Source organism: Thalassotalea algicola, from assembly GCF_012932965.1.
Taxonomy (GTDB): Bacteria; Pseudomonadota; Gammaproteobacteria; order Enterobacterales; family Alteromonadaceae; genus Thalassotalea_F; species Thalassotalea_F algicola.
This window is the reverse complement of sequence record NZ_JABBXH010000001.1, coordinates 519,044-576,469: the sequence shown is the minus strand read 5'-3', so window position 1 is coordinate 576,469 and position 57,426 is coordinate 519,044. Positions and strand designations below refer to the sequence as shown.

Sequence of the window (57,426 nt, the reverse complement as noted above, 5' to 3'; positions counted from 1 at the left end):
TTAATTCTGGCTCATGTTGTTCTGTACTTTTGTTGCGTAAAGACATTAACAAGTTAGTTGTATTAAAAGAGTTTAACATTAAAACAACTAACATTTTAAAACGCATTGTTAGGGTAAATTTAAACTTCTCTGGCCAGCTTAAATAATTAAGATAGTTTTCTTTGACTAAAGAAAGCTGATTTTTATAGGCATTAATTGCTTTTCGAGATGATACCGAGCTTTCTTCACGATAAAAATATAATGGTGTAACGATATAGCCAACATTGAGATCATCCTTGATTGCAGCGTCAATCCAGAGTTGATAATCCTCCATCAACTTTGCTGTTTCATTGTATTGATTACGCTGATACCAACTCTTTCTCGCCATTATCGTCGCATGTGCGATGTTGACTCTACCGTATATGGCATCAGAAATACTTGCATTGGAAAGGGGGCTCTCTTGCGGCTTTCGATAGCCAAGTACTTTTGCATCATCTGTTATTGAGCATATTCCTGTTGAAACTAGGTCAATCGTTTGCCGTGTATTTAAGAAATTAACTTGTAGCTGAAGCCTGTCAGGACTAATTAAGTCATCAGCGTCCATTCTTGCAATATAATCACCACTAGATAATTCAATCAGTTCATTTAACCGCGCTGGAAGACCTTTATTTTTGCCATCACTGATAACTTTGATCCTAGGGTCTGCAAACGACTGAGCAATACTAAGCGCATTATCGCTTGAGCCATCATCAAGGAGAATTAATTCGAAATCTTCAAACGTTTGATTTAATACGGAAGCAATTGCCTCTCTAAACACTGGACCAGGATTAAAAAATGGAATACCAATACTTACTTTCATCTAAAGGCCTAAAATTGGATTAAAGCGATAAGGAGTCAAATTACTAAACGTGCTTGTTGTCATGTAGAAATAAGCCATCATCAATAAGATAGCCGCAAAAACAATGACATGTCGAGTTTGATTATCTTTAAAACTCATAACCGACAGTGGCAACAAAAACATATTAAGCTGAATAAAGTACACGCTTAAACGTAAGAAACCAGAAGGATCAACACTTAGCACCATAGAAATAATACTGACAAGTGCGCCAAGCAAGTACAATGACAACAAAACATCATATGTTCTATTAGCAAGATATTGTCTATTGATGATCCTTACGATAAAAAACCAAGCTAACAAGATGATATTGAACAGTGACACTACAACACCACCGCTCTCTGAACGTGCATCTCCGTAACTTGAATATCGACTATCAACCCCTGATGCGACATTTATGAAGGACTGGAAGAAAACGATAAAGATAAAGAAACCTAAGAGAATCAGCGCAATTTTTCTTGGTTTAATTTGTCCCCTGAAAATGAAATAAATGGGCAAACATATGATCATCGATTTGTGAAATAAAAAGCCGACCAAAATAGAAATAATATATTTTATCGGTTGCTCTTTTATAATAAAAATTGTTGAAATTGCGAATATTGCGATTGATATTGCTTGTCGATTTCCATTGAGCTGAAAGTAGTATGGGCCTATAAAAAGTAAAGTAAAAAGAGATAAGGTTTTTAAATTAAATTGCTTCAATGCATACATATAGCAAGCCGTAATAATAATGGCGGTAAGCGTGAACAGGGCAAAGTAATTATCCGATATTTGATGACCAAGAGAGTTTAATAACCAATAACCTATTTCACCGTGTTCACTTGCCATATCAAAGGCATCAGTAAATGATATTATATGATTGTAGAAGAAAACATAAGAACCAGTGTCGGTGCCCACTTTTCTAAATTTTAGCCCTGCAATTACTATAAGAGGAATGCTGCTGAAAAAAATTAGTAGATAACATGCTGCTGTGCTTAACTTTTGGCGAAAAGCAATATGAAAAAATGCGAGGGCGGTAAAGTTGGCAATAAAGTAAGGAAGCATATCTACTGTGATAACGCACTATAAGCAGTATAATATTTAACTGCCATTTGATTGTCTGAAAAATGTTGTTCAAACTGTTTTCGCATTTTAGCCTTGTCTACTATAACTTCCCCTTTACTTGAAATTAGCTTCTTAATAGCAGTTAAAAGTGATGAATATTCGTTAGTAAAATTACTGACGCCTTCTTTTATATGCTCTTTTATTTCTTGGTGAGGCTCTATATCTGATAAAACCACAGGTAGGTTTGCGGCTAAAGCTTCAATGACTGCCATCGGCATACCTTCAAATAGTGAAGGGTTAATAAATATTGAATTTTCAGGAACCAAGCTTTGATAATCATTAACAAAGCCATAGGTAATAATATCAGTATTATTATTTTGGCTAACAGAATCATAAAGATCTCCGTCACCAAACAAATGTAACTTGAAATTAAATGGAGAGTTACTATTTAACCATCTTACGCTATCAACAAGCCAAGCAATGTTTTTACTAGAGATTAGTCGACCAGCATAAATTAAATTGATTGTATTCGCTGCTGATGACTTAAACGAAATATTACGTGCTTGAACGCCATTATATATAATATTTGCGTTAGATTTGTTACTTATGCTTGTCGACACATAAGTGACGGAATTGAATAGAGCTAAAGAAAATTGATGTAAACAATAGTAAATAGGCCCCTTTGGAAAACTATATTCGTTTTTGTAGTTGTCTTTTAAACTGCAATGCACTGTGGAAATTGTTTTGGTACGATAAAATAGTGTCAACCAAGGCGCAACAATATCTGCGAGCAAGCAATGGCTATGTAATACATCTATATTATGTTTTCTAATGTAATGGTGTAATTTGATAAGCGACTTAGGCTTAAAGCCATTTAGCTCCTCCACGCATACATTTGGGGCGCTAATTTTTTCTTTATAACTGTTTTCTGCAGAGAATAGACAGACAACATGTAATTTAACATTTTTGGCTTTTAGCTGATTTACTAAAGATACGACCACATTTGCAGGGCCAGTATTTTTTAAAAATGGTAACAAAATTAATATGTTCATCATTGGTTAAAAATTCTCAATAAACTTAATAAATTCACCTTGTTTATCACTCGGCACTTTACGCGCAAATGCACAGCCAAGTGTTTTTGCTTTTTCTATAATCTTAGGGGAAAATTCTTGAAGTTGATACGACTTATCTGCAAAGCCCCAGTCTATATAATGTAACCCTTGCTTGAGCGAGTCTTGCCCTTTGTCAAATTCTATCTTGTCTAGAAAAGGACTATTAAATGCTATTGTTTGTATGGCTTTTTCATCGGGAGCATGCATCGATTTAAATTGATTTGAAATGGTTTCATTAGTGAACTCTTTGGAAATATATGACGCAAGTTCATTGGTCATTACCCACCATTGTGAACCTTTTATATAGTGTTCAAAACTAAATGGAGTCGTTTGTGGTAACGTAGCAATGAATTTATTTAGCAATAACATGATATAAATTTTTAGTTTGCTTTTCGTTAAATAAGCTTCACCTGGGTTGGTTAAAGATGATAAATAGTAGTGTCTACGGAAGAACTCTCGGTTATCTTGGCTATCGCTTGTAGAAGCTGTTTTCCAATGAGAAAAGTAACTAATATCAGCTTTTAATTTTGCTTTAAGTGTTTGCTTGGGTAATAAAGGCGTATCGGCACCACTGATTAGGATAAAACGGTCATATTGATTAGTCGCTAAGGCAGCCTTAAGTAACTCCAGAGTTGCTTTTACTATGTTGTAACTACCCCATCGGGTTCGGTGGCGACTTTCTTTAGGTAAAACGTAGATATCTTGATTGGTAAGCTTAATATCAGCGTCGTTTACTTGTGAATCAACATGCAAAAACAGCCGATCGTCATCACTGCAATAGTAATGAGACAATTTATCGATAAAATCAAAGTTATTATGCGCTAAGCAAAGAAAGGCTATTTTCAACTGCATTTTGAGAGTATGAAGCTTATATCATTGTCCTCTACCTAATCGCAGACTAGCATTATTTACTTTTAATTGTCATATATTTTATTAGCCTTATAAATAGGTTAGTGTAACGGTTGGTTCACTAGATAACTGTCAATAATCTTAAACACATAATTAACAGTTAATAAATTTCGGGTGTATGAAACAAGCAGTTGTAAATATTTTTTGGCTACTTTTCGATAAGCTGCTGCGATTAAGCGTAGGGTTGTTTATTACTATGTGGCTTGCACGACACCTAGGTCCTAGTCAGTTTGGCGAATTGAATTTTGTCACTGCTTTTGTCGCCATTTTTGGTGTATTTGCAACGCTAGGATTAAAAGGCATAGTAGTGAGAGACTTAGTTAACAGGCCAAGTGACCGCGACTACATTATGGGAAGCGCATTTAGTTTGAAGATTATAGGAGCGATTCTTACCTACCTTTGTTTAATCATTTTTATATTTTTATTCTTACCCAATGAAAATGAGACCAAGCTATTTGTCGCAATCGTTGGCATTAGCATATTGTTTAAAACCAGCGAAATAGTAAACTTTTACTTCGAAGCGAAAGTTTTATCTAAGCATGTTGTATGGGTTGAAAACGGCGCATTTGCCATTTCAAGTAGCGTCAAGTTAATACTACTTTGGCTACAAGCGCCTCTTATCGCATTTTTAATCGCTATCTCAATAGAAGCCTTGTTAATTGGTATTGCGCTTTTATTGCTTTATCAACGTAAAGTGTCCACGATTTTTAGTTGGAAGATTTCGAAGAAGCACATGTCTTCTTTACTTGCCCAAAGTTGGCCTTTGATAATATCTTCTGCAGCCTGGATAATTTACACTAGAATTGATCAGATTATGCTTGGAAAAATGCTTGATCAACAAGCCGTTGGTTTTTATTCTGCAGCGGTAAAACTTACAGAACTCGCTAATATATTGCCGATGATTATCACTTTTTCGTTAGTGCCGTTAATTACGCCATTAAGAGAGAAAAATAGAGCGCTTTACCATAGGAAATTCCAACTTACTTATGATTGTGCAGTTGGGTTAATGATTGCTGGTGCCATTTTAACGATGTTTATTGGCTCGTTTGTCGTCAATACTCTTTATGGTTCAGCTTATGCAGCAACTACTCCAGTATTAGTTATTCATGTATGGACTTGTGTCTTTATTGCCATGGCAACTGTCAGCGGTAAATACCTAATTAATGAAGGGCTGCAAAAAATTACCATGCAACGGCATGTATTTGGCGTGTGTCTTAATATTCCATTAAATTATCTTGTTATCCCTCTATATGGAATTGAAGGTGCGGCCTGTGCCAGCTTAATTTCATTAGCAGTATCGAATTACTTTTTTGATGCATTATCTAAAAATACTCGAATTTGTTTTATACAAAAATCAAAGGCTCTTGTTCTAATGGGATTTATTGAAACGGTTTGGAAGCGCAAAATATGATAAATAAAGCGTTGACTGAATATACCCGAGGTGATTTGGTTTATTCTAAAGAAAGTGGCTTGTATCGCCATAACTATCAGCAAGACGTGCAATTAGTTCTTTGTGAATCCGAGAATTTATCATCAATTACAAACGCTATTGAAAAAAACTATGCCGTGCTGGCTGTTGTTAATGTTAACTGGCAATCACAGTTTGTTGAGCAAAATCTACAGCGCTTAAAAATTAGTGCTAACGAAACTCAAAAGAAAGCGTTGAAGGTGGTTGTTTATCAAATTGAATCGCCTATTTATCTGCGGACAATAGACAACCGCTATAACGTATCCTTACCCGAAAATTTAACGTCATTACTGTCTAAACAATGTGTTTTATATACAACATCATTGGAGCAGTTTTTTTATAGTGCTGGTTTAATTGCAGGGCCGAAAGTGTTGCAAGAAATAATAAGCTTAAAAATCACTTCACCCGTTGAGTATGATGTTGGTGATATGGCTGGAAGTAAAGGTTGGGTTGATTTTAACGAAATGTTTCAGGTCGCTAATTGGTGTTCAGATTGGGCTGTTATGCGAAATGCAGAGTATTTGCCTGATGATTTTTGGGGGAATGATAAAGATGTTGATATCTTATGCGCTAATTTGTCTGATTTCATCAATGCAACAAACGCTGAGGCGAAAAATTTAAGTGACGCAAATTTCCGAGTGAAAATTGATAATCAAATGGTGGATGTTGATGCCAGGGTTGTTGGTGATGATTACTATGATCAGGCTTGGCAACGCCAGATGTTGAAGGCAAAACGAATAGAAAATACTGTGCCCTGGCTGAGCAAAGAAGACTATTTTTACAGTTTATTTTATCATGCTCGAGTGCATAAACAGTCCGTTAAAGCGGTTTATATTGAGCGTTTACAAGCGTTGGCGAACGAGCTTTCAATTAATTTTTCTCATGATGTTCTGTATAGCAACACACTAAGTGCAAAGCTATTAGATGAGTTTTTTAAGCAAAATAATTATTTCATCACTTATCCTAATGATTATGCGTGTTATGAAAATATTAACCGCTCTGTCGTCAACCGTAGTGATTGTGTAACCAACCAAGGAGTACCTTGGCAGTTTGTTGTCAGGCGTTTACGGCATGATATTTTTATCTTTGCCTGTAAACTCGCGCCTAGAGATTTAAAAGATACCATTAAGCGACTATTAAAATGACTGATTTATCGCAATTGATTGAGCCAGAAATCCTAAGTCAAATAAGTGATGAACGTTCAAATATTAGAGTTGAAGAAAAGCAATTGGAATTAACTCATAATCGGTTTGACTTAGCGTTCAAACTTTATTTTTTGGAAGGACTTGAGCAAGGAAAGTTTTCTGAATTTCGCCGAGAATGTTATCGACAACATATTAAAGCTTTTTCAGATGGCACATTTTCAGAGCCTAATAACCCTGAGAAAAATAGTTACGAGCACTTTGAGCGAACCTTAATTGAACTACTCAATGAAATACGCGAACATGGATTTGATAGCAATAAAAGTATCATTCCTTTAGCTGAAAATGCCAGTATTTTAAATGGTGCACACCGAACAGCAGTATCGATATTGTTTAAAAAAAAGGTCGGTGCAGCGCGTACCAAACTACCAGCTCGAGACTTTGACTATCAGTATTTTCAACATCGTGGTGTTACAACTGAAATGCTTGATATGGCAGCTCAAACATTCATTGCCTATGACAAGCGTAGCTTTCTCGCCTTCATTTGGCCTGCAGCACAAGGCGGGGAAAGCGAAATTGAAAAAATATTGTCTCCCCTGGTCTATAAAAAATCTATATCCCTTAACTACAATGGCGCGCATAATTTGCTTGCACAAGCCTATAGTGAAGAGCCTTGGTTAGGCGCTGAGTCTGATAACTTTCCAGGCATTAAAAATAAACTAGTCGAATGCTTTCCTACATTTGACGATGTTCGTGTCTATTTATTTCAAGCAAATAGTTTGGAAGATGTCTTAGAATTAAAAGATAAAGTTAGGGATGTTTTCAAAATAGGGAAACACGCCATTCATATCACCGACACTCAAGAAGAGACTCTAAGGCTCGGGCGGTTAGTTTTTAATACTAATGGACTGCATTTCTTAAACTTTGCGAAACCAAGATTGTTGCCTTGCATAACGGAAAACCAGTGCAAGGAGTATGCAAAAAATAATGAATTATTAACTGAAGCATTGACTATGCATCTATATGGATTAAAAGCACTACAAGAAACTAGTATTAAAGAGTCTCGTGCAACTGTTGATCGTATATCAACGTTAACCAGTTCCCCAGAGAATGAACTTGAAGATAATCCAGAACATTTTTTTTATTACAACAATATGAAAATCATGAGTTTGTCGCTTGTACAGAGAATACAAAAAGCTAGAAGAACATCTAGTGATAAACAGACATTAAAATTGATTACGCCATTAATGAAACATAAACGATTGAGTAAACAATTTGATCAATTAAAAAGTCGCTCGTATTTTTTCAAATTACGGCTAGCAACTAATATTAAAGTTGTTGTCGCTTCACTGCTAAAAAAGCTCGGTTTGTTCGAACTTATTAAGCGCATACTAAATCGAAACTAAAAATAGCTTGATCTCAAACAATAAAACCTAATTCTAGATGATATTTATTCGCATTTGCATTTAGTTTTGTGCTAACATCTGCCGCATAAAAATATTTAGTATTAATTTTGTATAGGTCAGTTCATGCAGTTCAACAAAAAAGCGTTAGCTTTAGCCATTATCGCGTTTTCTCAGCCAGCATTTGCCGAAAAAGCAGATGACATGGAACATTTAACTATTTTTGGTACTGAACAGGTTATCAATGATATCCCGGGTAGTGCGCATCGCATTAGTCAGGAAGAAATTGAAAAATTCGATTTTAGTGACATCATGCGAACTTTAACTTCAGTGCCTGGTGTATACATATTAGAGGAAGATGGTTATGGTTTGCGTCCTAATATTGGCATGCGAGGCACTGGCCAAAATCGCAGTGAAAAAGTCACTATTATGGAAGATAACGTTTTAGCTGCTCCTGCACCGTATGCTGCCCCTTCAGCTTATTACTTCCCTACTTCTGGTCGTATGCAACAAATAGAGGTGTTAAAAGGCACTTCAAGCGCTATGTATGGCCCGCGTACAACTGGTGGTGTTGTAAATCTATTGTCTCGACAAATTCCAGAGCAGGCCTTTGCTGGTGAGTTAAAACTTGCTGCGGGACAAGATGGTTTTGCTAAATTACATGGTTATGTAGGTGGCGAAGGTAAAAATGTAGCAAGTGTCTTTGAAGTATATAGATACCAAGCTGATGGTTTTAAAGATGTTAACCATAGCGATACAGACACAGGATTTGTTAAAAACGATGTAATGGCTAAGGTTCGTATTAACAGTGATTCGTCTGCAAAATACTACCAAGAGTTAGAGATGAAATTGAAATACTCTGATGAAGATTCTGATGAAACTTATATGGGTATTACAGCGGCAGATTTCGATAGTGATCCATATAGCCGTTACTCAGCTTCACAGCTAGATAATATGAATACCGAGCACAAGCAATTACAGCTAAATCACTTCATTCAATTATCTCCTCGCTTAACACTAGGCTCATCTGCTTATTACAATGATTTTGCGCGTAATTGGTATAAAGTGAGTAAAATCGGTGGGAAAAGCTTAGGTAGTGGCGGTATTGAATTGGCTGCTCAGTTTGATGAAAACCCAACTGTTGAGCCACTATCTGTAGATATTAAAGCGAACAACCGTGAATACTTATCGAAAGGTATTCAAACTGTTTTAGAAGCAGATTTGAACGAACACCAAGTGAAATTTGGCGCACGTTACCATGAAGATGAAATGGATCGCTTCCAATGGGTCGATAAGTACCAACTAGATAGTGCTTATAATATGACGTTATCGTCAGCTGGCGCTCCAGGCACTGACTCTAATCGTATAGATAGTGCAGAAGCTTTTGCTTTATTTGTTCATGACGAATATACCGTGGGTGACTTTATTGTTAATGCGGGTCTTCGTTACGAAGATATGACAATTGAACGTCATGATTGGGGTAAAAATGATGTTGGTCGAGATGGCATACCAAGCCATAAGAAAAACGATGTTGATGTTTTACTTCCTTCGCTAGCTGTTACCTATAAGTTATCAGAAGAGCTTGTTTTACTTGGTGGTGTTCAAAAAGGTTTTGCTCCACCAGCACCAGGTAATGAGGATTCTGATAATGAAGAAAGCATTAATTATGAATTAGGTGCTCGCTATACCTTAGGTGCTTTTAATGGCGAAGCAATTGCATTTTATTCTGACTATGAAAATATGCACGGAAACTGTACAGCTAGCCAAGGTTGTGAAGATGATAATATTGGCAACCAATATAATGCTGGTGAAGTTGAAGTTTCTGGTCTTGAAATTAAAGCAGGTTATCAATTTACCCTTGAACAATTTACATTGCCCGTAGATTTAACTTATACCTTTACTGAAACTGAATTCTTAAATGACTTTTCGTCTAAGCTTGATACATGGGGTGATGTAGTTAAGGGAGACGAGTTGCCATATGTACCAGAAAATCAAATTCAATTAACAGTTGGTATTGAAGGTGAAAAATGGCGCAGCGATATACTTGTTCGTTATATGGGTGAAATGCGTACTGAAGCTGGTCAAGGCAATATAGCTACAGATGACTTGATTGACAGTCGTACGGTTGTCGATCTGGCTGCTCGATATAGTATTGATCAGCAGCAGGAAGTTTCATTAACTGTAGATAACTTGCTAGATGAAGAATATGTTTCGAGTAAGACCCACGGTTCAATAATGGTCGGCAAACCTCAGTCGATTACTTTAGGCTATAGTTTTTCATTTTAACGCTAATTAAATTGGAAAAGGTGAGCGATTAGCTCGCCTTTTTTCTTTCTATTTTTTAATATCCATCTACAATTAACCTTAAATTAACAAGTGTGTTTAACTGATAATTCAGTAAGTTAAATCAATTTATTTTATTTTATTTAAGGTGAATAATATGGCAGCGGAAGAGTCTAGTGTTGAAGCAGCAATAGATACGACAGCAGAGGTAATGAATACAAGCGTCGATAAACTTGAACATTATATGCAAATCATTGGTGAAATGGGGCTAGCCTTTGGTACTAAACTGATCTTAGCTATCATTGTTTGGATCATAGGTGCTTGGGTTATACGTCGTATTGTGAAATTGATAGACGTAGCAATGACTAAAAAGAAAGTTGAAGTGACGTTACATCAATTTTTAGTCAGCATTTTTAACATAACCTTTAAGGCGGTGTTAATTATTATCTTTGCCTCGATGATAGGGGTAGAAACTGCTTCTCTTATTGCAATGTTAGGTGCTGCAGGCTTAGCCGTTGGTCTTGCATTACAAGGGAGCTTAGCAAACTTTGCCGGTGGCATACTCATTCTATTCTTCCGTCCATTTAAAGCTGGCGATGTTATCGAAGCACAAGGCTATGTTGGTACGGTTGTTGAAATTCAAATCTTTAATACCATTATGCGAACGTTAGATAATCAGCGGGTAATAATTCCTAATGGCTTGCTTTCTAATGGCTGTGTTAAAAACCTATTTATCGAAGATACACGCCGTGTCGATATGACATTTGGTATTAGTTATGGCGATGATATAAAGCAAGCTAAAGCCGTATTGCAACAAGTCATGGACAATGACAGTCGCGTGTTGAAGGACCCTACGGTAGATATTTTCGTATCTGCGCATGCTGATAGCTCAATTAACTTCGTAGTTCGCCCCTGGGTTAATTCTGAAGACTACTGGCCAGTATTTTTTGCTACACATGAAGCTGTAAAAATTGCGTTTGATGAAGCAGGAATTTCTATTCCTTTCCCTCAACGCGATGTTCATTTAATTCAAAGCAGTGATTAGTGAATATATTTGTAGAAAAGCGAAGCTAAAAGCTTCGCTTTTTTTTATGATAAAACATTGTTAAAAACTTGGTGAAGCTAACAATTTTGAAATCTATGAAAGAGCAATGGCATAACTTTGCACCGAGTTGTGAGCGGAATAAAGAAGCAATATTTGAACATGTAAAACTTCATTGTGCTGAGGTAACCGAGGTGCTTGAATTGGGTAATTATTCTGGTCAGCATGCAAGTTTTTTTGCCAATAAACTGCCACATTTGATATGGCAATGTAGTGATCAACAGGAATATTTAGCTTCGCTTTCTCAAAACTTAGATGAGCATGGAACAAGTAACCTTTTAACGCCCATTTCATTAGATGTTGCTAACCATAATCAATGGCCGCGTAAGCAGTATCAATTAATTTATAGCGCAAATACATTACATATAATGAGTTGGCAGCACGTAGTATGCCTTTTTAAGCATGTCGCCGGGGTCTGTAAGCCAAATACAAAACTGATTATTTATGGACCGTTTAAATTTGATGGTGAATATACAAGTGCAAGTAATGCCGATTTTGATTTATGGCTTAAAGCGCGAGATAGCCAAAGTGCAATTCGCGACTTTGAAGAAGTAAACTTTTTAGCTGAACAGGCCGGTTTCGAATTAGAAGCAAATATTGATATGCCGGCAAATAATCAATTAGTCATTTGGCGTTTTAATAGATGTAACAAATTGAAATCTTTAACTGAAAAGGCCAACACACCTTAATACAATAAGTTATAATCTTAACAGGGAATGTTAATTAGCCATTATTTTTTGGAGTAGTGTCAATGGCAGACAAAAAACTTTCGAGTGTTGCATTGTTGCTAGGGGTTAGTCTATTAACTGCGAGTTTTACTTTGATAGCTAAAGCAGAGCAAAGTGCCGCAATGTCAGAACAACACAAGCAATGGCTGAGAAATGAGTTTGTACCTAAACATCAGGCAATTATTCCAAAAGTAGCGGTTGCCGATATGTTCTACGGCTGCAATCTTGATCGAAAAGTAGATCCAATTCCTTATCAGCTAGCTCAAATCATAGAAAAAATGGATAAAGGGCAACTTGCTGAAAAGCTTGATTTATGTCTTAAAGGTGATACTCCGCAATCAGATAGTGCGCTAAATTACGGTCTTGTTGGCTGCTTTACTGATCAACTTTCTGCTCTACCTAAAGAGGAGCGAGATGAGAAGATGGAGTTAGTGACGGGTGCCATAGAACGCCTTTCTCGCGAACAGCGCCAAAAAAGCTTTACCAAATGTGTCTCCGAGCAGGCAATTAAATATATTAAGTAACTTTGCAATCGTATTCATTGGTTTCGCTTTTTAACTTTACTGATCTTTTGTCATAGTTATCTAACTATTCTTTAGCGGTAAAGACATTATGCGATTATTACTCTTTGTACTTTTCTTTGTATTGGCAAATGACGGGCATGCTATTTCGGTTCAATCGGGAACACTAGCGACGATTGAGCAATTTCCTTCAAAGTTTGTCAGCAAGCGCAACATTCACATCTGGCTCCCAGAAGACTATAACGAATCGAACAATTATGCAGTGCTTTATATGCATGATGGTCAAATGCTTTTTGACGCAAGCACCACCTGGAATAAGCAAGAATGGGGTGTAGACGAAACGGCAGCTCGATTAAATAACACAAGCAATATAAGGCCGTTTATTGTTGTCGGAATAGACAATGGCGGACCTGATCGTCATAGAGATTACTACCCTCAAAAACCATTTAACTTGTTATCAATAGCCGACCAAAAGCGCTTTTATCAGATACCACGTGACGAGTCGCAGTTATTATTCAACGGCGCCGTGAATTCAGATAACTACCTAAAGTTTCTCGTACAAGAATTAAAACCTTATATCGATGAAAACTATGCGGTTGATACCAGTAAAAATTCGACTTTTATTATGGGCTCAAGCATGGGCGGTTTAATTTCGCTTTATGCGATAAATGAATATCCGGATGTCTTTGGAGGTGCTGCCTGTATATCGACTCACTGGCTAGGCGTTATGCCTCATGAAGGTAACCCTGCCCCTAATACTTTTTATCAATATCTAACGAATAGCTTAACTAAATTAAGTGACCACAAAATCTATTTTGATTACGGTAATAAAACACTTGATGAACACTATCCGCCATTGCAAAAGCATGTGGATTTGATCATGAAGAGTAAAGGCTTTACCAAAGAAAACTGGCAAACACTCTTTTTCGATGGTCATGCGCATACTGAAGAAGCATGGCAATCACGATTAGAAAAACCTATTTCCTTTCTAATGAAAAAGAAATAGGAAAAACAGCTTAAATGTTTCCTATTGATAACTAAAAGTTATATATGATCCGGTTGAATATATCCAAATCTTAACACTTTGTAACATTCTTGATTTTTCATGGTGAATATTATCGCTTATAGTGAAATCATTGAATAAGACCAAGAGGATGGGATTATGGGACAGGAAACGCAAAAAATATTAGTTGTTGACGATGATATGCGCTTAAGAGCTTTACTCGAGCGCTATTTAGTGGAACAGGGCTTTGTTGTACGTTCAGCCGCAAATTCTGAGCAAATGGATCGATTATTAGAGCGAGAAAATTTTCATCTATTAGTCTTAGATCTTATGCTGCCTGGTGAAGATGGCTTATCTATCTGTCGCCGATTACGTCAAAACGGCAATAACATTCCAATTGTCATGCTAACAGCTAAAGGTGACGAAGTTGATCGCATCATTGGTCTTGAGCTGGGCGCAGATGATTATATGCCAAAACCGTTTAATCCTCGTGAGTTATTGGCGCGCGTTAAAGCGGTATTACGTCGTAAAACCCAAGAAGCTCCAGGTGCACCTTCAATGGAAGAAAATGTCATTGAATTTGGTGAATATGCCTTAAACCTAGCGACTCGTGAAATGGTGAGAGGTGATGTGAATATGCCACTAACCAGTGGTGAATTTGCGGTATTAAAAGCCTTAGTTACTCACCCAAGAGAGCCTCTTTCTCGTGATAAGTTAATGAACTTAGCGCGTGGCAGGGATTATTCTGCGTTAGAGCGTAGTATTGATGTACAAGTAAGTCGATTACGTCGTATGCTAGAAGAAGATCCTGCTAAACCTCGCTATATTCAAACCGTGTGGGGCTTAGGTTATGTATTTGTGCCAGACGGCCAAGAAGCAGCTTAATTACATACTTTTATGAAGATATTGCCACGTAGTGCTTTTGGGCAAACGGTATTATTAATTGGTTTTTTGTTGTTGATAAATCAGGTGGTTTCGTATGTTTCCATCGCGTTATATATCTTACAGCCTAATTTCCAACAAATTAATGAACTACTTGCAAAGCAAGTACGCGTGGTATTTATTGATGTAAAAGATGCAGAGCTTAGCCCAGCAATGGCAGAAGCGTTTCAGCGAGAAACCGGTATCGGTGTCTATCGTGAAAAAGATGCGATGCGTTTGGGGTTGGCTAATGCGGTTTACGTAGAGTTTCGCTCAGCACAAATGTCTGAGCTATTAGATGGCCCGGCGGAAGTTAGAATTTCTCGAGGCGATGAATATCTGTTTTGGATAAGGCCACCACAAGCGCCTAGTCTTTGGGTCAAAATTCCATTAAGTGGTATTGAAGAATCAAACTTTTCGCCACTGATTTTCTTTTTAGTCATTCTTGGCGTGTTATCTGTTGCTGGTGGCTGGCTATTTGTTCGTAATTTGAACCGGCCTTTAAAAGCCTTGCAGCATGCGGCAGAAGATGTCGGTAAAGGTGAGTTTCCAGAGCCACTTGAAGAGCAAGGAACAACAGAAATAATGGCGGTAACCCAAGCGTTTAATCATATGTCAAAAGGCATTAAACAGCTTGAAGATGACCGTAATTTATTAATGGCGGGGATCTCACATGATCTACGTACACCACTAACACGAATACGCTTAAGTGCAGAGATGATGTCCGAACAAGATGAATTTCTTAAAGATGGCATTGAAGGCGATATCGATGATATGAATGCCATTATCGATCAGTTTATCGATTATATTCGTCATGACAGTAAAGATAAGCCTGAAATAAGTGATTTAAATGTGTTGGTTGATGATGTCGTCCATGCTGAAACGCCAACGGATCGCGAAGTAAACTATAGTGCTGGAGAAGTAAAACCTTTACCACTTCGTTATGTGGCGATGAAACGGGTTATCGCTAATTTAATACAAAACGCTATTCGTTATACGGAAGGTAAAATTCATGTTGCGACGGGTATAGAGAATAAGCGTTATGCATATATCACAGTGAGTGATGAAGGTGCAGGTATTCCGGAGTCAGAAATAGACCGACTATTCCAACCATTTACCCAAGGCGATAAAGCTCGAGGCACTGAAGGCAGTGGCCTAGGTTTAGCCATTATTAAGCGTATCGTTGATACTCATGGTGGCAAAGTGATCCTAGCCAACCGCAAACAAGGTGGTTTAGAAGCTAAAGTGTTATTGCCGCTTCAATAAGCTAATGGCTGACAATTTCTTCAATTTCTTTTTCAAGTAATGACTTAGCAAACAAATTACCTTCGTATGAGGCTCGTTTGCTTTTATCTTCCAAACTTTTAATTAATGCCTGTCTGTGCTCGTAATTTAACGTTGCTGTTTTTACGCGGTCATAACTAAAACGTGCAGCAGTTTCGCTTTTTATTAGATTGATACGAGCTTCAATGTCGACAAAGCGGCTAACATCGAATCGTTGACTGGATTGATTTTTCATATGCTGATAACGAGGTAGGCTTTTTATCAGTTGCTCATCGCTCCATAATTTCACTGCCAGATTATTTCGTCTTGTTAACCATACACATAACATAAGAAACAGGGTGAACTTAAATAGCAATAGATAAAGCATATTTACTCCCTTAAATGATGCGAACTCAGTTTAAGTTTAGTTCAAAATTTAACCAGTACAAATAAAGTGAACAATTCGAAAGGATGAAAGATAGTTTTTTATATGTTATTCAATGGGTTGTTTCGGAAAATGGATTTGTAACAAACCATTTTTCGAGAATTAAGTTTCTATGATTTAGATAAAAAAAAGCCGCATTCAATGCGGCTTTTAAACGATGTATATCTATTTTAAAGCTGAGGACCTGCAGCTACTAATGATTCACCGTGTGAGTTGTCTGTAAATTTATCAAAGTTATCGACAAATAAACCGGCTAAGTCACGTGCTTTAGTTTCCCAATCCGCTGCATTTTCATAAGTATTGCGAGGATCAAGAATGTTGGTATCACAATCGTGCAATGCTTTAGGTACGCTTAAGTTGAACATTGGCAGAGTAATAGTTTCAGCTTCTTCAATTGAGCCATCTAAAATAGCATCAATGATTGCTCGAGTATCTTTAATTGAGATGCGCTTGCCACTGCCATTCCAGCCAGTGTTAACTAAGTACGCTTCTGCACCAGCTGCTTTCATACGCTTCGTTAAAACATCGGAATATTGCGTTGGGTGTAAGCTTAGGAAAGCGGCACCAAAACAACTTGAGAATGTTGGTGTTGGCTCAGTAATACCACGCTCAGTTCCTGCTAATTTCGCTGTAAAACCAGATAAGAAGTAGTACTCTGTTTGCTCTGGCGTTAATTTAGCTACTGGTGGCAGAACACCAAACGCATCTGCTGTTAAGAAGATAACTTTAGTTGCATGCCCTGCACGAGAAATAGGCTTAACGATGTTATCAATGTGATGAATTGGGTAAGAAACACGTGTGTTTTCAGTTTTTGAATTATCATCAAAGTCTATCTTGCCATTTTCATCTACTGTTACGTTTTCTAACAGTGCATCGCGACGGATGGCATTGTAAATATCTGGTTCGTTTTCTTTTGAAAGGTTAATGGTTTTTGCGTAACAACCACCTTCAAAATTGAAAATACCGTTGTCGTCCCAACCGTGCTCGTCGTCACCGATTAATTCACGTTTAGGGTCTGTAGAAAGTGTTGTTTTCCCCGTTCCTGAAAGACCGAAGAATACCGCAACGTCACCTTTTTCACATACGTTCGCACTACAGTGCATTGACGCTATGCCTTTTAACGGAAGTAAGTAGTTCATCATTGAGAACATACCTTTTTTCATCTCACCGCCGTACCACGTACCGCCGATAAGTTGCATTTTTTCCGTCAAGTTAAAGGCTACAAAGTTTTCAGAATTTAAACCTTGTTCTTGCCAGTTTGGATTAGTTGTCTTCGCACCATTCATTACGACGAAATCTGGTTCGTAATCTTTTAATTGCTCTTCAGTTGGGCGAATAAACATGTTTTTAACGAAATGAGCTTGCCATGCTACTTCAGTGATGAATCGCACTTTTAAACGAGTGTCTTCGTTAGCACCACAATAAGTATCTACGACAAATAAACGCTTACCAGAAAGTTGTGTGGTTACTAAGCTTTTTAGTTCACCCCAGGTTTCTGTGCTCATAGGCTTGTTGTCGTTTTTACCTTGATCAGCCCACCAAACCGTGTCACGCGTAGTGTCGTCACGAACAATGTATTTGTCTTTAGGTGAACGACCCGTAAAAATTCCTGTATCAACTGAAACTGCACCGAGCTCAGTTACATAACCTCTGTCATACCCTTCAAGACCGGCTTTTGTTTCTTCCTCGAATAATAATTCGTAAGAAGGGTTATAAACAATCTCTTCAACGTTATTGATGCCGTAAAGAGATAAGTCGATAGTGTTTGCCATTGCAGACATAGTTTGCACTCTCCAAAAAAGGGTATAACAAAAAAATTAAAGTTTTTACTCAGTTCGCGCTGAGGCCACTAATTCTAGGGCAATGTTGCTCAAAACAAAAGCAATAATTTTTTCTGACTGAAAGTTTTCATCTTTTATTACACTAAAGCGGTTATTTGACAGTTTTTTTATGTAATAAAACGACATTTTTTGTTTTTGACTGAAAAACTGACCAACTGGAAAGTGAGAAAGAATAGGGCTTAATAATAAAAAAGGGCGCTTAATAGCGCCCTTATCTTAAATATCTTCTTAACTAGTGTTTTGTTTCAGTTAAATATGCTGAAAGCTGCTGTTCGTTGAATGCATAAGTAGTTAAGCAGTAATCGCAAGTCATACTAACGTTGCCTTGTTCTTCAAATATGCTTTTTAGCTCGCTTGCGCCAATTTGAGCGATAGCGCCTAAACACTTTTCTTCTGAGCAAGAACATTGATAAGTAACTGCTTGGGGTTCGAACAACCTTACTTGTTCTTCATGATACAAACGGTGCAATAATTCTTCTGCGGGTAATTCAAAGATTTCTTTCGCTGAAATGGTCTTTGTAAGTGCACAAAGGTGATCGTAATCAGCCATTTGTTGTTCTTTATCTTCGCTGTCAGGTAACAACTGAATTAAACTACCGGCAACTTTATTCGCCGCGATATCCGTGAATAACCAGATAGTTGTTGGAATTTGGTCTGATGTTTCAAAGTAGTTTGCCAAGCATTCAGCTAAAGTTGGCTTTTCCAGCGGAACAACACCTTGATATGGTTCACCTTTAAAAGGACGGATGGTTATTACCATGATGCCTTTACCGATAAGATCATGTAGTGTTGTTGCGTCAGACTCTTGCTGCAGTTTTGCCACACCACGCATGTTTTGTTGATGATCGCCGTTTATTGCCATGTAATTAATTGGCGCATCGCTGGCACCTTGTAGTTGAACTGCGATTTCACCTTCAAATTTTAACGTCGCGGTTAGTAGACATGTAGCCGCGAGCAATTCACCAAGTAACGCTTTTACGCCATCAGGATAATTATGGTTTTTAACAATATCTTGGTAAGCCTGATGAATTTGAACTAATTCTCCACGGGCGTGTTTATCATCAAATAGATAGCGATTTAACATATCTTGCGTAGACATGAGTTTTTATATCCTTTCTTTCAATTGACGAATTTGTCGTCGTTGTTTCTTATCTGGCTTAGTGTCAGTGGCTGGGCTAAAGAAAGCGCCTTGCTTGCGAGCCAAGGTATTACGATCTCTAGTTTCAACACTAACTTCAGTTTCTTGATAAAGCGTTTGCGCAAAAGTGGCGTCGCGGCGTTTATCCGCTAATGCGATAACGATGACTTCTTTTTCATCAAAGCCTTGTCTTACACGTATTTTATCGCCTATTGATACGGCTTTACCTGATTTGGTTCGTTGGCCGTTATAAAACACTTTTCCACCATCGATCATTGTTTTGGCAATGGCTCTTGTTTTATAAAACCTTGCGGCCCACAACCACTTATCTAATCTTGTGGTGCTAGACTCAGATGTTTGCTGTTTGTTACCCATGAACGAACACTAAATGCCACCTTAAAAAATGTGCGCGAAAGGTACCATAATTCGGCTAATTTCGCTAGCTATGGCCCCCTTTATGTAAATATTAGTTAAATTTCTTGTCGACTGCTTGTTGCATTGCTTATCGTCAAGTATCATCGGCTGATATTAACGCACATATAATTATAAATATTAAAATGCAGTTGCCTGATAATCTGGCGTCTTTTGGCGAATATCTTAATAAGCTTCCACAAGTCCAGATAGCAAAAGTAATTATTGTATTGATACTTGGCTATCTCGTTTACTTGCTGGCACAAATGACTTGGCAATTCGTGCCTAGCCAACATATACCTGATACATCGGTAGAGCAAAGTGTGTCGAAGTCCTCTAAAACGGTGAGCAACAAATTTGATGTAGAAGGCTTCATTGCGTTGAATTTGTTTGGTAATTATCAACAAGTCACAAGCACTGAAACTTTGCCCGAAGTTCAAGATGCCCCAGAAACTAAATTGAACTTAATATTGGCAGGCGTGGTCGCATCTAGCGACCCGGAGAATGCTGCAGCGATTATTGAAAATAATGGTAGTCAAGAAACCTATGGTATAGGTGACAAAATAAAAGGCACTCGTGCTCAGTTGAGTCAGGTTCATTCAGACCGTGTGTTGATTAAGCAGTCTGGTCGGATGGAAACCCTGATGTTAGATGGCTTTGATTACAGTAAAAAAGGTAGTGTCACGAAGTCGTTATCTAGTCGTGATAATATCAGGGAAAAGCGTAATCAGTTAAAGAAAAATTTGCCAAGTCCAAGTCGCAGAGACACGGTTGATTTACGGAATAATAAAGCGCTGACCAAAGCAGTTCGCGATTTAAAAAATGATTTGACGGATAACCCCGGAAAAATTAGTGATTATTTGAAAATATCTCCCAAGAGGGCACAAGGCAAGGTCGTCGGTTACCGTCTTATGCCAGGGAAAAATTCTGAGTTTTTTAGAAATTCGGGTTTAAAGTCAGGTGATGTAGCGGTTCAGATGAATGGTTTAGATTTATCGATACCGAGTGAGTCTGCACAAGCATTAAAATTATTAAGAGAAGCTAGTGACATGGCTTTACTAGTTGATCGAAACGGAGAGTTAACAGAAATTCTGTTTAGCATTGCACAATGAGAATGAATAAAAAATTTAATCGTAAAACTCTAGCGCGCATTATTACACCAATGGCTTTAGCTATTGCATTAAGTCATGCGCCTATGATTGAAAGTGCCTATGCTGCACAGTTTTCACCTAACTTTAAAAATACTGACATTAATGAGTTTGTTAATATTGTCGGTCGTAACTTGCAAAAAACCATGATTGTTGACCCGAATGTTAGGGGCAAGATTAATGTGCGTAGTTATGACTTGTTAAGTGAAGAGCAATACTATCAATTCTTCCTAAACGTGTTAGAGGTTTATGGCTTTTCGGCCGTAAAAATGGATAACAACATAGTTAAAGTTATTCGAAATAAAGACGCAAAAACTTCGTCAATCCCAGTGGTTGGTGGTGAAAACTCGTTGAAAGGTGACGAAATGGTCACCCGAGTTGTTGAAGTTAAGAACGTTACGGTTCGTGAGTTAGTACCTTTGTTACGCCAACTATCAGATCAAGCAGGTTCGGGGAATGTAGTAAATTACGACCCAGCTAATGTCATTATGATTACTGGTACTGCCGCAGTTGTAAATCGTCTCGTTAATATTATTGAACGTGTCGATAAAGCAGGTGACCAAGATGTACAAATCATTAAATTAAAATATGCGTCTGCTGGTGAAATGGTGCGTATTATTGATGCAATGAATAAGCCTAAGGCTGGCACTAAGGCTGGCACTCCTTCTTTCCTTATTCCTAAAATTGTCGCCGACGATCGTACCAATAGTGTTATCGTTAGTGGTGAGTCACAAGCTCGAGAACGTATCGCGAAATTAGTAGAACGATTAGACAGCGAATTAGAAAGCAGCGGGAATACTCGCGTTTATTATTTAAAGTACTCAAAAGCAGAAGATTTAGTCAAAGTTCTTGAAGGTGTCAGTAAGTCGATTGAAGCCGAAGATAGCGCTGGTAAATCAACTAAAGCAAGTAGCAAAAAGCGCAATGTAAGTATTGACGCTCACGAAGATACCAATACATTAGTGATTACCGCACAACCAGATATGTTGCGCTCACTTGAGGCGGTCATTCGTCAATTAGATGTGCGTCGCGCGCAAGTACTCATTGAAGCGATTATTGTTGAAGTATTTGAAAGTGACGGTGTTAATTTAGGCGTTCAGTGGTATCACGAAGATGCCGGTTTTACGCAATTTAATAATGGTCCAGCACCGATAAGCGCCGTTGCAGCTGCTGCAGAATCAGCACAAGGCGAGAAAGGTACAACTGTTACCACGATTGATGGTAATGGTAATCCTGTGACCACGACTAACCCTGATACCGACGGTGATTATACATTGCTGGCGCAAGTATTAGGCTCAGTAAACGGCATGATGTTTGGATTAATTGATAACGATTGGGGCGCAATTGTTCAAGCGGTGAGTTCTGATACCAATTCAAACCTGTTAGCTACGCCGAGTATAACTACCCTAGACAATGAGGAAGCTTACTTTATTGTCGGTCAAGAAATTCCAATTATCACCGGCTCTACAACAGGCAATAATAACTCAAATCCATTCCAGACCGTTGATCGCCAAGAAGTGGGTATTAAGTTAAAAGTTACACCACAGGTTAATGAAGGTTCAGGTGTTCAACTAACAATTGAACAAGAGGTTTCTTCTGTTAGTGGTGCTACAGGCGTCGATGTTTCTATTAATAAACGAGAAATTAAAACTACTGTTATGGCTGACAATGGTAAAACAGTCATTTTAGGTGGTTTAATTGATGAAGATGTCCAAGAAAGTGAACAAAAAGTACCGTTATTAGGTGATATTCCAATTTTAGGGCATCTGTTTAAGTCTACCGGCAATAGCGTTCGTAAACGTAACTTAATGGTGTTCCTGCGCCCAACCATTATTCGTGATGGCGAAGTAATGAATGAAGTGACTAAAAACAAATATAACTATATGCGTGCTGAAGAAATCTTAAAGCAAGAGCAAGGCTTAAGCTTAATGGATGATGCTAAGTTACCTATCTTGCCTGAATGGAATGATGAATTATCGTTACCGCCTTCCTACGAAGAATATATGGAAGGCCGTGAAAAGGCGAAAAAAGACCAACAGGAAGATGAGCAGTAGTCATGTCTGAGGTTTCGCCATTAATTAGTGACACAGAGCAGGCTTCATCACTGCAAGCCGATAATACAGTCAAACAATTACCGTTTGGGTTTGCTAAGCGTCATAGTGTTTTGCTTGAAGCTAATGAGCAAGGCTATGTACTGCACTGCCATGAGACGAGTTCTCCCGACGCTTTGTTAGAAGTAAGGCGATTTCTTGGTGAACCTTATCAAGTTGATATTCAAACACCTGAGCAGTTTGAACAAATGTTGACTGAGGCATTTCAACGCGATTCGTCAGAAGCAAAACAAATGATGGAAGATATTGGTAATGAAGTAGACCTTTATTCCCTTGCTGATGAAATGACTGAAACGGAAGATTTGCTTGAAAATGAAGATGACGCGCCAATTATCAAGTTAATTAACGCTATGCTCAGCGAAGCAATAAAAGAAAATGCGTCGGATATTCACATTGAAACTTTTGAGCAAGTTTTACAAATTCGCTTCCGTATCGACGGCGTATTACGTGAAGTATTAAAGCCTAATCGCAAACTTGCCTCATTATTAGTTTCACGTATTAAGGTTATGGCCAAGCTTGATATTGCAGAAAAGCGTATTCCACAAGATGGCCGCATTTCTCTTCGTATTGCAGGTCGTGCAGTAGATGTGCGTGTCTCGACAATGCCAACTGGGCATGGTGAACGTGTTGTGCTGCGTTTATTAGATAAAAATGCCGCTCGTCTTGATTTACAAGATTTAGGTATGACAAATGCCAACAGAGAGAAATTTTCGAATTTAATCGACAAACCTCATGGCATTATTTTGGTTACAGGGCCAACAGGGTCAGGTAAATCTACAACATTGTATGCGGGATTGAGCCAAATAGATCACCGTGAACGCAATGTCCTAACTGTTGAAGACCCTATTGAATACGCTATTGAAGGTATTGGCCAAACGCAGGTCAATACTAAAGTTGATATGACTTTTGCTCGCGGTTTACGAGCCATACTACGTCAAGATCCTGATGTAGTGATGGTTGGTGAAATTCGTGATTTAGAAACGGCACAAATTGGTGTTCAAGCAAGTTTAACGGGTCATTTGGTATTATCGACACTACATACCAATACGGCTGCTGGCGCTATCACGAGAATGGAAGACATGGGTGTTGAACCTTTTTTACTTTCTTCGAGTTTGTTAGGGGTACTGGCTCAACGGTTAGTGAGAACCCTTTGCCCGCATTGTAAAGAATCTCACCTTGCTGATGAAGAAGAACTCAATATTCTTGGTTTATCGGAAGGTCATCAACAAACGATTTATCGAGCGACTGGCTGCCCAGAATGTAACTTTAAAGGCTATAAAGGCCGAACAGGCATACATGAGCTACTGTCCGTTGACGATAAAGTACGAGAATTAATTCATAACGGTAAAGGCGAACAGGCGATTGAAAAATTTATCCGAAAATCAACGCCAAGTATTCGCCGGGATGGCTTTGACAAAGTACTTGCTGGCATCACAACACTAGAAGAAGTGTTGCGTGTGACAAGAGAAGACTAACGGAAGAGTAATGGCAGCATTCGATTATTTAGCCGTTAATGAAAAAGGCAAAAACGTGAAGGGTGTAATTGAGGGTGATACACCTCGTCATGCGCGAAGTCTATTGCGTGAGCAAGGACTAATGCCAATTGAAATTACCGCCAGTCTACAAAAAAATGCCAGTACATCGACAGGGAAAGCGAGTCGCAAAGATAAAATTTCAGCGAGCGATTTAGCATTAATTACTCGCCAGCTAGCTACCCTAGTAGAATCGGGCTTGCCGTTAGAAGAAGCGCTAATGGCAGTCGCCGAACAAAGTGAGAAGAATCGCCAGAAAAGTATGGTGATGGCGGTTCGAACCAAAGTAACTGAAGGTTATGGTCTTGCCGAAAGTATGGCGGAATTTCCTCATGTATTTTCTCATTTATTTCGAGCAATGGTTGCCGCAGGTGAAAAATCAGGACATTTAGACAATGTTCTTAATCGATTGGCTGACTACACTGAGCAACGACAGCAATTACGCTCACAAATGATCCAAGCATTGGTTTACCCTATTATTATGACAGTCGTAGCCATAGGTGTTATTGCCGTATTACTGACCGTTGTTGTGCCAAAAATTGTTAGCCAGTTTGAACATATGGGGCAAAACTTACCGGGGACTACTCAGTTTTTGATCAGTAGCAGTGAATTTTTAAGTAATTATGGTTTGGCAATTGTCCTCTTGTTAGCGGTAGCTATGTTGGGCTTTAGTCAGCTAATGAAAAAACCTAGTTTTAGGTTTTCTTTTCATCAGCGACTCATTGCATTGCCAATACTCGGTAAGGTGTCTCGTGGATTAAACACCGCTCGATTTGCTCGAACCTTGAGTATATTAACCGCTAGTGCGGTGCCGCTATTAGAAAGTATGCGGATAGCGGGTGAGGTATTAGATAACCTCTATATTAAACAGAAAATTAAAGAGTCAGCGGATAAAGTCAGAGAAGGAACAAGTTTGCGAGTTTCTTTAGAGCAAACGAAATTATTTCCGCCGATGATGCTTCATATGATTGCAAGTGGTGAAAAAAGTGGTGAGCTAGAACAAATGTTAGGGCGAGCTGCAGATAACCAAGATCGGGAATTTGAAGCGTTAATGAATATTTCAATCAAAGCATTTGAACCAGCGCTAATGGTCACCATGGCCGGGGTTGTGCTTTTTATCGTGATGGCTATTTTACAGCCAATTTTACAGTTAAATACGTTAGTAGGAAGTTAATTATGCAGCAGCGTCAATCAGGTTTTACCCTGTTAGAAGTTATGGTTGTTATCGTTATTTTGGGGATTTTAGCCAGTATGGTAGTGCCTAATTTAATGGGAAGTCAGGAAAGGGCAAATGTACAAAAAGCAGTGTCTGATGTTACTGCGTTAGAAACGTCACTAAGCATGTACAAAATGGATAATTATAATTACCCATCAACTGAACAGGGCTTAGAAGCCTTGGTTAGCGAAACAGATATTGAACCATTGCCGCGTCGCTTTCCTGAAGAAGGTTATATCAAGCGTTTACCTAATGACCCATGGGGCAATGAATATCAATTATTAAATCCGGGCGAAAATGGCAAAGTAGATATCTTTTCAATGGGGCCAGACGGTGAAGCTGGCACGGAAGATGATATCGGCAATTGGAATTTAACCGACTATCAATAACGAGTTCTATTATTTACTGAGCCAGCATGCTGGCTCTTATTTTTTATGCAGCGTTTAATATCGTCAGTTCAGCAAAAAGGTTTTACCTTAATTGAGGTCATGTTAGTGATCTTGGTTATTGGCGTATTAATGTCTGCAGTGCAATTTACATTTCAGAGTAGTCAAAGTCATCAGCAGTTAGAAAAGGCTGCTGCTCGGTTTGCAGGTGTATTTGAGCTTGCCAGTGAGTATGGCATGTTAAATAACATAGAACTGGGGTTATTGGTGACCGATGAGGGTTATCAATTCGTCGGCTATGACGGCACTAAATGGACAGAATTACCAGAAGTAGATGCGTTGGCTGGTTATCAACTGCCTGCATCTATCGCGCTAGAATTAACCTTAGATGATTTACCAATTGAAAACGATATGCTTGTTTCTCATGAGCTATTTCAAGATGAGCAGGACGACTTTAAGCCAGAAGAAAAACCTATCCAGCCGCAAGTAGTGATTTTATCTGGTGGCGATATTAGTCCATTTAGCTTAGCGTTTTTCTACCGTGATGAATTCGCTCAAGATGAATTAGCAAGTTACAAAGTGACAGGCTTATACTATACGCCATTGACCATTGAAGGACCTATCTTCGATGAGTAAGCGATTAAGACTAGGATTCACCCTTATTGAAGTCATGTTGGCAGTTGCTGTTTTTGCAATAGCAGGTGTTGCCTTATTGGGCGCTGCGCAAAATAATTTTGAAAACTTAAGCCGTTTAGAACAGAAAACTGTGGCGAACTGGGTGGCGTCTAATCAATTAACGGCAGCTAGCTTAGATAAAACCTGGCCTCCTAAAAATAATCGTAAAGGCCAGACTGAGATGGCGGGGTCTATATGGTACTGGCAACAAAAGGTGGAACGCACGCAGGACAGCAGCTTACGTTCAATCACCATTGAAATTCGTAAAAACTCGGATGATGAAAAAGCGTTAACGGAACTCACTACTTTTGTTGCGAGGCCAGTTAAATAATGTCGCAACATGCAACGCGTGGTTTCACTTTACTAGAAGTGCTCATTGCTATGGCAATTTTTGCGTTAATTAGCTTATCGAGCTTTACCATATTCGATACAGTTTTCAAAAGTGATGAACAATCAGCATTGAAAAATAATCGTCTTAATGAACTTAACCGAGCTTTTTTAGTTATTGAGCGAGATATGCTGCAACTTTCTCGTAGAACTATCAGGATAAACGGCGAAGCACCGGCAGCAAACTATTTACACCTAGATGACCAAGGTTTTTTTTCGGAAACTAATGCGCTAGCCTTCGTTCGTTCTGGCTGGACCAACCCAGGATTATTGTTACCTCGTAGCGACATGCAGTCGGTAGCGTATCAACTAGCTGACGGCGTGCTAAATCGCCTGCATTTTAATTTTGTGGACCCTGTTGTTGGCCAAGAGCCGAAAATAAGACCTCTAATTCATGATGTAGACGACGTAAAGTTTGAATTTTACCAAGAGAGCAAATGGCAAAAAGAATTACAAGGTAGCAAGCTACCATTGGCGATAGCGATTATTCTTCAAACCCAAGATTTTGGTGAAATTAGGCGTCAGTTTTTAGTAGCTGGTGATGACGATGCTAAGGTAAATGATGAAAGCTAGTAATCGTGGTGTTGCACTTATCACTGTTTTGCTGATTGTTGCCCTTGCGGCAATTTTAGCGACCGAAATGACTGCACGTCTGCAAATGCAATTGCAGCGCACCAGTAATATTCAATTTAATCAGCAAGCATATTGGTATGCGATGGGGGCCGAGGCTTTTGCGAAAAGGGTACTAATTCTTGATAACGAAGATAGCAGTGATAAAACGCATTTAGGTCAAAAATGGGCTCAAGGCTATAACAGCTTTCCTGTTCCTCAAGGGGAAATATCGGGTGGGATTTTTGATTTGCATGCATGTTTAAACCTCAACGCATTGAAAGCAGGAAGTGAACAGCAAAATAACGGCCCGACAAAAGTACCGGCAAGAGAATCATTTGAGCGCTTAATTGTTAAACTGAATATAGAAGGTATTAGTGAATTTGAAGCTGAATATATGGCTGATGCGCTCACAGATTGGCTTGATAGCGACGATACCATTGTCAGTAGCGGTGGCGCTGAAGACAATGACTATGCAGGAAGGGAGTTTCCATACTTTACTGCCAATAGCTTTATTGCGAGCACCAATGAACTTAGAGTGATTGAGCACTTCACTCCGGCAGTCATTAATAGCTTGAGTCCTTATGTGTGCATTTTGCCGCAAACGAATAAGCATCAGATTAACATAAATACACTTACCGACGAACAGTCAGTATTATTGCAGGCATTGCTTGATATTAATGCTGATGAAGCTCAATCAATTCTAGATGCTAAAGATGACGATGGCTTTGATAATATTGATGATTTTTACAATATGCCAGAGCTAACTCAACTCAATTTAACCGATGATCAAAAACAACAGTTTGTTGTTGATAGCGAATATTTTACACTAAAGGCCAGCGCACATTTTAATGAGAGTTACTTCAATTTGGTTTCTACATTGCAAGTAATTGAAAATAAAAAAGTAAACGTGATTAGCCGCACCATAGGACGTTTTTAATGAGCGAGATTTTATATATTCGTTTAACCAGTAAACCACAACTACCAATTTCTTGGTTAGTCTGGTCGAATAGCCAAAAAGAGATTATCGCGAGCGGAGAGTTAGCCGATGCTCATGCGTTGGTTAATATTAAAGACAAGGCAGAAAACCGACAAGTTATTGCTATTGCGCCAAGTAGCGATGTTTCATTAAAAGCATTAAAAGTGCCAGGCAAATCTCAGAAGTCGATACGACAAGCAGTGCCTTATATGTTGGAAGATGAGTTGGCACAAGAAGTAGATGACTTATTTTTTGCTTTTGCCAATATTAAACACGACAGTAATGATCATAACTGTTTCACTGCTATTGTTGAGCGGAGTAAAATGCAGCAATGGCTAAGCTGGTTAAGTGATGCCGGCATTAGTTGTCAGCAGCTAATCCCTGAGGCGCTATTGTTACCGTTGCATGAACAGCATTGGACTGTGATTGCCATTAATGAGCAATTTGTCATTCGCCAAGGTCGTTGGCAAGGCGTTAGTTTAGATAACGAGCAATGGTCATTTATGGCAAATCAGTGGCAACAACTAGATCCTGTGCCAACATTGCATCACTACTCACCTATTGCTGACTTACCTGTTGTGGTTGAAACTGTTGCAGAGCCTGAAGAACTACCTTTAGCTCTATATGCTCAGTACCCTAGTAATGACATTAATTTACTACAAGGACAGTTTGCAGTTAAACGCGAGCGCTCACCAGCTAGAAAATACTGGCTTATTGCCGCCTCATTATTTGCCGTAACTTTATTGCTAAATATTGGTAGTAAGGCGAGTCAGTTGTACCAACTGAATCAGCAAAATGCATTACTAGAACAACAAATTATTGCTAACTATAAACAAGCCTTTCCGCAAACCAAACGTGTGCGAATTTCTACTATTAAATCGCAACTGAAGCGAAAAATAGCAGAAGCGGGTGGTAGTAGTAATAGTGAAGGTTTCTTGCCTATGTTGGCAAAGCTTCAAGTAGCTTTTAAACAAGTACCTGAATTGCAAACAAACTCGTTGAAGTTTGACAGCAAAAGGCAGGAGTTACGTATTCAAGCTGAAGCGAACAACTATCAAAGCTTCGAAAAATTTAAATCCTTGCTAGAACAATCTAGATTGCAAGTTAGTCAAGGAGCACAAAACAACCAAGGCGACCGCGTAACCGGTTCATTTAGTATTAAGGGGTAACAAATGAAACAGTGGTGGCAACAATTACAACAACGAGAGCAATACCTAGTGATAGCAATGTCACTATTAGTTGGTATTTTTGTTTTGCATCAAGCTGTTTGGCAGCCAGTGATTTCTGGCTTAGACAGGGCTGAAAAAAAGCAAAAACGAACGAAAGAACTACTCAGCTATGTAAAAGAGAGTACTGCAGCAATTGCAGCTTCAGGGAAAAAAACGAGCCGAAAAATTAATGGTGGTAGCTTATCGAGTATTGTAAATCGCACGGCAGGTCAGTATCAAATTGCTATCGCTCGAATTCAGCCGCAAGGTGATGCAGTACAAGTGTGGATAGATGACGTACCATTTGAACAGTTACTGCGTTTACTTGATAATTTGACCGTTCAGCAAGGGCTAAGTGTGAACAACATTGATATCAGTATTGGAAATGACCCTGGTGTTGTTAAAGTTCGTCGTTTAAATATCGCACGTGGTTAATTAAAAAATGAAATCAAAATTAGCCTTAGCTGGTGTTTTAGTCTTTTTATACTTATTTTTCGTTGTTGCACTAATTCCCGCTAATGTTGCTGTGGGTTGGTTTTCGCTACCTAAAGCACTTAAGTTGGGTGAAGTTAAGGGAAGCGTATGGCAAAGCGAAGTTAGCAGTTTAAGCTTCAATCAATTCGATGTTCAAAATATAACAGCTAGTGTAAATCCTTGGTCGTTATTACTGCTTTCGCCGAGTGCTGATATTACGTTTGGTGAAAGGTTAATGTCAGGCCCTCAGGGTAAGGCATACGTTACTTTAACTGCGAATGAACTAATGCTTAGCGATACAACGATTAATATTGCTGCCGGAGAAATAGTGCCTTTTATACCACTTCCTATTCCTGTTGAGGCATTTGGTGGTGTTGTGTTAGATATTAAGCAATTATCAATCACTTCCAATGAGTGTATACATGCATCAGGGACTATTCATTGGCGGCGCTCTGCAGTAATGGCATTAGAACAAAACATAGAGTTTGGTGACCTAAAAGCAAGCATTCGCTGTCAAAACAAAATGCTAGCATTAGAAATTGATCCGAAAAACAGATTAGGTCTTACTTATACTGCGCTATTAAGCTTAGGTGGTAAGGTTAGCGGGCAGGGGTATTTAAAGCCAGGCAGTGACTTCCCTACGGCATTAAAGCAAGCATTACCTTTTCTTGGCAATGCCGATGCTCAGGGGCGATACCCGCTTAAATTTTAGAATGATTTAGTATTTCTTTGGTCATTACTCGGTAATCGGTAATTGCTGGGTAATGATTAATTTCTTTGACTTCTTGTTTGCTGTCTGGGTTAGCGACAGCCAATAAATGTTTTATGCCGAACGTTTTGGCTGAGTCGAGTATAGTTAAGCTATCGTCAACAAATAGCGTTTGTTCATTGTCAAAATTTTCTGCTTGTTGCAATTGTTGCCACAGTGATTGCGACTCTTTAGTTACTCCAAATTCGTGGGTAGAATAAAGTTTATCAAAATACTTATCGAGCTGGGTTCGTTCAATCTTTAACGACAAGCTATCAGGGTGCGCATTAGTCACCAACACTATTTTTCTGCCGCTTTGGCGCAATGCCTGAAGAAATTCATCAGCATCTTCACGCAATTGTATTAAATGTTGAATTTCACGCTTTAATTCGGTGATTGGCAGCTGCGTTTGTTCAGCCCAGTAATCAAGGCAATACCAAGCTATTGTACCTTCTACTCTTTGGTAATGTGATAGCAGCTCATGTTGCGCATCTATCAGCGAAATCGCTTTAGTTTCTGCATATCTTTGCGGTAAATGGTGAAGCCAAAATTGATTGTCAAAATGCAGATCGAGAATTGTCCCATCCATATCGAGTAAAACGGTCGAAATTTCTGCCCAATTCAGCATAGATTTTTTCCATGAAAACACATTATTATGTCATTATAACGTTTGATTTAACTTCGCTACACCAATAGTTTTTATTTTTGCTCGCTGAAACTTTATGACCGATAAAAATCGTTTACCTGAAATTACTGATCGTCGCACTGTCGCTAAAAGTCGATTATTTGCTATTGAGCAAATCGATTTGGTTTTTAGTAATGGCCAAAAACGCGAATATGAGCGCATGCAAGGGGCTGGTCGTGGTGCGGTTATGATTGTGCCAATGCTTGATGATGACACTATGCTTTTGGTTAAAGAGTATTGTGCGGGTAGTCACAGTTATGAACTTGGTTTTCCTAAAGGGTTAATCGATCCTGGAGAAACAGGTGAAGAGGCAGCTAACCGAGAATTGCAAGAGGAAATTGGTTACGGAGCTCAAGAGCTTATTCATGTGCATGATGTTGCTATGGCACCTGCATTTTTTAATGCTCAGATGAAAATTTATTTAGCGAAAGGCTTGTATTCTTCTCAATTAGAAGGCGATGAACCAGAGCCTCTACAAGTTGTTCCTTGGGCTATTTCCGATTATCAATCTTTATTAACTCAGCCAGATTTTAATGAAGCACGCTCGATTGCTGCATTGATGTTAGTGCGAGATAAGGAGCTTAGTAATGACCGATGACAAGCTATTATCCATTGCCTTAGATGCTGCAAAACTTGCGGGAAAAGAAGTATTAGGTTTCTATCGAAAGCGCAATTTTACTTCTGAAATTAAAGAAGACGACAGTCCGGTAACGAGCGCCGATCTCGCTGCCAATGCCACAATAATGGAACAACTAAAAACACTAACTCCAGATATTCCTATTATTTCTGAGGAAGTGGGGCCGCTTCCGTTAAATGAGCGAGGTAAGTGGCAGCGCTATTGGTTGCTTGACCCTATAGATGGTACAGGTGAATTCATTATTGGCAGCGGCGACTTTGCGGTTAATATTGCCTTGGTGGAGAATGGTTGGCCGACTATTGGTGTTATTCATGCGCCAGAACACCACCTAACGTATTTTGGACAAACCGGTTCTGGCGCTTTTAAAGACAACGGTATCAGTAGTAAGCAAATACATGTTGAACCTTACACTCCAGATAGAAGGGTTAAGGTGGCGATTAGCCGTCGCCAAGAGCTAAGTTTAATGGGGCGATACCTTAATACTGATTATGATTTTGATTATGTGGCACTAGGTAGTTGCTCGTTGAAAAACTGCTTAATTGCCGAAGGTGGAGCAGATTGCTACTTAAGAATCGGTCCGACTGGTGAGTGGGACACTGGTGCAAGCCAATGTATTTTAGAGCAAGCGGGCGGTACCATATTGGATAGTGAATTTAACCCATTAAGCTATAATAAACGCGGCACCTTAATGAACCCTGACTTTGTTAGCTTAGGCGCTAAGGAATTTCCTTGGCAGAAAATTATTAAACCGCACCGAGCAAAACGGGATTTTTAATCCCTAAATTATTTATGAATAACAAGGATGATATGATGAAATTTAAAGCATTAGTTCTCTCTAGTTTAATCGCCTTTCCTGCCTTTAGTGCTTGGCAATTAGATAATACCAATTCAACCGTTAATTTCATTAGTACTAAAAAAAGTGAGGTGTCAGAAGTTCACCATTTTGAAAAGCTTATGGGTGAGATCGGAGATAATGGTACCGTAACGCTAGCAATTGACTTAGCTAGTGTGAATACCAACATTGAAATTCGCGATCAGCGCATGCGAGACTTTCTATTTAACACTGCAGAATTTACAAAAGCTACATTTTCTGCTGATGTGGATTTAGCCTTTATTAAGGCAATGGCAGTTGGTGAGCAAAAAGTAATTCCATTATCAGGCGTAATTGATTTACATGGTAAGCAACAGAAAGTCGATGTGAAAGTACAGGTAGTTAAATTGGCTGCTAATAGAATTTTAGTAAATTCGTTTAAGCCGTTACTGCTCAATGCTAAACAATTTGATTTAGCCGCTGGAGTCGCGAAATTGCAAGAAATTGCCCAGTTACCAAGTATTAGTAATGCCGTGCCAGTGACGTTTAGTTTGACCTATGTTGATAAATAACTAAATGGTGCATTTTGTAAGAAGAAGCCAGCTAATCGCTGGTTTTTTTAATTAACGACAAATGATAATGCAACTGTTTTGTCTTCAGGAATACGTTGCGAGAAATAATCGTTTATTAAGGCGCTATTGATTAGAGCAGGAAAAGTGAATTTCAAGACTGTATTACGCTTAATGTCTTGTATTAAAAATGGTGAACCTAAAAACATTTAGTTTCGACTAGCGAGGTAGAATGAAAACAGTTGTGCAACAACCAATGAATAATTGGCAATTAATTCGTGCGTTAGTTGCGCGTAAAACAGTGCCATTTGAGCAGTTTAAGCCAAGTACCATTCGTATTAATTATTTATCGACAAATGCAGAACAACGAGCGGCATTTAGATTGTTTTTTGATTGCCAACAAATTCCACCAAGCTATTTATTCAATATAAGCTACCGGTATATAGGACAGCTTTTAGCTCAAGCACATTTCTCAAGTAAGCTTATGGGGTTAATTCATTTATCAAGCCAATTTCAGTTACTAGAGAGTGTGAATTGGCGAGATACGTTTGATTTGATTCTGTCGTTTACAGCATGCAATCGTACTGACAAAGGGCTTATATATCGTATTGAAATAAATCTTATACAGCGTGATAAAGCATGTTTGGTTTGTGTGAACGAAATATTAGATAAAGATCTATCGTTTAGAAGCAGTCAGAAAAGAGAGCATAATCCAGCTTGCGGTGAGTTAATTGACTCAATTGACCTGGATGTAAAAAAAGCCAGAGCTTATGCCAAACTATCAGGAGACTTTAATCCGATCCATTTGTCGTCTGCTTCAGCTAAATTATTAGGTATGAAAAATTGTGTTATGCACGGTATGTTCAACTTGCACTGGAGCCTAACAAAAATCCCATTAAGTAGCGGTGTAAAACAGATTAATGCTAAATTTAATCAGCCTTGCTTTCTTCCAAGGGAGGTAAAACTTGTAGGAATGGACACTGGCACATATGGATTGTTCTCGAATAACTTAGAAAACCGCCACTTGCACCTGACATTAATGTAACCCTTTGTCTGGTAATTAAAATTTTAGCTACCAGTTTGGTTCATTTTCGCTGGTTTGCTCAAACTGCTCTTTAGGTAAAATATTAACGGTTTCATGCAGTTCTGAAAAAACAATGATCACAATACCTAATTTAAGTTGTACTTTTACATCATTAATTTTCTGGTCAATATCGACATCTTCTAAGCCATAGTCGGTTCCTTCTCGTAAGACAAATTCTTTTATTAAGTTATCCAGTGTATCTGGACTAATATCTTGATAGGGAATAATCATAAAAATTGTTTCAAGTACTGTGGCACACGTTGTTCAAGCCAAAATACCGGCTTCAATGGGTTGTTGCCAGTAACAAACCCGACATGCCCACCTTTTTCACTAATTTCAAAGGTTAGGTGTTCAGGAAGGTCACTATTGGGGACTATATCTTGATGGGAAAGAAATGGATCGTCGGCTGCGTGAATAAACAGGCAAGGTCGATTGATTTTGTGCATTACTGGTTTGCCACTTGCCTGTTGATAATAATGCTCAGCGCCAGTGAAGCCGTTAATAGGTGCAGTGACCATCTGATCAAAATCCCATAGTTTATCGACAGCAGCTAGTTTATCTGGACAGATATCGGGCAATAATTGCTGTTCCATTTTTTCGAAGGTAGAAGTTTTTAACATATCCACAAGGTATTTTTGATATATCTTAGAGCTGCCTTGACTAATTCGTTGACTACAACTGGATAAGTCTAAAGGCGCGCAGATAATACAGGCTGTTTGAAAAGGATTGTTTGGCGTTTGTGCAAGGTATCGTGTTAACGCATTCCCACCTAGCGAAAAGCCAACCGCAGCTTTGGATGCATCAGGATAAAGTCCAGCTAACCATTCTGAGATAAATGTTATATCTCTGGTATCACCTGAATGATAAGATTGTGCCTTGCGATTTGGTCTACCACTGCAGCCACGAAAGTGCATGAGCAGGCCAATCCATCCTTGTTGTTTGATAGCTGCAAGCATTCCCTTGGCATAATGACTTTCTGCAGAACCTTCTAGTCCGTGCAGTATCACTATAATGGGCTTCGTGTTGCTCGATTCTGGGAGCTCTGTCCAAACTAAATCTAAAAAATCATCATCAGGTGTTTCAAGCGTTGTTTGATGCAAAGAAAGCTGTTGGTTTTTCTTAAAGCTCTTAGCCAAAATTGTTTGCAAGTGGGCGTTACGCAGCCACCAAGCAGGTTTGAAAGTACTATCGATAATCATTGAATTTCTGACACAAAAAACGCCCACATAGGTGAGCGTCTGATTATACCTAAGATGAGTGATTAAACTAGCTGATTAATCAAAAGACCTTTGCGTGCTTCTTCATCTTTTTTATTAATTATGGCAGTTTGTAATAAGGTATTTACTTGTTCTTGTTCAGCGGTTGTCTTTGCAAAGTCGGTGTCTTGTATACGTGAACGAGCTGCACTGACATTGACTACCGATGTTTCATAAGTTGATACTTGGCTTGTTAAACCATTGCTTTGTGCACCTAAAGCTGAAGTCTGTTGGCTTATTGCGTCATAAGCAGTTTCTAAAGCTGCTTGCGTTGCAGCAGGGTCTGTAGCATCTAGACCTGAAAGAAAGTTAGGATCACCCAATACTTCACCGGCAATGGTATTGACTTGCTCAGCAATTTGGTCCAATTCGCCTTGAATAGCCGTTGGATCATTTAATGGGCTGCCTGATTGCACGGACAGTTCACCGGCTCTTTGTAAGCTATCATTAATCGCGGAAAAGCTAGCTTCTTGAATATTATTTAGATTGATCTGATCTTGAGCATTTATACTCAGCTGAGTATCGCCATTAATTTGTGACGAAAGGCGATTGGCAATTTGTAAGCCAGCAGGATCATCTGCTGCGCTATTAATACGTTTAGCGCTAGCAAGCTGTTCTTGCTTCTCTTCTTGCTCTTTGCGCAAGCGTTCAATCACGCTGAGCGTCGGTGATTGTTGATTTATAGATAACGCCATGATGACTAACTCCAATTTCCGCATCAATTTTGAGTATAGCAAATTTGACGCAGGAATTGTCTATAAAATAATCAATAGCTCATAGTTAACACTGCACTATTACCTATTACATTGTATAAACTAGTTATTTTCAGCAATATTCTTCATAAAGAAGTAAATATAAAAACCACAAATACCTAAAACAATTGCTAGCCCGCCGAATGAAAACCAAAACACAGGGTCGTTGAAAAATGATTGTAGAATGTCCATGACACGCTCCTTATTTTGTAACTTGTTAGTATTGTAAATAAGGAGCGAAATTGAATTGTGATTTAGATCAAGCCAGCAAACTTTTCTCGTTAATTATTTGCGCTTTTTGCTCTTAATTCAGCTTGTGCTAATAGGTTTTGATAAAGCCTTTCTGCTTGTTCTCTGCCGTCCTGAATATCTTTAACAGATAGCTTTCGCTCATCCAAAATACGGCTTTTTTCAGCGGGCTCATAGCCATTAAAAGAAGCAATGGTATTCCAAATATATGATTGTTTTGTACTTTTATCTACACCTTTGCCTTCAAAGTGCAATAAGGCTAGGTTAAATTGCGCTAATGCATAATTCTGCCTTGCGGCTTTTTCATAGCTCTTCGCAGCTTTTGCATAGTCTCTATAAGTACCTGTGCCTTGGGCGTACATCACACCTAAATTAAACTGTGCGCTAGCTAGGCCTTTATCAGCGGCTTTTTGGGTTAACTCAAAAGCGGTTTTACTATTTTTTTCAACTGGGTCGCCTTCTGTGTACATTAGTGCTAATTCAAATTGCGCGTCTGGGTAGTTTTGTTCAGCTGCTTTTGAAAATAATTCAAATGCCTTTTGCTTATTTTTTCGCATTCCCCAACCATTTTTATGCATTAAAGCTACTTGGTATTGCGCAGGAGCGTAACCTTCTTCTAACAGTGGAGTAAATTCTGCTAAGGCAGTTTTAAATTGGCCGCGATTAAGTTCGAAAATACCGGCTTTTAAGTCGGCAGCTGCGCCAATAAATGTCATTGAAGATAGTGCAATTGCCACAGCGGCGATGGTAGTTCTTTTCATCATTAACCCTCTTGGTTTGCCATGAAGCTATTATCGTTAGTGTAGCAAAGCATATGAATAATTCCCGTTTAAGATCATCTGTTTATCGAAAGCTACTTTAAGAAGGATTGAGTATCTCGTCAATTTTTTCTTCCAAATCAAGCCATTCCATTTCGGCTTCAGCAATATCATCCGCTAGTTTGGCTTGTTGTTTGAGTAGTGATTGCAGTTTTTCTTTGTCATCAGATTGGTATATACCTCCGTCGGCAAGAATAGCTTCAATTTCTTCGAGTTCTTCTTGCCACTTTTCCATTTTCTGGTTGATTTTATCCACCAGTTTTTTTAGTGGTGCGGCTTTTTTTCTAAGCTCTGCTTGCTGCTGGCGTTGCTGTTTTTTATCAATATTGGTGGTCGGCGACTTTTGCTCATTAGCTTTGGCTGTACTTGCTTTTTTATCGTCATTTAGCCATTGCTGGTAGTCGTCAATATCGCCACTAAATTCACTCGCTTTACCTTGGCCTACTAACCAAAATTCATCGACACAAGATTCAAGTAAGTAGCGATCATGCGCAATCAAGATAATAGCACCTTCAAAGTCTTGAAGTGCCATTACTAACGCTTGCCGCATTTCGAGGTCTAAATGGTTGGTGGGCTCATCAAGTAGCAGTAACTGTGGTTTTTCAAGCACAATAAGCGCTAACACTAAGCGAGCCTTTTCGCCACCCGACATGGTACTTGCTAATGCCAGTGCTTGGTCTCCGCTAAAACCGAAACTACCTAAGTGGCTACGCGCATCTAATTCACCAAAGTCTGGTTTGGCGCGCAAAATATGCTCTACCGCTGTAGAGTTTGCATGTAATTGTTCCAATTGATGTTGAGAGAAGTAACCAATATTAAGCTCTTGAGCACAAAAACGTTGGCCTTTAAGCAATTCGATTTCGCCAGCCAGTGATTTGATTAAGGTCGATTTACCTGCGCCATTTCTGCCGAGTAAGCCAATTCGAGAACCTGGGACTAAGGTAATATTTATGTCATTTAAAATGATGACATCACCATAACCACAGTTGCTATCGGTTAGCGATAGAAGAGGGTAGGGTAGATGATCTGGTTTTGCGAAGTTAAAGGTAAATTGACTATCAACATGTGCTGGTGCCAAATCGGGCAGTTTTTGTAGTCGCTTTAATCGACTTTGTGCTTGTTTTGCCTTACTTGCTTTGGCTCTAAAACGATCGACGAACTTTGTTAAGTGTGAGATTTCTCTTTGTTGTTTTTGGTAGGCCGCATCCTGCTGCGCTAAATGCTCGGCGCGTTGACGCTCAAATGCAGAGTAGTTTCCTGAATAGAGCTTTGCTTTTTGGTGCTCAATATGAAGAATTTGTCCAACAACATCGTCTAAAAAGTCGCGATCATGCGAAATAAGCACTAAGGTGCCGTCGTATCGTTTAAGCCAGCGTTGCAACCAAATTACTGCATCTAAATCTAAATGGTTGGTGGGTTCATCGAGTAGCATTAAATCGGCACGGCTTATCAATGCTTGCGCTAAGTTCAATCGCATGCGCCAACCACCAGAAAAGCTTTTGACTGGGTTGCTTAGTTCTTGCTGACTAAACCCTAAACCGTGCAGAAGTTCACCAGCTCTAGCAGGTAAACTATAACCATTGATAGTGTCTAATTGGTTGAGTAATGTCGCTTCCAGGTTGCCATTGCCATTTTCTCGTGCTTCATCTAATTGTTTTTCAATAGCACGGTATTCTGTATCGCCATCGATAACATAATCTAATGCACTACAGTCTAATGCGGGTGTCTCTTGTTTAACAGTGGCAATTGTCCAGCCACTAGGCAACTTGAGCTCGCCTTTGTCAGGCTGTAATTGCGTTAGAAATACTGAGAATAGTGATGACTTCCCACATCCATTGGCTCCAACAAGTCCAACTTTATGGCTTGCGTGAATGGTAAATGTAGCATCAGTAATAAGCGCTTTTGCACCTCGAAAAACGTGCAAACCTTGGGCGGTAATCAAGAATATATCCTCAGGAGTATCATTAACGTTATTGTCGCTTTTACCGCATCGATGTTTCAAGTTAAAATAACGGAGAAATCAACGATTGAGATAAAATGTGAAGAAACGATTTATTGCCGGCGCTGTTTGTCCTAAATGTAAAGCAATGGACACGATGGCGTTAACTAAAGAAAACGGTGTAGAAAAGGTCACTTGTGTTAGCTGTGGTGAACAAATGACCCAACCTGAAACGCATGTTGAAAAAGAAGTTCGTCCCACTGAGCAGGTTATTGGTATCTTCAAACAAGAGTAAGCGGTTCTGCTTCGCCGCTTTAGTTAATAATGCGGCGGAGGCGGCTCATCTTCCGCTTTTACTAAATTTGTCGGCGCCATGTCTTTTACGCGTTTGGCAATAAACTGCATGTTTTCTTTTAGCTCGGCAATACTTGCCTGATGAATGGCAATTTCTTTATTGAGTTGCTCGATAACATCTTCTTGAAAAGCATTTTTTGCTTCTAATGTTTCGATACGCTGTTCTAATTGCGCAATTTCTATTGGGGTAGTGGCCATAATTCGGCAAATCCAGATGAGCTTTCAGTGATAAAGTGCTTATTATCGCGAAAAGCTGCGCTGTAAACAACGGCTCCGGCCGGACGAATGTCTTCTCTTGGCGTAACTCGCCAGCTTTTAAGGCGTTGCCCTGTGCCAATATTCCATAAACTTACCTTACGAGTAGGAGCTCCAGTTAGCAGTTGACTACCATCAGGCGAAAAGCGCACTGAGCTGAATACTTCTTGACGATTGGTATATTTAAGGCTGTTAACCAACTTGCCAGTACGTAAATTCCATATATGCGCATCTTTTTTGCTGTCAGCGGTAAATGCGTACCTGCCTTGAGGATCTAGTGCGACTTTGGTCACACGACTAGGGTGGTTGAATTGATAGATAACTTGCCCTGATTGGGTGTCCCAAACATAGGCGACAAAATCATTACCCCCCGAGATAGCAACTCGGCCATTAGGTAACATATCGACAGTATTGATTTTTTCGCTATGACCTAAGAATTCTAATCGACGGCCAGAAGCCATAGTGACATGTACCACGGTGCCGTTAGTTTTGCCAATAAGGAGGTGATCGCCATTATTAGAAGTCGCTATGTCGCGAATGGTAGACTCTCTAACTTTCCAATACCCTTCAGATTCGCCTGTATTGACGTTCCAAAGTGAAAAGCTTTCTTTGTTTGCGGTCAGTACATGAGAGTTATTGTTAGCGATATCGACAGCAAGTACTAAGTTGTCCGCGCTATCTTGCTGCTGTGACCAAGTGTATTTAAGGGCGTTTTTTTCTAAATCCCAAACACTAATACCGTGATGAATAGACGATACCGCGCTGACGGTACCGTCATTAGAGATGTCGGCGGCATATGCACCTTCGGCAGCATGGCGCCAACGCTCTATTGGTTGGGTATCTGCTGGCTGACAACCTGTAACTAGAGCGATTAAAATCATTAATTTACAAAAGGAAAACAAGCGATTACTAAACATCAACATTTAATACTTTTTTCTCATGACAATAGTGGTTAGTATAAGTGTTTTTTTACGCTATTGAACAACAATAATAAAAATCGCGGTTCCTCTCGATATTCACTTATTCGTTCAACTTATGGAGAACTTAATGAAATTGTTTAAACCAACCTTGGTTGCAATTGCACTTGTTTCTGTTTTTGGCTGCCAACAAGAAGCCAAACAAGAAGAAACAGCAGCGGTAAAAACTGCAGTATTAGAAACTGAAATAGAAAAGCAAGCTTACGGTCTAGGTGCATCAATTGGTATGTATATGGAGCGTAATTTAGAAGAACACACTAAATTAGGCCTTAATTTAGATAAAGCACTTATTATTAAGGGCTTTACTGAAAGTTTAGATGGTCAGTCTCAAATTCCTCAAGAAGAAGTTAAAACCTTGTTGATGGCGTTAGATCAGCAAATGAAGACTAAGCAGCAAGAACTAGCGGCTAAGCAATCTGAAGCTGCATTAGCTGAAGGTCAAAAGTATTTAGATGAAAACGCTAAGAAAGAAGGCGTGATGACGACTGAATCAGGTATTCAGTATCAAGTACTTACTGCAGCTGAAGGTGAAAAGCCGGCAGCAACAGATACGGTTAAAGTTCACTACACTGGTACATTTATCAATGGCGAGACGTTTGACAGCTCTGTAGAACGCGGTCAGCCTGCGGTATTCCCATTAAACCGTGTTATCCGTGGTTGGACTGAAGGCGTTCAATTAATGTCAGTAGGGTCAAAGTTCAAGTTTACTATTCCTTCAGACTTAGCATACGGCCCAATGGGTAATCCTCCTCGTATTCCTGGTAACTCAGTGCTTAACTTCGAAATTGAATTATTAGAAATTCAAAAGCCGGAGCCAGCACCTGAAGTAGGTGCACAAGCTGCAGATTCAGCACAGTAAATAAAAATGTTATTTTAGAAAGCCAGCACATTTGCTGGCTTTTTTATTGGTAAATTTTTGTCTTTCTACCTTTTCGCATACAATAGCGCTACTTAAAGTTCTCTAGTCGTGTATATGAAATCTTTGCTAATTATTGGTTGGGTTTGGCCAGAGCCAAACTCATCTGCAGCTGGCAGTCGAATGTTGCAACTCATTCAGCTTTTTCAGTCATTAAATTATGACGTTACTTTTGCAAGCCCTGCACAAGAGACGGAGCATATGGTGGATTTGGCTGAATTGGGAGTCGTAAGTGCGGACATTAAATTAAACTGTGATAGCTTTGATGATTTCATAAGTTCGCTGCAACCGGATGCGGTTATGTACGATCGCTATATGATGGAAGAGCAATTTGGTTGGCGCGTCGCAAAATATTGTCCTAACGCGCTTCGTATATTAGATACTGAAGACTTACAAAGTTTGAGGAATGCACGACATCAAGCGTTTAAACGTGAAAAATGTCTAGACAATACAGATCTAAATACCGAACTGGCCATACGAGAAGTCGCCGCAATTTTTAGGTGTGATTTAACTATTATGATTTCGCCTGCGGAAGTGGATTTATTAGTTTCTCACTATCAAGTTCCGACCAATTTATTGTGTTACCTACCTTTTATCTATGATCAAGAAATGCTTGTTCGTCGTTCAAAAGGTTTTGAAGAACGGCATCATTTTATTTCGATAGGTAATTTCAGGCATGCGCCCAATTGGGACTCCGTGCTGTGGTTAAGGCAGCAAATTTGGCCGGAAATTCGTAAACAGCTACCTGCAGCTGAGCTACATATTTATGGTGCATACCCACCGAAAAAAGCAACGGATTTGCATTGCCAAAAATCAGGATTTTTAGTTAAGGGTTGGGCAGAAGATGCCTTAGCAGTGATGGAAAGTGCTCGGGTGTGTCTAGCGCCATTACGTTTCGGTGCCGGTATAAAAGGCAAGCTCAGTGACGCCATGTTATGTGCGACGCCGTCAATCACAACAGATATTGGTGCTGAAGGTATGACAACCGAGCACGGCTGGCCAGGAGCAATTGCCAACTCTGTCGATACTTTTTCGGCGCAAGCTATAGCGCATTACCAAGATCAAAACTTGTGGGAACAAGCAAGTAAGCAAGCGGTGACTAACCGTCAGCAGTTATTTAATAAAGTCGCGTTTGAATCGAGCTTTGCCGAGCAGTTACAAGAAATCGAAGTAAACTCAACGCAACATAGATTGCAGAATTTTGTTGGCTTAATGTTGAATCATCATTCCCATAAAAGCACGCAATACATGTCGCAATGGATTGCCGCCAAAAATAAGTTGCCTGCAGAAAGTTAAAGTAATGTCTCTAAACGATGCGCTAAACGAATAGCCGCCTGCTGTACACGTTGATTAATCAACTCTCCATGCTTGGCCAAATATGCCTGATCAATGACAATTGGTTGTTGCTTAATAATTTGGCATTCGTTTTTATGTTGGTGACAATACTTTGTAGTCGCTTTTCGGGCAATTTCGAGAGACTCGTTGGCCCAATCAAATACGCTGGTGTTCTGCCATCGTGATTTGTTTTCTTCGCTAATTTGAGAAAGTTTCCCAATGAGTACTTGTTTTTGTCCATCCAGCTTTTTCTTTGAGGTCTGATTAGAGAGTAAACATTCATCCCACAGCCAATGCATTGACTTACATCTAATGTCTTTGCCAATGACTTGTGTTTTATTACCGCCAAAATCACTAGCAAAGCTGACATGCATGGGTTGATGAATATCACCTAGCCAATGACCTAGAAACATTAAAGCTTTTACTTTTTCATTGGGCTGTTGGCTAGTTGCCAATATGTTTTCATGGAAAGGGATTGCTTGAGTAATACAGTCCTTTTGACAACTTGATGCAGTGACTTTTTTTTGAGTTCGATTAACATTAACGTAGTGCCAAGGTTTTAGAGATTTAAATTGTGGCTCATTTTTTACTGCATCAGGCCAAGTACAGGCTTTACCCAATGTGATTTTAGAGCTTGTATCTGCATAATTATATTGATTGATGCGTATTCGCGTTTCTTTTGTTAAGCCGCCGAGCAGGACATCAACTTTATGTTGTGTAGGTAAAGTTAATTGCTGGAAAGCAATATCACAAACTATCTGGTGACCTAGTTTGCCTAGGGCAAATGAATTAAAGCTTACGATAAAGAAACAGCCATAAATAAGGGTACTGACTATGCGCATTTTAAAAATTTCCAATATTGATTCTTAACTTAGTTCTCATAATACTGCTCAGACCATTTTATAACTAATTGAAATTTAAATAATTAGTGATTTGATCTTTATCAATGTAAATAAAATGTAAATATTGTATTAGAAAATGATTAATAAATACTCTATGCTGATTTAAGCAGCTATCCCAAAGTTGTCTAAAATTATAATTATAAATTCTTAATAAGCGAGCAAACATAAGCTTACTTAAGATTGAAATCAGAGAGTAGTACCTATGAAAAAATTATCTATTGTAGCGTTTTCAGTATTGAGCGCACTTTCAACACAAGCACTAGCGGAAAGAGTTATCGTTCAAGTTGATAATGACAAAAAGGGCATTATCAAAGCATTAGTTAATAAAACCGGTGGCCAAGTAAATATTGATTCAAATGGTTTTGTTGCCGCGACATTCGACAGTAAAGATCTTTCATCAATTAAAGGCTTATTAAACAACCCACATATAAAGTTAATTGAAGTAGATCAGCCTCGTAAGTTATTAGCTCAATTCAACGATGATGTTGGTAACCCTGCAACTGAACAATTAACGCCTTATGCAGTATATCAATCACAAGCAGACCAAGTCTCTTTTGATGCTAGCGCTGGCATGAAAGTATGTGTTATCGATTCAGGCTTAGATCACACCAACCAAGATTTCATCTGGAACCGTATTACAGGTGATAATGATTCTGGTACTGGTAACTGGAATGATCACGGTGGCCCTCACGGAACACACGTAGCAGGTACGATAGGTGCAGCTGATAACAACATGGGTGTTGTTGGTATGGCACCAGGTGTCGATATGCATATCATCAAGGTGTTCAATGCGGAAGGCTGGGGCTATTCTTCTGATTTAGCACATGCAGCTAATTTATGTGCTGACGCTGGCTCTAACATTATTAGCATGAGCTTAGGTGGCGGTGGTGCAAACTCTACTGAAGAAAATGCATTTAATGATTTCGTTGCTAATGGCGGCCTAGTAGTAGCAGCAGCAGGTAATGATGGCAACAACGTTCGCTCATATCCTGCCGGTTACTCTTCAGTGGTTATGGTCGGTGCAAATGACGCTGATAATAATATTGCAGACTTTTCTCAATACCCAAGTTGTACAACGGGTCGTGGCAAAAAACAGCGTACTGACGAAACTATTTGTGTAGAAGTTACTGCTGGTGGTGTTGATACCTTATCTACTTACCCAGCAGATATGGCTACATCTTCTTCATTATCTGCAGACAGCGTAGCATATGCGTCTTCTGCTATGGAAAACAGTGGTAGCGAAAGTGGTAGCACTTATTTCATGGGAACTGCTGAAGCGATTGATGCAAATGCGGCCGGCAAAGTATGTATTATCGACCGCGGTAATATTTCATTCCACGATAAAGTGAAAAACTGTGAAGACTCAAATGGTATTGCAGCGGTTATCATTAACAATGAAGCGGGCATGTTATACGGCACGTTAGGTGATACTAATGCCACAACAATTCCTGCTGTTGGTGCAGCATTTGAAGATCGCGCGGCAATCACTTCAGCGTCAACAGCTTCAGTTGATATTTCAACAAGCGACTATGGCTATATGAGTGGTACTTCAATGGCAACTCCTGCTGTTTCGGGTGTTGCGGCATTAGTATGGTCAAATTTCCCTTCATGTACTGGTGAAGAAATTCGCTCAGCATTAAAAGCAACAGCACAAGATAGTGGTGCTGCAGGTCATGATGTTAACTTTGGACACGGTATTGTTAAGGCCAAAGCTGCATCAGATTACCTAACTGCTAATGGTTGTGCTGGTGGTGATAATGGTGGTGGTGAACCAGGTGGCGATTTCACCTTATCTGCTAATGGCTACAAAGTGAAAGGTTCACAACGTGTAGATTTAACGTGGGCTGGTTCAAGTGCAGCTAATGTAGATGTTTATCGTGATGGTAGCGTTATTGCTACCACATCAAATAATGGTAGCTATACAGATAACTTAAACCGTAAAGGTGGTGGAAGTTATGATTATCAAATCTGTGATGCAGGGACAAGTACTTGTACAACGACAGTAACTGTTAACTTTTAATACATATTAGAATGAAAAAATCCGGCCTAGCGCCGGATTTTTTATTTTCATGCTATTAGCATTCTAGTTTTTATTTATATAGCTCTGATGCCGGCTTATAGCTAATCCAAGAAGCTAATACATATTTATCATTTGATATTGGCGTAGTGCCACGATGAGTGTGTGTAAAGCCACAAGGTGATAGCACTATACTGCCTGTGGTTGGTTGAATACTTGCTTGTTGATATAGAAATTCTGTCTGCCCACCCTCTTCGACATCGTTTAGGTAAATTAGCCATAAAAGCACGCGGTGCAGGCTTTTTTGTTCTGGATCGCTAGGATGCGGGTAATGTTCAGAATGCCAATGACCGAAGTTACCTTCACCTTGTTGATATTTTTGAAGGTTAATCGCATCAAAGCTAAATATTGACTGAATTATATTGGCTAATTGTGGCTCTAAAAGTGTTGTAACGTCTTGGGCTGTTAAACTACGAAGCTCACCAGAGCTTTTATCGGCAAATTGTGGAGCAAGTGCGCCCACTAATAAGTGAGGATAAGCCTTAATGTATTGTGTGAGCGCTTGTAACAGTATTTGGTTAACTTTTTCGACATCTTCTTGCCACTCACTCAATTGGGAAATATGTAAATCAAGGCTGTTTTTTTTAGTTGTGTCTACGCCTGAACCTATTCGACCTTGTGTTGCGCGTTTATCTTGTTCAAATTTATCAATTAGGTATTGGCAAAAGTCTTTATTTATTGCTTGTTTAAATTCGACAATAAAGTGCTGCATGGATAGAGTCCGTCGTTTTCTTTTATATTAACAAATATTTTACAAATATACGGGGAGATAAGGACATTTTTTCGTTCAATATTATGGACAGATGTTGTTCGCGAATTCCATATTATTCGTTCGCCGACATTGAAGTGCTTGAAGGCCTTTTGTTATTTGCCATAGATTATTACTACTTTTAGCGAGATGAAATTGGTAATAGATTGCTGCCATGGCGTCATCTAATAAATCATTGTTGATAATTTCTACCACGAGCGTTTGGTCACTGGTGCGGCTTTGCATTATTGATATATTCCTAGCCTCCAATAAACGTAATTGGGCCAGAAGTGATTCATTGATATGCGCATTGGCCATGTTATTTGGGTAATTATCGATATTTATTGCTTTGAAGCTTTTAAGTGCAATTGTCGAGGCAATTGGCAAATGTTGTTGATTTGGCGATAGGACGCAAGAAAGCAAACCGCATAACAGTAGAATGGACAGCAATGAGCGCATAGCAAAAATCTAAACAAAGGTTGATAGATAAAGCATAACGTCATCTATAACAATTAGCGAAAAAGAAAGGAGCCTGTGCTCCTTTCTTAGCGATGAAACTAGTTTGCTAATATTTGGGTGTCGTTAGTTAATTCGCAGTAGAAACATAGATCACTTTTGGTTTAGCAGTTTTATTTGCAACATCTTTTATCGTTACTGATGGGTTTACTTTATTAACGCCGTAACTTAACCGGTTTAAGTACTCAAACGTGTTTGTTGCTTGATATTTAAAGGCAAATTTAGCTGCTGACATATCATTGCAGGCAATATTATTGATATGTTGTCGGCGTTCTTTTACACCAAGTTGTCGTATTACACGTTTTACACCCTTTGCATCGTCATTACCTGCTTTAACGCAGAGCTTGGTTTCCAGTGAATTATCCATCGCAACAAATTGATATTGTTGAGCCATACTTGTTGAAGCAAATATGAGCCCTGCAGAAAAACTTACCAGCTTTATTAAGTTCATTTTCATCTCCTTAAATAAAAATTTCCTAACATACGGTAGTGGCCATCTCTGCAAATCATGTCTCGGTGAAGGCAAGGAGCTGGAGAAAACGTCTGGCTCGACTAAAGCAATTCCAATTTGCTTGCCTTAGTTGTAACAGGTTAATGTGTACGATTGATGTCGTAGAGTTGTCGAAATGTAACTGTGTGTAGTAAAGCTTGTTCGATGAAATATCTACGTAACTTTTATAAGATGAATTAATCAATGGGCAATGGTTAATGTTTTATTAAATCATTCTGCGGTAAATCAGTGGTGCAAATGTATCAACTTCTTAGAAGTCAGCACTACACCAGCTATTAGAAAAGCTAAGCATACCAATAGTTATTTATGTTCAATGAACAAGAACAATATTAAAGAGCTAGCGTAATACACGTAACTAGTGGAATGTAAGGAAATAGAGTGACTTTATAATTGCTTATTATTGTGTGATGATGACCCTTATAGACAAAATTTGGTGAGTAGTTTAAGCCATTTTTAATCGCTAAGATAAAGATAAAAAAGGGATATTTGTGACTACTCGCTCATTTCAGAAAATTATAGCGTTTGCTCTTGCGATATTAATGTATAGCTGTGGCTCTGGAGGCGATGGCAATACTGTATGCGCTTGTTCTCCTGCTCCTGAATTGTACAGCTATCAAATGCCAGAAACACGGAATGATGGTTGGGATGTTGCTCACTTGTCAGATGTTAGTTTACCTGTTACGCCATTTGAAAACATAGTTAATGAAATTCGTTTGGGGCGTTACGTAAACATTAATAGCGTAGTTGTAGCTAAAGGCGGCAAGTTAGTTTTTGAAGAGTATTTTAATGGATTTTCGGTATCGACAAGACACCAATTACAGTCGGCTTCAAAAAGCATAGGATCAATTTTAGCTGGGCTTGCTATAGAACATGGCTATATATCGGACTTAGCACAACCTATTGAACAATACTTTCCAAATTATACTCGGGTTGATTGGTCTGGAGAAAAGTCACAAATTACCATTGAACATTTGTTAACAATGAGTGCTGGCTTTGATTGTTATGAAGGTACGCATGAAGCGGCAAGTTGTGATGGTGGCGAACTTAACACAGCAGATAATTGGGCATTATACACACTTCAAGCTGAGCTAGCATTTACGCCTGGTTCTCAGTTCCGTTATTTCACTGGAATTCCAATTATTCTGCACCAAATAATAGCGCGAGAAACCGATATGCCTATTGATGAGTTTGGTGAGCAGTTCTTATTTTCCCCATTAGGGATTAATAATTACACTTGGTCTCACTCGCCAGCAGGAGAAGCACTAGCTTTAGATATGCCACCACGAGCTATGGCTAAAATTGGCCAATTATTTTTAAATGAAGGACAGTGGCAAGGACAACAAGTATTAAGTGCAGAATGGATAAGAAAATCAATAGCACCGCGCTTTCAAATAGAAAACAACTTTCACTATGGTTATTTGTGGTATCAAAAGATATTTTTAGTGAATAATCAGGAGTATTTGGGCTATATGGCGTTAGGTGACGGAGAACAAAAAATCATTTTTCTTCCTGAACTTGATGCGGTCGTGACATTTACTACCAGCAATTACAGTTTTAAATCTGGTAGTGTCTTCCATCAAACAGATGAAATTTTCGAGCAATATATTTTGTCTGCATTGACGAGTAATTAGGAATTAGTGATGAGTGAAGTTGTCGCGGAAAGTTATTTATTATCAAAACCGGAAAGCTGGCTTGATTATCCTTTTGGACCTGAAGTTAAGGTATTCAAAGTAAAGAAAAAAATGTTTGCAACGCTGTCATTGGGTAAAGGAAACGAAAAAGGCACTGATGGTAAAATGGCAGGCTTTTACTGCATGAATTTAAAATGTGATCCTGAAGAGGCTGTTATGCTGCGAGATATATTTTCATCAGTAATTCCTGGATACCATATGAATCGTGCACAATGGAACACGATAATACTCGATGGTTCAATTCCTCAAGGTGAAATAGAACGAATGATCGATAACTCTTTTCTGCTTGTGGTAAAAACCATGACCAAAAAAGATCAGCAATCTATTTTAGTGCATTTGTGATTTTCACACGGGCAAAGAAAACATTTAGGATGTTTTTATATCGTTAATTTATAGGCTAAACAGGCACTAGTGCAGCGGAAGGCCATCAATGATAAGTACGATTATAATTTAGCTTAATTGAAATCTTTTCGATGGCGATGACTGAATATAGATGTTGATAACTGATCTCTCTCATTAATTTTTTCGTATTAAATCAGTAATATCACTTAGCTCACGATAATCAACATTTGCAACATTTTAACCAAGTTCAAATAATCAATATGCCTTCTAGATACCGAGCACAACTTGTTAACAGTTTGTCGGGTTTTAAGAGTGCAAATCTTATTGCAACCTGTAACGCAGACGGACAGACCAATGTTGCTATTTTTAGTTCAGTTGTTCACTTAGGCGCGTCACCAGCATTAGTTGGATTTGTTATGCGTCCTAATAACGTAGCAAGACATACGCTAGAAAACATAAAGCAAACTAAGCAATATACTATCAATCAGGTTAGTGAAAGTTTTTGGCTGAAAGCACATCAAACATCTGCACGTTATGTAGCTCAAGAAAGTGAGTTTGACTTATGTGGTTTGTCATCAAGATATTACGAAGGTATTGACGCACCATTTGTTAATGAAAGTCAGCTTCAATACGCGTTGACGTTAAAAGAAATCATCCCGATAGAATTAAATAATACGTTGTTAGTCATTGGAGAAGTAACAGATGTTTTTTGTCAAAATATGGCGATAAAACCAGATGGTTACATTGACATAGAGTCATTAAACACCGTCTCAATCTCAGGTCTTGACAGTTACCATGTCAGTCGACGACTGTCGCGCCTCAGCTACGCTAAACCCGAACGTTCCGTTCAGCGAATTCCTGTTAACGGACAAAATGAATTGAGCGATTTATAGTTATGCAAGTGACGAAAGAAAGAACTATTCTTACCATCTTTTTTGACGGTAGTTGCCCATTATGTACATTAGAAATGGATAAGTTAAAACAATATGACCATAACAATGCCATTGAACTTGTAAATATACATCAAGCTGATTTTCAATTTCATTACCCAGGCATTGATGTCGATAAAGCAATGCGGATTTTACATGGCTATTACAACGGCGAAGTATTACTCGGTTTAAATGTTACTCATCGCGCGTGGACATTAGTTGGAAAAGGGGTTTACGTAGCCCCTTTAGCGATGCCCATTTTCAAACAAATAGCACATATATGCTACTTAGTCGTAGCGAAATATAGAAAGCCAATTTCACAATTCTTGTACCGCAATTTCCAATTGGGCAAAAACACCTGTGATAAAAGGTCATGTTATGAAAAATATAACAACGCTAATCATCGGCGCTAATAGCGAGATAGCAAAAGCAATAGCACAGCAAATTGTTAACGAAGAAGCATCTCACCTCATCGTCATTAGTCGAGATACCTCTTTCTATAATCAACCGATGTTTGCCAACATTACCACTATTGAGGTTGATAGTTACCTAGAAGCAGAAATAAGTGAAGCAATAAAAAGCATCGATAGTGTATCTACTAACAAACAGATCACTAGAGTGTTTATTTGCCATGGTGTTTTACATAATCAAACATGCCAACCTGAAAAGCGACTTGAAGACTTCAATGCGAATACTTTTAATGAAATAGTTGCTGCAAACACTATTACCCCTATGTTGTGGTTAAAATATTTAGTATTGATACTTGGTGGAAAAGCGACATGTAAAATTATATTTTTTACCGCGCGTGTCGCTAGCATTACCGATAATAAGTTGGGCGGTTGGTATAGCTATAGGGCATCAAAAGCAGCGTTAAATATGTTATTAAAATCTGCGACCGTTGAGCTTAACAGACGTGCAAAAAATATTAAGTTAGTTTCCTTTCATCCAGGAACAACAGATAGCCCATTATCGAAACCTTTCCAGCGGAATGTTCCCGAAGGAAAATTATTTACTAGTGAGTTTGTTGCGAGTCAGCTAATTAATTTTACAGAAAAAATGTCAATAAATGGTGAGCTCAGTTATATAGATTGGCAAGGAAAACCGATACCTTGGTAGTGATCTGTCAGTCGTCATTGCTTTGTTATTTCCAGCCTAACTTCCACTGCTGACTGTCTTTTAATTCACGCCAATTTATAGGGTAAGTTTTTTTTGTCATTACTGCTTGAACTTCACACTCAATAACTCGATTATCTTCATCAAACTCAATGTGGGTGACAACGAAGTGTTTTTCTTTATTTAACACTGCAAGCTTGGTCCACTTACTATGTAATAAGGTTTTGGGGCTGATTTTATTCATTTAAAGAGCTACTTAAATAAAAGGTAATTCCCTTAACCGTTAAAGCAAAGGAAGTAGGTTGTTTACTAGTGACTAAAAATCCAACATGAGTGATGTTTTCTGGTTTTAACTCAGGTGCTCCAGGTATAAGCCGTCCTCTAAAAGAAGCTTGAAAATCTGACAACTTAAAAGTCAAATATTGCTCAATATTTTTACTGGCATAAAAATCTACTTTGTACGTTAGACTATAACCCTCAATTTGAGAACGAATACGCACTTGATAAAGGTTTCCGTCACCTAGCACTTGTAAACCAATCGAATCAAACTGTGTCGACAAACCCAATACGGGACGATAAACACTGCTAAATCCGCCGTTATTTTCTATCGATATATCACCAGAAAATACAATGGTGGAATCGAGAAACTTTGTGCTTCCTAATGATAGCCCGCCCATAACACCGTCGTTTATTACTTGCCAGTCAACTCCGTTAAGCTCTATACGCTCTTGAATTACGGTGTTGTCATTTTTATTCAAGTCGTCGGCAATACCACTGTTTGAAATCAGTATCAAAAACACTCCAAAATGGCCATTGTTAAACCGCATTTAAGGTAGATTGAAAGCTAAAGCGCTCTACTAATAACTCGAAAGAGGTCAAAGTATTTGGGTCTTCATAGTCGTAAGCGTACTTATTGTGGAAGTATATAGTCATAACCAAGTCTTTGTAGCCGAGATAACAGGTATAACCATCATGATCATGCCAAGCCTCAACTTCATTGAGTTTATATTTACCATCACTTTGTTTCTGACCTAGAGAAATGGCTTGGTTGAACAAGGTCAGGTACTTATGTATTTTCATAAACTTTCAATTAAAAGTAGATAGTCTGATTAGTAATCGCAGACGCAGGTAACCCACACATTTCATCGTAAGCTGACTGAAGTGTTAACTGTGCCGTATCGATTTTTTGACGTTTAAGTAATATTTTCGCTTCCGATAATGACGTGCAAATGGCAACGTCTTGTAGTGAAGGTAATGCTGTAAAGTTGTCTTTAGCGTCAGTCATCCCAACTAAATAGTGAGTTGAATCGGCAATACCGATAATTGTGGGCTTGCACTCCATAATTATATCCTCTTTGTGTCATTGTATTATTTACTACGAATAGCACGAAGAAATAGATTACTTAGTAAGCAGGAAAGCATAACCGTTAAATCGGCTTTTTAAAGTTTAAGTGATAGCGATTGTGACTAATTTGCGCTTTGAAGTATGAATAACGTTACTAAAATGTACGCTCAATCTTATTGAGACATAAGGGCCATAGCATCAAACTCATAGTTTGAATTCTTTCCTGATAAGCATTTACTTAGCAAAGATAAGTCTTTATTTATCTGACCTATATTGCTAAGTAAACCCACGTTGCTTTTATCTGCTGCCCGAAGACGATAGTTAACTATGCCTTTATTTTCGTCGAAAAAATCTAAACCTAGATAGTGATCTTTGATTAGAGCTAACAGCCATACCCCTTCAAAAACATGCCCACCAAAACTTGCCAATACTTGGTTATTTTTAATATGTGTAGCGATTTCTTTTGTCCAGTCAATGCCAACAATTGTGGGTGGAGGTGTATCCGGAAATAAGTTATGCCATTGTTGTAAGCTAGCTATTGCTAAACTGTCACTTGCACTCCAGATTCCGTGTATATCTTGATAGCGTTGAAATAACTGACTGGCCTTGTCTTCACCTTGAGCAAATGACCAGTCAGTATTTACGCCTTGCAATAGTGTTAATTGGTTATCTTCTGCCAACTTTCGACGCAAACCCTTAAAACGCATTTTAGCAACTGCACTGTGTCGGCCACCATTAATCGCGATCAATCTAGTTGGTTTGTTTTGTCGTTGTTCTGCTAAAAGTTGGGCCGCATCATAGCCTACTTGTTCATCATCTGGCGATATATGCCCCAGCCAATGCAAGTGAATAGCTCTGGGTAGTCCAATGGCTTCTTTTACCGCTGTATTTAGTGGTGAGTTGTATGACAAGAAATTAACACCATACTTTTCGGTTAATGCCATTATTCTTTTTTCAGAGCCCGTTAAAAATGGTGCAACCAAATAATCAGTCCCTTTATTTTTAATGAGTATCTTTTCAATTTTATCGGCGTAATTAAAGCGGCTTCTATTTTCATTGGGTATCAAGTGAAATCGCAAATCAATATTTAAATCTTCACTGGCTTTAATCGCTAAATTACCGAGTGTTGACCAGAAGGGACTGTTTTCGTAATCAGGCACAATAAAGGTGACAACAGGAATTGAGCTTAGTTTTAGACAAACTTGTGATGGCTCTTTAGCAAAAGAGGCTTGAGAAAATAAGCAGAGTATTAGGACAATACTCAAGTGTTTAGCGCATAATTCCACTAAATAAACCGACAGCGTTATCTTATATTTGAGTATAGCGCCAAACTCGATTATGCGTTAAGTCGCTGATATATTAAGTTAATGAAAGTTTGAAATGCTCTTTGTAACGACGAGATAGGTTGAGCACTTTGCCTGATTTCAATTTTATTTCGCTATCGCCGCTGCTTAGTGGCGTGATTGATTCGATAGCATCAAGCTTGACAGCGTGAGAGCGATGAATTCGGCAAAATCCTTTATCGATCAATTGCTCCGATAATTTCCCCAACGTTGAGCGCAGTGGATATATTCGGTCATTTATATATAAATTCACATAGTTGCCAGAAGACTCCATCCACTCAACGTCAGTGACATTGATAATAAACTCTTTACCGAGTTTTTTAACAAGTAAACGTTCAATGCTTACTGGGGCGTCGGTGGTTTTCTCTTCCTCACCTTCCTGTATAGGATTTGCTTCACCATAAAGCCTGCTTAATATAAATCGATATGCGTGTATGGCGGCGACAAAAAAGATAAAAGCCCATAAATCTTTTCGATATTCGTAAAGCATTTCATAAGCGATATTACCAAAGTCATAGCTGCCTGCTTGGCTCAAGTATATGAGTTTTCTAAGTGCAACCATAATGGCTACATGGCTCACAGAAAATAGGCTCGAAGCAGCAAAATAGATAGCTAGACTTTGCTTTATTTTTTGCCAGTTTAAAGGTGCCTTGTTCAGAAAAAATATAATACATGGAAAGAGCATTAAGGTACTTAACGCACTGGTATATTCCCAAATAAAAGGTTCCCATAATTCAAAAGGCAAATTGTCACTTTTACGTTGTGCTTCCATGACGACAGATGTAGCCAAAATGGTGGCGTTAATAATGAAATAGCAGACTAGAAACAGAATTTCATAGCGCAGTTTATTTTGCTGGAAGTGCTGTAGTTTGCTCACGATACCTTTTAAGCCCTTATTGTGAAAACGGTTCATCCCGCTATTCCACCGTTCATCCCTAACCGTTGTTTATTGAAACTATTTCGCTTTAAAGCAAGTTTAGTTAATTCATGATAACAGCATTTCATTTCAAAGGAACTGTACGGTTATGCTTTACAATGTTATCTCTAAACTTCAGCGCTATTTTGTCTTTTATCCACCGGATTCGCATTTAGCTACCACTAGACGTGTTGATTTAGATTGGCTACGCATTGGACTATTCGCGTTGTTAATTATTCATCATATCGGGATGTTCTATGTGAGTAATTGGGGCTGGCATGCGAAAAGCCAGTATCAATTTGAGTGGCTAGAAAGCGTCTTGCTGATAGTCGAGCCGTGGCGTATGCCGGCGATATGGTTGATTTCCGGTATCGCAATTCGCTTCATTTTGGCAAAGGTAAGTGTGTATCGATTGATCGCGTTACGTTCTTTGCGGTTACTTTTACCTCTTCTATTTGGTGTGCTGATAGTTATACCGCCACAGCTGTATGTGGAAATGAGCGCTAAAGGTGAAATTACGATGAGTTATTGGACGTTTATGCAAGCGTTTTATAGTAATAATTCAGGCATATTTGAAAATTATCAATACGGTATTTGGCCTCATATAGATGTTAACCATTTGTGGTATTTAAGGTCACTTTGGTTTTATTCACTTGCCTTGGTTGCGTTATTACCTTTGTTAAATAGTCAATGGCTGAATCGTGTAATTGATTGGGTCGTGGCACAACATGGCATAGTATTGATATCACTTGTTGTATTTATCGTTTTGTCGATTCAACTAAGTTGGCCAACCGATCAAACCCGGTATCCGCTTGGCTTTGCCTTTTTAGTATTAGGTTATCTTTTGGGGTGGCGGCAAGATGTTTGGCAAAAATTATCAACGCACTTGCCTATGTTGTCTATTTACTTTGTCATTGGCACGTGCACTTTTATCGCTTTTTATAATGTTGTTTGGTTAGACGTTATCAAAGGGTATAAAGTAGACGAAAGGTTGCAGCTTATTGGAATGGTTGTTTATAGCACAATGCGCGTAATTGGCGTTGCTTTTGTACTCGCTATTGCTGGTCGGTTTTTTAATAAACCATCTAAACATTTAGCTTATTTTAGTGATGCGGTTTATCCGTTTTATATATTGCATCAAACCTTAATTTTAGTCTTTGGCTTTTATTTAACGCAATTTAAGCTGCCGGCTTTGATCGAGGCAGCGGGCGTGTCTTTATTAACTATCTTAGGCTGCTTTGCACTTTTTGAAGTCATTAAAAGAGTTGAATTACT

General features: G+C 38.8%; 63 protein-coding genes (2 of these 63 only partly in view). 36 read left to right on the top strand and 27 right to left on the bottom strand.

What is annotated here, in order from left to right:
• The 4 genes in view from HII17_RS02650 to HII17_RS02635 are tightly spaced (at most 3 nt apart) and all read right to left on the bottom strand, a layout consistent with a single transcriptional unit that may run on beyond the window.
• On the bottom strand, positions 1-838 hold the 5' portion of the coding sequence (locus tag HII17_RS02650) for a glycosyltransferase family 2 protein (protein ID WP_169073756.1). The gene continues 44 nt to the left of window position 1, outside the view; the window shows 838 of its 882 coding nt (coding positions 1-838); its start codon is at positions 836-838; the stop codon falls past the left edge of the window.
• Positions 839-1,918, bottom strand: a complete 1,080-nt coding sequence (locus tag HII17_RS02645) for an EpsG family protein (protein ID WP_169073755.1) — start codon at positions 1,916-1,918, stop codon at positions 839-841. It lies immediately after the preceding gene.
• Between the two features lie 2 nt (positions 1,919-1,920).
• A complete protein-coding gene (locus tag HII17_RS02640) occupies positions 1,921-2,973 on the bottom strand; it encodes a glycosyltransferase family 4 protein (RefSeq protein WP_169073754.1) in 1,053 nt (350 codons plus the stop codon).
• Between the two features lie 3 nt (positions 2,974-2,976).
• The gene (locus HII17_RS02635; RefSeq protein ID WP_169073753.1) at positions 2,977-3,882 is read right to left on the bottom strand and encodes a beta-1,6-N-acetylglucosaminyltransferase; all 906 of its coding nucleotides are present in this window, start codon (positions 3,880-3,882) and stop codon (positions 2,977-2,979) included.
• A 175-nt stretch (positions 3,883-4,057) separates the two neighbouring features.
• Here HII17_RS02635 and HII17_RS02630 point away from each other — a divergent pair, with 175 nt between their 5' ends.
• From HII17_RS02630 to envZ, 10 genes are all read left to right on the top strand, one after another.
• Complete coding sequence (locus HII17_RS02630; RefSeq protein ID WP_169073752.1) at positions 4,058-5,350, top strand: flippase; 1,293 nt, start codon at positions 4,058-4,060, stop codon at positions 5,348-5,350.
• Complete coding sequence (locus HII17_RS02625; RefSeq protein WP_169073751.1) at positions 5,347-6,552, top strand: hypothetical protein; 1,206 nt, start codon at positions 5,347-5,349, stop codon at positions 6,550-6,552. Before HII17_RS02630 ends, HII17_RS02625 begins: the two co-directional genes overlap by 4 nt.
• Entirely contained in the window at positions 6,549-7,955 is a 1,407-nt protein-coding gene (locus HII17_RS02620; protein WP_169073750.1) for a hypothetical protein, read from the top strand. Before HII17_RS02625 ends, HII17_RS02620 begins: the two co-directional genes overlap by 4 nt.
• A 123-nt stretch (positions 7,956-8,078) precedes the next feature.
• Positions 8,079-10,238, top strand: a complete 2,160-nt coding sequence (locus tag HII17_RS02615; protein WP_169073749.1) for a TonB-dependent receptor family protein — start codon at positions 8,079-8,081, stop codon at positions 10,236-10,238.
• Between the two features lie 154 nt (positions 10,239-10,392).
• Entirely contained in the window at positions 10,393-11,280 is an 888-nt protein-coding gene (locus HII17_RS02610) for a mechanosensitive ion channel family protein (RefSeq protein WP_235938617.1), read from the top strand.
• Positions 11,281-11,375: 95 nt separating this feature from the next.
• Positions 11,376-12,026, top strand: a complete 651-nt coding sequence (locus HII17_RS02605) for a DUF938 domain-containing protein (RefSeq protein ID WP_169074156.1) — start codon at positions 11,376-11,378, stop codon at positions 12,024-12,026.
• 62 nt (positions 12,027-12,088) lie between these two features.
• Positions 12,089-12,589, top strand: coding sequence for a hypothetical protein (locus tag HII17_RS02600; protein ID WP_169073748.1), 501 nt, complete (start codon positions 12,089-12,091; stop codon positions 12,587-12,589).
• A gap of 88 nt (positions 12,590-12,677) precedes the next feature.
• Entirely contained in the window at positions 12,678-13,592 is a 915-nt protein-coding gene (locus HII17_RS02595; RefSeq protein WP_169073747.1) for an alpha/beta hydrolase, read from the top strand.
• 156 nt (positions 13,593-13,748) lie between these two features.
• The gene (gene ompR / locus HII17_RS02590) at positions 13,749-14,474 is read left to right on the top strand and encodes an osmolarity response regulator transcription factor OmpR (RefSeq protein ID WP_211185227.1); all 726 of its coding nucleotides are present in this window, start codon (positions 13,749-13,751) and stop codon (positions 14,472-14,474) included.
• Positions 14,475-14,486: 12 nt separating this feature from the next.
• On the top strand, positions 14,487-15,776 hold the full coding sequence (gene envZ / locus HII17_RS02585; protein ID WP_169073746.1) for a two-component system sensor histidine kinase EnvZ: 1,290 nt from the start codon (positions 14,487-14,489) through the stop codon (positions 15,774-15,776).
• Position 15,777: 1 nt separating this feature from the next.
• Here envZ and HII17_RS02580 read toward each other — a convergent pair whose 3' ends face one another.
• The 4 genes from HII17_RS02580 to HII17_RS02565 all read right to left on the bottom strand — a co-directional run bounded on the left by HII17_RS02580 (position 15,778) and on the right by HII17_RS02565 (position 19,572).
• Entirely contained in the window at positions 15,778-16,083 is a 306-nt protein-coding gene (locus HII17_RS02580) for a hypothetical protein (protein WP_169073745.1), read from the bottom strand.
• Between the two features lie 305 nt (positions 16,084-16,388).
• Positions 16,389-17,999 carry a phosphoenolpyruvate carboxykinase (ATP) gene (gene pckA / locus HII17_RS02575; RefSeq protein ID WP_169073744.1) on the bottom strand — a complete coding sequence of 537 codons (1,611 nt, stop codon included), beginning with the start codon at positions 17,997-17,999 and terminating at the stop codon, positions 16,389-16,391.
• 292 nt (positions 18,000-18,291) lie between these two features.
• Positions 18,292-19,158, bottom strand: a complete 867-nt coding sequence (gene hslO, locus HII17_RS02570) for an Hsp33 family molecular chaperone HslO (RefSeq protein WP_169073743.1) — start codon at positions 19,156-19,158, stop codon at positions 18,292-18,294.
• A 6-nt stretch (positions 19,159-19,164) separates the two neighbouring features.
• Entirely contained in the window at positions 19,165-19,572 is a 408-nt protein-coding gene (locus tag HII17_RS02565) for an RNA-binding S4 domain-containing protein (RefSeq protein WP_169073742.1), read from the bottom strand.
• Between the two features lie 182 nt (positions 19,573-19,754).
• Between HII17_RS02565 and gspC the strand changes: the two genes are divergently transcribed.
• Genes gspC through HII17_RS02505 form a run of 12 tightly spaced genes read left to right on the top strand, consistent with a single transcriptional unit; the run spans position 19,755 to position 31,045 of the window.
• Complete coding sequence (gspC, locus tag HII17_RS02560; protein ID WP_169073741.1) at positions 19,755-20,720, top strand: type II secretion system protein GspC; 966 nt, start codon at positions 19,755-19,757, stop codon at positions 20,718-20,720.
• A gap of 2 nt (positions 20,721-20,722) precedes the next feature.
• Positions 20,723-22,810, top strand: coding sequence for a type II secretion system secretin GspD (gspD, locus tag HII17_RS02555; protein ID WP_169074154.1), 2,088 nt, complete (start codon positions 20,723-20,725; stop codon positions 22,808-22,810).
• A gap of 2 nt (positions 22,811-22,812) precedes the next feature.
• Positions 22,813-24,342: a type II secretion system ATPase GspE gene (gspE, locus tag HII17_RS02550; RefSeq protein WP_169073740.1), complete on the top strand. Its 1,530-nt coding sequence runs from the start codon at positions 22,813-22,815 to the stop codon at positions 24,340-24,342.
• 10 nt (positions 24,343-24,352) lie between these two features.
• Positions 24,353-25,573 (top strand): type II secretion system inner membrane protein GspF, encoded by a 1,221-nt coding sequence (gspF, locus tag HII17_RS02545; RefSeq protein WP_169073739.1) that lies wholly within the window; start codon positions 24,353-24,355, stop codon positions 25,571-25,573.
• A gap of 2 nt (positions 25,574-25,575) precedes the next feature.
• Entirely contained in the window at positions 25,576-26,004 is a 429-nt protein-coding gene (gene gspG, locus HII17_RS02540; protein ID WP_211185226.1) for a type II secretion system major pseudopilin GspG, read from the top strand.
• Positions 26,005-26,049: 45 nt separating this feature from the next.
• Positions 26,050-26,637 carry a type II secretion system minor pseudopilin GspH gene (gene gspH / locus HII17_RS02535; protein WP_169073738.1) on the top strand — a complete coding sequence of 196 codons (588 nt, stop codon included), beginning with the start codon at positions 26,050-26,052 and terminating at the stop codon, positions 26,635-26,637.
• Positions 26,630-27,007 carry a type II secretion system minor pseudopilin GspI gene (gene gspI, locus HII17_RS02530; RefSeq protein WP_169073737.1) on the top strand — a complete coding sequence of 126 codons (378 nt, stop codon included), beginning with the start codon at positions 26,630-26,632 and terminating at the stop codon, positions 27,005-27,007. The genes gspH and gspI overlap by 8 nt, the downstream gene beginning before the upstream one ends.
• Positions 27,007-27,636 (top strand): type II secretion system minor pseudopilin GspJ, encoded by a 630-nt coding sequence (gene gspJ / locus HII17_RS02525; RefSeq protein ID WP_169073736.1) that lies wholly within the window; start codon positions 27,007-27,009, stop codon positions 27,634-27,636. Before gspI ends, gspJ begins: the two co-directional genes overlap by 1 nt.
• Positions 27,623-28,612, top strand: a complete 990-nt coding sequence (gene gspK, locus HII17_RS02520) for a type II secretion system minor pseudopilin GspK (protein WP_169073735.1) — start codon at positions 27,623-27,625, stop codon at positions 28,610-28,612. Before gspJ ends, gspK begins: the two co-directional genes overlap by 14 nt.
• Positions 28,612-29,820, top strand: coding sequence for a type II secretion system protein GspL (gene gspL, locus HII17_RS02515; RefSeq protein WP_169073734.1), 1,209 nt, complete (start codon positions 28,612-28,614; stop codon positions 29,818-29,820). Before gspK ends, gspL begins: the two co-directional genes overlap by 1 nt.
• Positions 29,821-29,823: 3 nt before the next feature.
• Positions 29,824-30,294 carry a type II secretion system protein GspM gene (gene gspM / locus HII17_RS02510; RefSeq protein WP_169073733.1) on the top strand — a complete coding sequence of 157 codons (471 nt, stop codon included), beginning with the start codon at positions 29,824-29,826 and terminating at the stop codon, positions 30,292-30,294.
• Between the two features lie 7 nt (positions 30,295-30,301).
• On the top strand, positions 30,302-31,045 hold the full coding sequence (locus HII17_RS02505; RefSeq protein WP_169073732.1) for a type II secretion system protein N: 744 nt from the start codon (positions 30,302-30,304) through the stop codon (positions 31,043-31,045).
• Here the strand turns inward: HII17_RS02505 and yrfG are convergent.
• Positions 31,035-31,709 carry a GMP/IMP nucleotidase gene (yrfG, locus tag HII17_RS02500; protein ID WP_169073731.1) on the bottom strand — a complete coding sequence of 225 codons (675 nt, stop codon included), beginning with the start codon at positions 31,707-31,709 and terminating at the stop codon, positions 31,035-31,037. The two genes, HII17_RS02505 and yrfG, sit on opposite strands and share 11 nt — an antisense overlap.
• Positions 31,710-31,803: 94 nt before the next feature.
• Between yrfG and nudE the strand changes: the two genes are divergently transcribed.
• From nudE to HII17_RS02480, 4 genes are all read left to right on the top strand, one after another.
• Complete coding sequence (gene nudE, locus HII17_RS02495; RefSeq protein ID WP_169073730.1) at positions 31,804-32,364, top strand: ADP compounds hydrolase NudE; 561 nt, start codon at positions 31,804-31,806, stop codon at positions 32,362-32,364.
• Positions 32,354-33,178 (top strand): 3'(2'),5'-bisphosphate nucleotidase CysQ, encoded by an 825-nt coding sequence (gene cysQ / locus HII17_RS02490; RefSeq protein ID WP_169073729.1) that lies wholly within the window; start codon positions 32,354-32,356, stop codon positions 33,176-33,178. Before nudE ends, cysQ begins: the two co-directional genes overlap by 11 nt.
• 32 nt (positions 33,179-33,210) lie before the next feature.
• Complete coding sequence (locus HII17_RS02485; RefSeq protein WP_169073728.1) at positions 33,211-33,786, top strand: YceI family protein; 576 nt, start codon at positions 33,211-33,213, stop codon at positions 33,784-33,786.
• A 229-nt stretch (positions 33,787-34,015) separates the two neighbouring features.
• Complete coding sequence (locus tag HII17_RS02480) at positions 34,016-34,828, top strand: MaoC/PaaZ C-terminal domain-containing protein (protein WP_169073727.1); 813 nt, start codon at positions 34,016-34,018, stop codon at positions 34,826-34,828.
• 27 nt (positions 34,829-34,855) lie between these two features.
• Here the strand turns inward: HII17_RS02480 and HII17_RS02475 are convergent, their stop codons facing one another.
• The 6 genes from HII17_RS02475 to HII17_RS02455 all read right to left on the bottom strand — a co-directional run bounded on the left by HII17_RS02475 (position 34,856) and on the right by HII17_RS02455 (position 39,884).
• Positions 34,856-35,098 carry a YheU family protein gene (locus tag HII17_RS02475; protein WP_169073726.1) on the bottom strand — a complete coding sequence of 81 codons (243 nt, stop codon included), beginning with the start codon at positions 35,096-35,098 and terminating at the stop codon, positions 34,856-34,858.
• Positions 35,095-36,066 (bottom strand): hydrolase, encoded by a 972-nt coding sequence (locus tag HII17_RS02470; protein WP_169073725.1) that lies wholly within the window; start codon positions 36,064-36,066, stop codon positions 35,095-35,097. Before HII17_RS02470 ends, HII17_RS02475 begins: the two co-directional genes overlap by 4 nt.
• Positions 36,067-36,128: 62 nt before the next feature.
• On the bottom strand, positions 36,129-36,818 hold the full coding sequence (locus tag HII17_RS02465) for a flagellin (protein ID WP_169073724.1): 690 nt from the start codon (positions 36,816-36,818) through the stop codon (positions 36,129-36,131).
• 120 nt (positions 36,819-36,938) lie between these two features.
• Entirely contained in the window at positions 36,939-37,067 is a 129-nt protein-coding gene (locus HII17_RS19165; RefSeq protein ID WP_268969126.1) for a hypothetical protein, read from the bottom strand.
• 89 nt (positions 37,068-37,156) lie between these two features.
• Positions 37,157-37,888, bottom strand: coding sequence for a tetratricopeptide repeat protein (locus tag HII17_RS02460; RefSeq protein WP_235938616.1), 732 nt, complete (start codon positions 37,886-37,888; stop codon positions 37,157-37,159).
• 94 nt (positions 37,889-37,982) lie between these two features.
• Positions 37,983-39,884, bottom strand: coding sequence for an ATP-binding cassette domain-containing protein (locus HII17_RS02455; protein ID WP_169073723.1), 1,902 nt, complete (start codon positions 39,882-39,884; stop codon positions 37,983-37,985).
• A 97-nt stretch (positions 39,885-39,981) separates the two neighbouring features.
• On the opposite strand from HII17_RS02455, the gene HII17_RS02450 reads away from it, so the two are divergent.
• Complete coding sequence (locus tag HII17_RS02450; RefSeq protein WP_328824441.1) at positions 39,982-40,176, top strand: YheV family putative zinc ribbon protein; 195 nt, start codon at positions 39,982-39,984, stop codon at positions 40,174-40,176.
• A gap of 23 nt (positions 40,177-40,199) precedes the next feature.
• Here the strand turns inward: HII17_RS02450 and HII17_RS02445 are convergent, their stop codons facing one another.
• Together HII17_RS02445 and HII17_RS02440 are read right to left on the bottom strand one after the other, a co-directional pair.
• A complete protein-coding gene (locus HII17_RS02445; RefSeq protein WP_169073722.1) occupies positions 40,200-40,433 on the bottom strand; it encodes a SlyX family protein in 234 nt (77 codons plus the stop codon).
• On the bottom strand, positions 40,415-41,371 hold the full coding sequence (locus HII17_RS02440) for a WD40 repeat domain-containing protein (protein WP_235938615.1): 957 nt from the start codon (positions 41,369-41,371) through the stop codon (positions 40,415-40,417). The genes HII17_RS02445 and HII17_RS02440 overlap by 19 nt, the downstream gene beginning before the upstream one ends.
• A 166-nt stretch (positions 41,372-41,537) precedes the next feature.
• Between HII17_RS02440 and HII17_RS02435 the strand changes: the two genes are divergently transcribed.
• Positions 41,538-42,326, top strand: a complete 789-nt coding sequence (locus tag HII17_RS02435) for an FKBP-type peptidyl-prolyl cis-trans isomerase (RefSeq protein ID WP_169073721.1) — start codon at positions 41,538-41,540, stop codon at positions 42,324-42,326.
• Positions 42,327-42,440: 114 nt separating this feature from the next.
• A complete protein-coding gene (locus HII17_RS02430; RefSeq protein WP_169073720.1) occupies positions 42,441-43,679 on the top strand; it encodes a glycosyltransferase family 4 protein in 1,239 nt (412 codons plus the stop codon).
• Here HII17_RS02430 and HII17_RS02425 read toward each other — a convergent pair.
• Entirely contained in the window at positions 43,676-44,560 is an 885-nt protein-coding gene (locus HII17_RS02425; protein WP_211185225.1) for a S1/P1 nuclease, read from the bottom strand. The two genes, HII17_RS02430 and HII17_RS02425, sit on opposite strands and share 4 nt — an antisense overlap.
• 262 nt (positions 44,561-44,822) lie before the next feature.
• Here HII17_RS02425 and HII17_RS02420 point away from each other — a divergent pair, with 262 nt between their 5' ends.
• Positions 44,823-46,640: a S8 family serine peptidase gene (locus tag HII17_RS02420; RefSeq protein WP_169073718.1), complete on the top strand. Its 1,818-nt coding sequence runs from the start codon at positions 44,823-44,825 to the stop codon at positions 46,638-46,640.
• 70 nt (positions 46,641-46,710) lie between these two features.
• On the opposite strand, the gene HII17_RS02415 is transcribed toward HII17_RS02420, so the two are convergent.
• From HII17_RS02415 to HII17_RS02405, 3 genes are all read right to left on the bottom strand, one after another.
• Positions 46,711-47,409, bottom strand: coding sequence for a 2OG-Fe(II) oxygenase (locus HII17_RS02415; protein WP_169073717.1), 699 nt, complete (start codon positions 47,407-47,409; stop codon positions 46,711-46,713).
• A gap of 81 nt (positions 47,410-47,490) precedes the next feature.
• Entirely contained in the window at positions 47,491-47,904 is a 414-nt protein-coding gene (locus tag HII17_RS02410) for a hypothetical protein (protein WP_169073716.1), read from the bottom strand.
• A gap of 127 nt (positions 47,905-48,031) precedes the next feature.
• Positions 48,032-48,412 carry a DUF3718 domain-containing protein gene (locus HII17_RS02405; protein ID WP_169073715.1) on the bottom strand — a complete coding sequence of 127 codons (381 nt, stop codon included), beginning with the start codon at positions 48,410-48,412 and terminating at the stop codon, positions 48,032-48,034.
• A 548-nt stretch (positions 48,413-48,960) separates the two neighbouring features.
• Between HII17_RS02405 and HII17_RS02400 the strand changes: the two genes are divergently transcribed.
• From HII17_RS02400 to HII17_RS02380, 5 genes are all read left to right on the top strand, one after another.
• A complete protein-coding gene (locus HII17_RS02400; RefSeq protein WP_169073714.1) occupies positions 48,961-50,103 on the top strand; it encodes a serine hydrolase domain-containing protein in 1,143 nt (380 codons plus the stop codon).
• Between the two features lie 9 nt (positions 50,104-50,112).
• Positions 50,113-50,505 carry an MmcQ/YjbR family DNA-binding protein gene (locus HII17_RS02395; protein WP_169073713.1) on the top strand — a complete coding sequence of 131 codons (393 nt, stop codon included), beginning with the start codon at positions 50,113-50,115 and terminating at the stop codon, positions 50,503-50,505.
• 260 nt (positions 50,506-50,765) lie between these two features.
• Positions 50,766-51,398, top strand: coding sequence for a flavin reductase family protein (locus tag HII17_RS02390; RefSeq protein WP_169073712.1), 633 nt, complete (start codon positions 50,766-50,768; stop codon positions 51,396-51,398).
• Positions 51,399-51,406: 8 nt separating this feature from the next.
• Positions 51,407-51,847 (top strand): thiol-disulfide oxidoreductase DCC family protein, encoded by a 441-nt coding sequence (locus HII17_RS02385; RefSeq protein ID WP_328824440.1) that lies wholly within the window; start codon positions 51,407-51,409, stop codon positions 51,845-51,847.
• A complete protein-coding gene (locus HII17_RS02380; protein ID WP_169073711.1) occupies positions 51,813-52,550 on the top strand; it encodes an SDR family NAD(P)-dependent oxidoreductase in 738 nt (245 codons plus the stop codon). The genes HII17_RS02385 and HII17_RS02380 overlap by 35 nt, the downstream gene beginning before the upstream one ends.
• Before the next feature lie 25 nt (positions 52,551-52,575).
• Here the strand turns inward: HII17_RS02380 and HII17_RS02375 are convergent, their stop codons facing one another.
• The 6 genes from HII17_RS02375 to HII17_RS02350 form a co-directional block, all read right to left on the bottom strand.
• Complete coding sequence (locus tag HII17_RS02375) at positions 52,576-52,791, bottom strand: TIGR02450 family Trp-rich protein (RefSeq protein ID WP_169073710.1); 216 nt, start codon at positions 52,789-52,791, stop codon at positions 52,576-52,578.
• Complete coding sequence (locus HII17_RS02370) at positions 52,784-53,341, bottom strand: CIA30 family protein (protein WP_235938614.1); 558 nt, start codon at positions 53,339-53,341, stop codon at positions 52,784-52,786. The genes HII17_RS02375 and HII17_RS02370 overlap by 8 nt, the downstream gene beginning before the upstream one ends.
• Positions 53,342-53,363: 22 nt before the next feature.
• A complete protein-coding gene (locus HII17_RS02365; RefSeq protein WP_169073708.1) occupies positions 53,364-53,627 on the bottom strand; it encodes a DUF3081 family protein in 264 nt (87 codons plus the stop codon).
• Positions 53,628-53,637: 10 nt separating this feature from the next.
• Positions 53,638-53,889 carry a DUF6482 family protein gene (locus HII17_RS02360; protein WP_169073707.1) on the bottom strand — a complete coding sequence of 84 codons (252 nt, stop codon included), beginning with the start codon at positions 53,887-53,889 and terminating at the stop codon, positions 53,638-53,640.
• Between the two features lie 176 nt (positions 53,890-54,065).
• Positions 54,066-55,178: an ABC transporter substrate-binding protein gene (locus HII17_RS02355; protein WP_169073706.1), complete on the bottom strand. Its 1,113-nt coding sequence runs from the start codon at positions 55,176-55,178 to the stop codon at positions 54,066-54,068.
• Positions 55,179-55,251: 73 nt separating this feature from the next.
• The gene (locus HII17_RS02350) at positions 55,252-56,148 is read right to left on the bottom strand and encodes a LytR/AlgR family response regulator transcription factor (RefSeq protein WP_169073705.1); all 897 of its coding nucleotides are present in this window, start codon (positions 56,146-56,148) and stop codon (positions 55,252-55,254) included.
• 112 nt (positions 56,149-56,260) lie between these two features.
• Between HII17_RS02350 and HII17_RS02345 the strand changes: the two genes are divergently transcribed.
• On the top strand, positions 56,261-57,426 hold the 5' portion of the coding sequence (locus HII17_RS02345; protein WP_169073704.1) for an acyltransferase family protein. It continues 115 nt past the right edge of the window; 1,166 of the gene's 1,281 nt are visible here — the first part of the coding sequence; the start codon lies at positions 56,261-56,263; its stop codon lies off the right edge, out of view.

Bases quoted from the DNA above. Each gene is read 5' to 3' on its own strand.
- HII17_RS02645 (WP_169073755.1), bottom strand. From the start codon at position 1,918: ATGCTTCCTTACTTTATTGCCAACTTTACCGCCCTCGCATTTTTTCAT.
- HII17_RS02610 (WP_235938617.1), top strand. From the start codon at position 10,393: ATGGCAGCGGAAGAGTCTAGTGTTGAAGCAGCAATAGATACGACAGCA.
- HII17_RS02415 (WP_169073717.1), bottom strand. From the start codon at position 47,409: ATGCAGCACTTTATTGTCGAATTTAAACAAGCAATAAATAAAGACTTT.
- HII17_RS02435 (WP_169073721.1), top strand. From the start codon at position 41,538: ATGAAATTGTTTAAACCAACCTTGGTTGCAATTGCACTTGTTTCTGTT.
- HII17_RS02565 (WP_169073742.1), bottom strand. From the start codon at position 19,572: ATGGGTAACAAACAGCAAACATCTGAGTCTAGCACCACAAGATTAGAT.
- HII17_RS02350 (WP_169073705.1), bottom strand. From the start codon at position 56,148: ATGAACCGTTTTCACAATAAGGGCTTAAAAGGTATCGTGAGCAAACTA.
- HII17_RS02405 (WP_169073715.1), bottom strand. From the start codon at position 48,412: ATGAACTTAATAAAGCTGGTAAGTTTTTCTGCAGGGCTCATATTTGCT.
- HII17_RS02395 (WP_169073713.1), top strand. From the start codon at position 50,113: ATGAGTGAAGTTGTCGCGGAAAGTTATTTATTATCAAAACCGGAAAGC.
- cysQ (WP_169073729.1), top strand. From the start codon at position 32,354: ATGACCGATGACAAGCTATTATCCATTGCCTTAGATGCTGCAAAACTT.
- envZ (WP_169073746.1), top strand. From the start codon at position 14,487: ATGAAGATATTGCCACGTAGTGCTTTTGGGCAAACGGTATTATTAATT.
- HII17_RS02485 (WP_169073728.1), top strand. From the start codon at position 33,211: ATGATGAAATTTAAAGCATTAGTTCTCTCTAGTTTAATCGCCTTTCCT.
- HII17_RS02470 (WP_169073725.1), bottom strand. From the start codon at position 36,066: ATGATTATCGATAGTACTTTCAAACCTGCTTGGTGGCTGCGTAACGCC.
- HII17_RS02595 (WP_169073747.1), top strand. From the start codon at position 12,678: ATGCGATTATTACTCTTTGTACTTTTCTTTGTATTGGCAAATGACGGG.
- HII17_RS02425 (WP_211185225.1), bottom strand. From the start codon at position 44,560: ATGCGCATAGTCAGTACCCTTATTTATGGCTGTTTCTTTATCGTAAGC.
- HII17_RS02445 (WP_169073722.1), bottom strand. From the start codon at position 40,433: ATGGCCACTACCCCAATAGAAATTGCGCAATTAGAACAGCGTATCGAA.
- HII17_RS02365 (WP_169073708.1), bottom strand. From the start codon at position 53,627: ATGAAAATACATAAGTACCTGACCTTGTTCAACCAAGCCATTTCTCTA.
- hslO (WP_169073743.1), bottom strand. From the start codon at position 19,158: ATGTCTACGCAAGATATGTTAAATCGCTATCTATTTGATGATAAACAC.
- HII17_RS02620 (WP_169073750.1), top strand. From the start codon at position 6,549: ATGACTGATTTATCGCAATTGATTGAGCCAGAAATCCTAAGTCAAATA.
- HII17_RS02375 (WP_169073710.1), bottom strand. From the start codon at position 52,791: ATGAATAAAATCAGCCCCAAAACCTTATTACATAGTAAGTGGACCAAG.
- HII17_RS02600 (WP_169073748.1), top strand. From the start codon at position 12,089: ATGGCAGACAAAAAACTTTCGAGTGTTGCATTGTTGCTAGGGGTTAGT.
- nudE (WP_169073730.1), top strand. From the start codon at position 31,804: ATGACCGATAAAAATCGTTTACCTGAAATTACTGATCGTCGCACTGTC.
- HII17_RS02420 (WP_169073718.1), top strand. From the start codon at position 44,823: ATGAAAAAATTATCTATTGTAGCGTTTTCAGTATTGAGCGCACTTTCA.
- gspJ (WP_169073736.1), top strand. From the start codon at position 27,007: ATGTCGCAACATGCAACGCGTGGTTTCACTTTACTAGAAGTGCTCATT.
- gspF (WP_169073739.1), top strand. From the start codon at position 24,353: ATGGCAGCATTCGATTATTTAGCCGTTAATGAAAAAGGCAAAAACGTG.
- HII17_RS02605 (WP_169074156.1), top strand. From the start codon at position 11,376: ATGAAAGAGCAATGGCATAACTTTGCACCGAGTTGTGAGCGGAATAAA.
- yrfG (WP_169073731.1), bottom strand. From the start codon at position 31,709: ATGCTGAATTGGGCAGAAATTTCGACCGTTTTACTCGATATGGATGGG.
- gspM (WP_169073733.1), top strand. From the start codon at position 29,824: ATGAAACAGTGGTGGCAACAATTACAACAACGAGAGCAATACCTAGTG.
- HII17_RS02430 (WP_169073720.1), top strand. From the start codon at position 42,441: ATGAAATCTTTGCTAATTATTGGTTGGGTTTGGCCAGAGCCAAACTCA.
- gspH (WP_169073738.1), top strand. From the start codon at position 26,050: ATGCAGCGTTTAATATCGTCAGTTCAGCAAAAAGGTTTTACCTTAATT.
- HII17_RS02380 (WP_169073711.1), top strand. From the start codon at position 51,813: ATGAAAAATATAACAACGCTAATCATCGGCGCTAATAGCGAGATAGCA.
- HII17_RS02480 (WP_169073727.1), top strand. From the start codon at position 34,016: ATGAAAACAGTTGTGCAACAACCAATGAATAATTGGCAATTAATTCGT.
- HII17_RS02390 (WP_169073712.1), top strand. From the start codon at position 50,766: ATGCCTTCTAGATACCGAGCACAACTTGTTAACAGTTTGTCGGGTTTT.
- HII17_RS02630 (WP_169073752.1), top strand. From the start codon at position 4,058: ATGAAACAAGCAGTTGTAAATATTTTTTGGCTACTTTTCGATAAGCTG.
- HII17_RS02505 (WP_169073732.1), top strand. From the start codon at position 30,302: ATGAAATCAAAATTAGCCTTAGCTGGTGTTTTAGTCTTTTTATACTTA.
- gspD (WP_169074154.1), top strand. From the start codon at position 20,723: ATGAATAAAAAATTTAATCGTAAAACTCTAGCGCGCATTATTACACCA.
- HII17_RS02465 (WP_169073724.1), bottom strand. From the start codon at position 36,818: ATGGCGTTATCTATAAATCAACAATCACCGACGCTCAGCGTGATTGAA.
- HII17_RS02635 (WP_169073753.1), bottom strand. From the start codon at position 3,882: ATGCAGTTGAAAATAGCCTTTCTTTGCTTAGCGCATAATAACTTTGAT.
- gspC (WP_169073741.1), top strand. From the start codon at position 19,755: ATGCAGTTGCCTGATAATCTGGCGTCTTTTGGCGAATATCTTAATAAG.
- HII17_RS02460 (WP_235938616.1), bottom strand. From the start codon at position 37,888: ATGATGAAAAGAACTACCATCGCCGCTGTGGCAATTGCACTATCTTCA.
- HII17_RS19165 (WP_268969126.1), bottom strand. From the start codon at position 37,067: ATGGACATTCTACAATCATTTTTCAACGACCCTGTGTTTTGGTTTTCA.
- HII17_RS02640 (WP_169073754.1), bottom strand. From the start codon at position 2,973: ATGATGAACATATTAATTTTGTTACCATTTTTAAAAAATACTGGCCCT.
- HII17_RS02410 (WP_169073716.1), bottom strand. From the start codon at position 47,904: ATGCGCTCATTGCTGTCCATTCTACTGTTATGCGGTTTGCTTTCTTGC.
- gspL (WP_169073734.1), top strand. From the start codon at position 28,612: ATGAGCGAGATTTTATATATTCGTTTAACCAGTAAACCACAACTACCA.
- HII17_RS02625 (WP_169073751.1), top strand. From the start codon at position 5,347: ATGATAAATAAAGCGTTGACTGAATATACCCGAGGTGATTTGGTTTAT.
- HII17_RS02475 (WP_169073726.1), bottom strand. From the start codon at position 35,098: ATGATTATTCCCTATCAAGATATTAGTCCAGATACACTGGATAACTTA.
- HII17_RS02440 (WP_235938615.1), bottom strand. From the start codon at position 41,371: ATGATTTTAATCGCTCTAGTTACAGGTTGTCAGCCAGCAGATACCCAA.
- HII17_RS02360 (WP_169073707.1), bottom strand. From the start codon at position 53,889: ATGGAGTGCAAGCCCACAATTATCGGTATTGCCGATTCAACTCACTAT.
- HII17_RS02615 (WP_169073749.1), top strand. From the start codon at position 8,079: ATGCAGTTCAACAAAAAAGCGTTAGCTTTAGCCATTATCGCGTTTTCT.
- gspE (WP_169073740.1), top strand. From the start codon at position 22,813: ATGTCTGAGGTTTCGCCATTAATTAGTGACACAGAGCAGGCTTCATCA.
- gspK (WP_169073735.1), top strand. From the start codon at position 27,623: ATGATGAAAGCTAGTAATCGTGGTGTTGCACTTATCACTGTTTTGCTG.
- gspG (WP_211185226.1), top strand. From the start codon at position 25,576: ATGCAGCAGCGTCAATCAGGTTTTACCCTGTTAGAAGTTATGGTTGTT.
- gspI (WP_169073737.1), top strand. From the start codon at position 26,630: ATGAGTAAGCGATTAAGACTAGGATTCACCCTTATTGAAGTCATGTTG.
- ompR (WP_211185227.1), top strand. From the start codon at position 13,749: ATGGGACAGGAAACGCAAAAAATATTAGTTGTTGACGATGATATGCGC.
- pckA (WP_169073744.1), bottom strand. From the start codon at position 17,999: ATGTCTGCAATGGCAAACACTATCGACTTATCTCTTTACGGCATCAAT.